This is a genomic window from Clostridioides sp. ES-W-0018-02 (assembly GCF_020658175.1).
In the GTDB taxonomy this organism is placed as follows: domain Bacteria; phylum Bacillota; class Clostridia; order Peptostreptococcales; family Peptostreptococcaceae; genus Clostridioides.
In genome coordinates this window covers 57,672-115,342 of record NZ_JACVVY010000002.1, presented here as the reverse complement: position 1 = coordinate 115,342, position 57,671 = coordinate 57,672, and the positions used below count along the sequence as shown (strand labels likewise).

51 protein-coding genes and 1 other annotated feature (2 of these 52 cut by a window edge) are annotated in these 57,671 nt (G+C 28.4%); of the genes, 18 read left to right on the top strand and 33 right to left on the bottom strand.

The genetic code is table 11. The features are described 5' to 3' along the window. The 3 genes from IC219_RS06930 to IC219_RS06920 form a co-directional block, all read left to right on the top strand. Positions 1 to 591, top strand: partial view of an FtsX-like permease family protein gene (locus tag IC219_RS06930; protein ID WP_227831351.1) — the end only. The gene continues 1,530 nt to the left of window position 1, outside the view; only the last 591 of its 2,121 coding nucleotides appear in the window; its start codon lies beyond the left edge, outside the window; the stop codon is at positions 589 to 591. 195 nt (positions 592 to 786) lie between these two features. After that, positions 787 to 1,497 (top strand): LytR/AlgR family response regulator transcription factor, encoded by a 711-nt coding sequence (locus tag IC219_RS06925; protein ID WP_227831352.1) that lies wholly within the window; start codon positions 787 to 789, stop codon positions 1,495 to 1,497. A 19-nt stretch (positions 1,498 to 1,516) separates the two neighbouring features. Further along, complete coding sequence (locus IC219_RS06920; RefSeq protein WP_227433567.1) at positions 1,517 to 2,854, top strand: sensor histidine kinase; 1,338 nt, start codon at positions 1,517 to 1,519, stop codon at positions 2,852 to 2,854. Between the two features lie 214 nt (positions 2,855 to 3,068). On the opposite strand, the gene IC219_RS06915 is transcribed toward IC219_RS06920, so the two are convergent. From IC219_RS06915 to IC219_RS06870, 10 genes are all read right to left on the bottom strand, one after another. Continuing rightward, positions 3,069 to 3,638 (bottom strand): GrpB family protein, encoded by a 570-nt coding sequence (locus IC219_RS06915; protein ID WP_227831353.1) that lies wholly within the window; start codon positions 3,636 to 3,638, stop codon positions 3,069 to 3,071. Between the two features lie 110 nt (positions 3,639 to 3,748). Then, positions 3,749 to 4,477: a HEAT repeat domain-containing protein gene (locus IC219_RS06910; protein ID WP_227831354.1), complete on the bottom strand. Its 729-nt coding sequence runs from the start codon at positions 4,475 to 4,477 to the stop codon at positions 3,749 to 3,751. Between the two features lie 42 nt (positions 4,478 to 4,519). Next, complete coding sequence (locus tag IC219_RS06905; protein ID WP_227831355.1) at positions 4,520 to 4,669, bottom strand: aminoglycoside 6-adenylyltransferase; 150 nt, start codon at positions 4,667 to 4,669, stop codon at positions 4,520 to 4,522. A 303-nt stretch (positions 4,670 to 4,972) separates the two neighbouring features. Continuing rightward, the gene (locus IC219_RS06900) at positions 4,973 to 6,424 is read right to left on the bottom strand and encodes a sensor histidine kinase (protein WP_255612941.1); all 1,452 of its coding nucleotides are present in this window, start codon (positions 6,422 to 6,424) and stop codon (positions 4,973 to 4,975) included. Between the two features lie 19 nt (positions 6,425 to 6,443). Continuing rightward, positions 6,444 to 7,136: a response regulator transcription factor gene (locus IC219_RS06895; protein WP_227831356.1), complete on the bottom strand. Its 693-nt coding sequence runs from the start codon at positions 7,134 to 7,136 to the stop codon at positions 6,444 to 6,446. 113 nt (positions 7,137 to 7,249) lie between these two features. Continuing rightward, positions 7,250 to 8,017 carry a lantibiotic immunity ABC transporter MutG family permease subunit gene (locus IC219_RS06890; protein WP_227483069.1) on the bottom strand — a complete coding sequence of 256 codons (768 nt, stop codon included), beginning with the start codon at positions 8,015 to 8,017 and terminating at the stop codon, positions 7,250 to 7,252. Further along, positions 8,014 to 8,784: a lantibiotic immunity ABC transporter MutE/EpiE family permease subunit gene (locus IC219_RS06885; RefSeq protein WP_227831357.1), complete on the bottom strand. Its 771-nt coding sequence runs from the start codon at positions 8,782 to 8,784 to the stop codon at positions 8,014 to 8,016. The genes IC219_RS06890 and IC219_RS06885 overlap by 4 nt, the downstream gene beginning before the upstream one ends. A 1-nt stretch (position 8,785) precedes the next feature. Then, positions 8,786 to 9,484, bottom strand: coding sequence for a lantibiotic protection ABC transporter ATP-binding protein (locus IC219_RS06880; protein WP_227433574.1), 699 nt, complete (start codon positions 9,482 to 9,484; stop codon positions 8,786 to 8,788). A gap of 403 nt (positions 9,485 to 9,887) precedes the next feature. Beyond that, positions 9,888 to 10,424 carry an IbrB-like domain-containing protein gene (locus IC219_RS06875; RefSeq protein WP_227433575.1) on the bottom strand — a complete coding sequence of 179 codons (537 nt, stop codon included), beginning with the start codon at positions 10,422 to 10,424 and terminating at the stop codon, positions 9,888 to 9,890. Then, on the bottom strand, positions 10,421 to 11,755 hold the full coding sequence (locus IC219_RS06870; RefSeq protein ID WP_227433576.1) for a phosphoadenosine phosphosulfate reductase: 1,335 nt from the start codon (positions 11,753 to 11,755) through the stop codon (positions 10,421 to 10,423). Before IC219_RS06870 ends, IC219_RS06875 begins: the two co-directional genes overlap by 4 nt. A gap of 961 nt (positions 11,756 to 12,716) precedes the next feature. Here IC219_RS06870 and IC219_RS06865 point away from each other — a divergent pair. The 3 genes from IC219_RS06865 to IC219_RS21980 all read left to right on the top strand — a co-directional run bounded on the left by IC219_RS06865 (position 12,717) and on the right by IC219_RS21980 (position 13,518). Beyond that, positions 12,717 to 13,052: a hypothetical protein gene (locus IC219_RS06865; RefSeq protein ID WP_227831358.1), complete on the top strand. Its 336-nt coding sequence runs from the start codon at positions 12,717 to 12,719 to the stop codon at positions 13,050 to 13,052. Positions 13,053 to 13,204: 152 nt separating this feature from the next. Next, positions 13,205 to 13,438: a hypothetical protein gene (locus IC219_RS06860; protein WP_413926928.1), complete on the top strand. Its 234-nt coding sequence runs from the start codon at positions 13,205 to 13,207 to the stop codon at positions 13,436 to 13,438. After that, on the top strand, positions 13,408 to 13,518 hold the full coding sequence (locus IC219_RS21980) for an FMN-binding protein (RefSeq protein ID WP_227835506.1): 111 nt from the start codon (positions 13,408 to 13,410) through the stop codon (positions 13,516 to 13,518). Before IC219_RS06860 ends, IC219_RS21980 begins: the two co-directional genes overlap by 31 nt. A 129-nt stretch (positions 13,519 to 13,647) precedes the next feature. Here IC219_RS21980 and IC219_RS06855 read toward each other — a convergent pair whose 3' ends face one another. Further along, positions 13,648 to 13,809, bottom strand: a complete 162-nt coding sequence (locus IC219_RS06855) for a type I toxin-antitoxin system toxin (RefSeq protein ID WP_227433577.1) — start codon at positions 13,807 to 13,809, stop codon at positions 13,648 to 13,650. A 745-nt stretch (positions 13,810 to 14,554) separates the two neighbouring features. Between IC219_RS06855 and IC219_RS06850 the strand changes: the two genes are divergently transcribed. Beyond that, on the top strand, positions 14,555 to 14,953 hold the full coding sequence (locus IC219_RS06850; RefSeq protein ID WP_227433578.1) for a DUF6110 family protein: 399 nt from the start codon (positions 14,555 to 14,557) through the stop codon (positions 14,951 to 14,953). 64 nt (positions 14,954 to 15,017) lie between these two features. Further along, positions 15,018 to 17,117: a heavy metal translocating P-type ATPase gene (locus IC219_RS06845; protein ID WP_227433579.1), complete on the top strand. Its 2,100-nt coding sequence runs from the start codon at positions 15,018 to 15,020 to the stop codon at positions 17,115 to 17,117. A 167-nt stretch (positions 17,118 to 17,284) separates the two neighbouring features. Here the strand turns inward: IC219_RS06845 and IC219_RS06840 are convergent, their stop codons facing one another. From IC219_RS06840 to IC219_RS06825, 4 genes are all read right to left on the bottom strand, one after another. Beyond that, positions 17,285 to 22,489 (bottom strand): GTPase, encoded by a 5,205-nt coding sequence (locus tag IC219_RS06840; protein WP_227831359.1) that lies wholly within the window; start codon positions 22,487 to 22,489, stop codon positions 17,285 to 17,287. Positions 22,490 to 22,503: 14 nt separating this feature from the next. Further along, a complete protein-coding gene (locus tag IC219_RS06835; protein WP_227483076.1) occupies positions 22,504 to 25,005 on the bottom strand; it encodes an ATP-binding protein in 2,502 nt (833 codons plus the stop codon). 630 nt (positions 25,006 to 25,635) lie between these two features. Further along, the gene (locus tag IC219_RS06830) at positions 25,636 to 26,871 is read right to left on the bottom strand and encodes an MFS transporter (protein ID WP_227831360.1); all 1,236 of its coding nucleotides are present in this window, start codon (positions 26,869 to 26,871) and stop codon (positions 25,636 to 25,638) included. Between the two features lie 302 nt (positions 26,872 to 27,173). Beyond that, positions 27,174 to 27,641 (bottom strand): MarR family transcriptional regulator, encoded by a 468-nt coding sequence (locus IC219_RS06825; protein WP_227433583.1) that lies wholly within the window; start codon positions 27,639 to 27,641, stop codon positions 27,174 to 27,176. Between the two features lie 608 nt (positions 27,642 to 28,249). Here IC219_RS06825 and IC219_RS21645 point away from each other — a divergent pair. Then, entirely contained in the window at positions 28,250 to 28,375 is a 126-nt protein-coding gene (locus IC219_RS21645; protein WP_255606096.1) for a hypothetical protein, read from the top strand. A 489-nt stretch (positions 28,376 to 28,864) separates the two neighbouring features. Here the strand turns inward: IC219_RS21645 and IC219_RS06820 are convergent, their stop codons facing one another. Next, complete coding sequence (locus tag IC219_RS06820) at positions 28,865 to 30,325, bottom strand: NADP-dependent glyceraldehyde-3-phosphate dehydrogenase (protein ID WP_227433587.1); 1,461 nt, start codon at positions 30,323 to 30,325, stop codon at positions 28,865 to 28,867. A gap of 475 nt (positions 30,326 to 30,800) precedes the next feature. On the opposite strand from IC219_RS06820, the gene IC219_RS21975 reads away from it, so the two are divergent. The 5 genes from IC219_RS21975 to IC219_RS06795 all read left to right on the top strand — a co-directional run bounded on the left by IC219_RS21975 (position 30,801) and on the right by IC219_RS06795 (position 34,291). After that, positions 30,801 to 30,956: a 4Fe-4S binding protein gene (locus IC219_RS21975; RefSeq protein ID WP_227433666.1), complete on the top strand. Its 156-nt coding sequence runs from the start codon at positions 30,801 to 30,803 to the stop codon at positions 30,954 to 30,956. Between the two features lie 196 nt (positions 30,957 to 31,152). Beyond that, the gene (locus IC219_RS06810; protein ID WP_227831361.1) at positions 31,153 to 31,731 is read left to right on the top strand and encodes a TetR/AcrR family transcriptional regulator; all 579 of its coding nucleotides are present in this window, start codon (positions 31,153 to 31,155) and stop codon (positions 31,729 to 31,731) included. Between the two features lie 186 nt (positions 31,732 to 31,917). Continuing rightward, positions 31,918 to 32,151, top strand: coding sequence for a hypothetical protein (locus IC219_RS06805; protein WP_227433589.1), 234 nt, complete (start codon positions 31,918 to 31,920; stop codon positions 32,149 to 32,151). An 8-nt stretch (positions 32,152 to 32,159) separates the two neighbouring features. Further along, positions 32,160 to 33,422 (top strand): MFS transporter, encoded by a 1,263-nt coding sequence (locus IC219_RS06800; RefSeq protein ID WP_227831362.1) that lies wholly within the window; start codon positions 32,160 to 32,162, stop codon positions 33,420 to 33,422. Between the two features lie 299 nt (positions 33,423 to 33,721). Beyond that, on the top strand, positions 33,722 to 34,291 hold the full coding sequence (locus tag IC219_RS06795; protein ID WP_227433591.1) for a hydrolase: 570 nt from the start codon (positions 33,722 to 33,724) through the stop codon (positions 34,289 to 34,291). Positions 34,292 to 34,770: 479 nt separating this feature from the next. Here IC219_RS06795 and IC219_RS06790 read toward each other — a convergent pair whose 3' ends face one another. Further along, positions 34,771 to 36,108, bottom strand: a complete 1,338-nt coding sequence (locus tag IC219_RS06790; RefSeq protein ID WP_227433592.1) for an ATP-binding protein — start codon at positions 36,106 to 36,108, stop codon at positions 34,771 to 34,773. Positions 36,109 to 36,478: 370 nt separating this feature from the next. On the opposite strand from IC219_RS06790, the gene IC219_RS06785 reads away from it, so the two are divergent. From IC219_RS06785 to IC219_RS06775, 3 genes are read left to right on the top strand one after another with little or no spacing between them, the layout of a single operon-like run. Continuing rightward, positions 36,479 to 36,799 carry a PadR family transcriptional regulator gene (locus tag IC219_RS06785; RefSeq protein WP_227433593.1) on the top strand — a complete coding sequence of 107 codons (321 nt, stop codon included), beginning with the start codon at positions 36,479 to 36,481 and terminating at the stop codon, positions 36,797 to 36,799. An 11-nt stretch (positions 36,800 to 36,810) separates the two neighbouring features. Next, positions 36,811 to 37,488 carry a TMEM198/TM7SF3 family protein gene (locus IC219_RS06780; RefSeq protein WP_227483083.1) on the top strand — a complete coding sequence of 226 codons (678 nt, stop codon included), beginning with the start codon at positions 36,811 to 36,813 and terminating at the stop codon, positions 37,486 to 37,488. Next, positions 37,481 to 38,542: a DUF4097 family beta strand repeat-containing protein gene (locus tag IC219_RS06775; protein WP_227831363.1), complete on the top strand. Its 1,062-nt coding sequence runs from the start codon at positions 37,481 to 37,483 to the stop codon at positions 38,540 to 38,542. Before IC219_RS06780 ends, IC219_RS06775 begins: the two co-directional genes overlap by 8 nt. A gap of 248 nt (positions 38,543 to 38,790) precedes the next feature. On the opposite strand, the gene thrS is transcribed toward IC219_RS06775, so the two are convergent. From thrS to queG, 12 genes are all read right to left on the bottom strand, one after another. Then, positions 38,791 to 40,710: a threonine--tRNA ligase gene (thrS, locus tag IC219_RS06770; protein WP_227433596.1), complete on the bottom strand. Its 1,920-nt coding sequence runs from the start codon at positions 40,708 to 40,710 to the stop codon at positions 38,791 to 38,793. A gap of 63 nt (positions 40,711 to 40,773) precedes the next feature. Then, positions 40,774 to 41,011, bottom strand: a binding site (T-box leader). 207 nt (positions 41,012 to 41,218) lie between these two features. Beyond that, positions 41,219 to 41,821 (bottom strand): DUF445 domain-containing protein, encoded by a 603-nt coding sequence (locus tag IC219_RS06765; RefSeq protein WP_227433597.1) that lies wholly within the window; start codon positions 41,819 to 41,821, stop codon positions 41,219 to 41,221. Positions 41,822 to 42,069: 248 nt separating this feature from the next. Beyond that, entirely contained in the window at positions 42,070 to 42,888 is an 819-nt protein-coding gene (locus tag IC219_RS06760; protein WP_227433598.1) for a putative sporulation protein YtxC, read from the bottom strand. Positions 42,889 to 42,890: 2 nt separating this feature from the next. Then, positions 42,891 to 43,652 carry a DUF6873 family GME fold protein gene (locus IC219_RS06755; RefSeq protein ID WP_227433599.1) on the bottom strand — a complete coding sequence of 254 codons (762 nt, stop codon included), beginning with the start codon at positions 43,650 to 43,652 and terminating at the stop codon, positions 42,891 to 42,893. A gap of 161 nt (positions 43,653 to 43,813) precedes the next feature. Continuing rightward, positions 43,814 to 44,317: a hypothetical protein gene (locus tag IC219_RS06750; RefSeq protein ID WP_227831364.1), complete on the bottom strand. Its 504-nt coding sequence runs from the start codon at positions 44,315 to 44,317 to the stop codon at positions 43,814 to 43,816. Between the two features lie 67 nt (positions 44,318 to 44,384). After that, positions 44,385 to 45,494, bottom strand: a complete 1,110-nt coding sequence (locus tag IC219_RS06745) for a BMP family ABC transporter substrate-binding protein (RefSeq protein WP_227831365.1) — start codon at positions 45,492 to 45,494, stop codon at positions 44,385 to 44,387. 40 nt (positions 45,495 to 45,534) lie between these two features. Then, complete coding sequence (locus IC219_RS06740) at positions 45,535 to 46,539, bottom strand: BMP family ABC transporter substrate-binding protein (protein ID WP_227433602.1); 1,005 nt, start codon at positions 46,537 to 46,539, stop codon at positions 45,535 to 45,537. Between the two features lie 271 nt (positions 46,540 to 46,810). After that, on the bottom strand, positions 46,811 to 47,659 hold the full coding sequence (locus tag IC219_RS06735) for a DegV family protein (protein WP_227433603.1): 849 nt from the start codon (positions 47,657 to 47,659) through the stop codon (positions 46,811 to 46,813). A gap of 35 nt (positions 47,660 to 47,694) precedes the next feature. Continuing rightward, positions 47,695 to 48,165 (bottom strand): tRNA (uridine(34)/cytosine(34)/5-carboxymethylaminomethyluridine(34)-2'-O)-methyltransferase TrmL, encoded by a 471-nt coding sequence (gene trmL / locus IC219_RS06730; RefSeq protein ID WP_227433604.1) that lies wholly within the window; start codon positions 48,163 to 48,165, stop codon positions 47,695 to 47,697. A 193-nt stretch (positions 48,166 to 48,358) separates the two neighbouring features. After that, a complete protein-coding gene (nth, locus tag IC219_RS06725) occupies positions 48,359 to 49,279 on the bottom strand; it encodes an endonuclease III (protein WP_255612943.1) in 921 nt (306 codons plus the stop codon). 188 nt (positions 49,280 to 49,467) lie between these two features. After that, positions 49,468 to 51,705 carry a Lon protease family protein gene (locus IC219_RS06720; RefSeq protein WP_227824631.1) on the bottom strand — a complete coding sequence of 746 codons (2,238 nt, stop codon included), beginning with the start codon at positions 51,703 to 51,705 and terminating at the stop codon, positions 49,468 to 49,470. Between the two features lie 105 nt (positions 51,706 to 51,810). Further along, positions 51,811 to 52,725, bottom strand: a complete 915-nt coding sequence (gene queG / locus IC219_RS06715) for a tRNA epoxyqueuosine(34) reductase QueG (protein WP_227831366.1) — start codon at positions 52,723 to 52,725, stop codon at positions 51,811 to 51,813. 595 nt (positions 52,726 to 53,320) lie between these two features. On the opposite strand from queG, the gene IC219_RS06710 reads away from it, so the two are divergent. Continuing rightward, complete coding sequence (locus tag IC219_RS06710; RefSeq protein ID WP_227433607.1) at positions 53,321 to 53,725, top strand: RusA family crossover junction endodeoxyribonuclease; 405 nt, start codon at positions 53,321 to 53,323, stop codon at positions 53,723 to 53,725. 202 nt (positions 53,726 to 53,927) lie between these two features. Here the strand turns inward: IC219_RS06710 and IC219_RS06705 are convergent, their stop codons facing one another. From IC219_RS06705 to glsA, 4 genes are all read right to left on the bottom strand, one after another. Next, on the bottom strand, positions 53,928 to 54,923 hold the full coding sequence (locus IC219_RS06705) for an aldo/keto reductase (RefSeq protein ID WP_227433608.1): 996 nt from the start codon (positions 54,921 to 54,923) through the stop codon (positions 53,928 to 53,930). A gap of 300 nt (positions 54,924 to 55,223) precedes the next feature. Next, entirely contained in the window at positions 55,224 to 56,060 is an 837-nt protein-coding gene (locus IC219_RS06700; protein ID WP_227433609.1) for a deoxyribonuclease IV, read from the bottom strand. A gap of 297 nt (positions 56,061 to 56,357) precedes the next feature. Beyond that, positions 56,358 to 56,921 carry an ArsR/SmtB family transcription factor gene (locus IC219_RS06695; RefSeq protein WP_227433610.1) on the bottom strand — a complete coding sequence of 188 codons (564 nt, stop codon included), beginning with the start codon at positions 56,919 to 56,921 and terminating at the stop codon, positions 56,358 to 56,360. A 97-nt stretch (positions 56,922 to 57,018) separates the two neighbouring features. Further along, positions 57,019 to 57,671: the 3' portion of a glutaminase A gene (glsA, locus tag IC219_RS06690; protein WP_227483645.1), read on the bottom strand. It continues 277 nt past the right edge of the window; the window shows 653 of its 930 coding nt (coding positions 278–930); its start codon lies off the right edge, out of view; it ends in the stop codon at positions 57,019 to 57,021.

Here is a 57,671-nt window from a genome sequence, read left to right as displayed (position 1 = left end):
GAAATGGGAACATACACTATGTATGATGAATATGTGAAAAAACGCAATGAATCAACTGGTCAAAAGTATTTTTTGGATGAAGAATATCCAAGTGGAGAAGGTTCTTTAAAATTAACTCCAGATAATAATCAATTATATCTCCAATGGAAGTACTATCCTAATTTTAAAACTTTGCAGAGTCAAGATATGATAAAAAATACAGCAGTATTCTTGATGTTATTTATCTATGTAGGTATAATCTGCTTTACGGCTGTGGGAATCATTGCATATACAAGAGGTGTTACAATAGCAGTAAATCACAAACAGATTTTTATAGATTTGAGTCGATTAGGTGCTAACAACGACTATATAAAATTCTGTATTCGCAACCAATTAAAGAAAATCTTTTCATACCCTCTTATTACTGGAAGTTTTGTAATATATCTTTTTAACTTTATGATTATGGTAAACAATGATGGTAGAATTGTTCATAGTGAAGTCAATGCTCTTTTGATAAATCTAGGTTTACTAGTGGTTTGTGGGGTTTATATGTATCTTATATATCTGTTGACTTACAAAAAATTTAAAGAAATTGTTGGAATTTCAAAATAAGTTTGCTTGAATTATTTTAGATAAAACTTCTCTGAGTAAGTCTATATAATTCTTATCTGTACGATTTTAGTCAAAACTTATTTAAGTAAGACTCTACTTTGCTACCTAGACATATTTTCTCTTTTATGTATCTAGGTAGCTCAATTTATTATATACTTAATTATATAAATATAAAACTTGAAAGGAGAATAATCATTGATTTCAATTTGTATTTGTGATGACGAAAAACAACAAAGAAGTATGCTAAATAAAATCATCACAAGAGAAATGGATTTATGGGGCTATCCCTGCCAGATAAAAGAATACTCAAATGGAGAAAGTCTAATATATAATCTAGAACATGAAAATTATTATATGGACATCATTTTTTTAGATATTGAACTTGGAGAAATTAATGGAGTTGATATAGCAAAAGTCATTCGAAAATACTCAAAAGATACTATAATTATCTTTGTCACAGGTTTTTCTGACTATGTATTTCATGGATATGATGTAGGAGCTTTAAACTATATCTTAAAACCTTATAAAAGTGAAAAAATATGTGAAGTCTTAAAAGAAGCACTAAAAAAATTAGAACAATGGAAAGAACACTTTATTACGATTCAGATTGGAACTAACCTTTGTAAAATCAATACAAAAGACATTCTCTACTTTAAAAGTGAATTAAGAAAGCTGACTGTAGTAACCTCTGACAAATCTTTAGAGTATTATGGAAAACTAAATGATATGGAAGATATTCTTCCATCTAATTTTATACGTACACATCAAAGATATATTGTCAATCTAAACTATGTAAACAGTATAAATCAGACATATGCTAAAGTACAAAATAAAAAAATTCCTATAAGTCGTCAAAAATATCAAGAAGTTGTAGGAAAATTTACAAGACATATGCTAGAATCTTAATTTTTAGAAAGGTTTTCAAATGGATACTTATTCAATAATATCAAAAGCTACAATTTATATTACAGTTTTACTTAGCATTTTTATGGCCTTTTTTCTTTATAAGCTAACATCTTATTTTATAGATTTTAGGAAACATTGGATTTTTAAAATAATATTGATTTTGGGTTATTCTATTATTGGTCAAATGATAATATGGCTTTCTGACCCTGTAAATATACTTTTTACACTACTTGGATATTTTATACTCCTTATAGTCTGTAGTAAAAGTAGGTTGATTCCTATAATATCAGTTATAATGATACTCTATCCTATTATAGTTGGTGTTAATTTTCTTTTTATAAACAATCCTCTATATAGAGAACTTGTAAGCTCAAGTGAGTATACTGTAGTACTTTCAATCTTTAAGATAGTTTCTGCCATAATTAAAGTATTTTTATGGTTTTTGATACATTTTTTCTTAAAAAATAGATTAGTTAATATAAAACAGTACCTTACAAATCGCATATGGATTTTTATTGATATAGTATGTATATCCTCATTTTTATCAATATTAATTGCCATTATTTTGCCACCCACTAATTTAATTCCTATGGGTAGCGATTATAATATTATTTTAGGTAACTTACCTTATGGTACTTATCTAATCATTTTATCTGCAATCATAGCTAATATTGGTGTGATACTTCTTTTAAATCCATTAATTGAAAATGTAAAGATGAAGTTAGAAAATCAATCGAATCATATAAAAGAAGAATATTACGACTTACTAGAGAATCAACAGGTTCAGATACGCAAAATACGACATGATATAAATAACCACTTCCAAATGATTGAGTCTTATTTAGAAGTTGAAGATATTGATGGAGCTAAAGATTATTTTACACAATTAAAACTTAGTTTTGGGACTTTAAGTGGTAAGCAATTTTGTAAAAACCCTGCCCTTAATTCAATTTTAAATCTTCGTCATACAGAATTGGAAGAAAATAGTGTTGATGTTCATTTTAATATAGATATAGACAATCACTTTGGTATAGAGCCAATGGATTTATGTACTATTTTTTCAAACTCTTTGGATAATGCTATAGAAGCATCCTTAAAGATTTCCGACTTATCAAATAGAAAAGTGGTGCTAAAAGCACGTTGTGAAAATGAGTATTTTAGCTATTTATTAACAAATAACAAGGTAAATCCTATCATTAAAAAACATGGTTTATTTATTTCAGATAAAGATAATAGTAAATCTCATGGATATGGTGTTGAAAATATCAAGGAAATTGTTGATAAGTATAGTGGAGAGTTGAATATTTCTTATACTGATACAGATTTTTCTTTATTTCTTTATATTAGGTTGTGTTAGTATTAAGCTGAGAATCTTAATATATTTAAAAAACTCCAAAAAGGAAAGCCAGAAATGACTTTCCTTAATTTATATTTTAATAATAATATAAACACATATAAATTGTGAGCTTTTTCAACTGTCTCAAAGTGATTTTAATATTTCATTTTTAGTAAGCATTGATATATTAAACTTAAATTTAAATATATTAAACTTAAATATAGTAAATAACATCCTAACTGTATCTATTAGAATACAATTTCCTAGATTTTTCAGTTACCTTTTTAATAAAATCTGATTTATTATCTGTATAAGCATCACGATTATGCTCATATTCCTTCCATAATTTCAACTTAAGATTCTCATATTCCTTCTCAACGCTTGGATTATCAATCAAATAATCTCTAAAAAATAATTCATCATTGTCTCCTGCATATCTTATATGTAAATGAAAAACTCGTTCTGCAAACCCATCTACTGTATATCCTTTATTAAATGAAATCCTATCACCACTTTCAGACATGCAAATATAGTCATCTGACTCAATTATCTCTTTAATCTCTTGTATGTTACACTCAGGCTTTATCTCCATCAGTATATCAACAATCGGTTTTGCATAAATTGTATTCACAGCAGTACTTCCAATATGATTTATTCTCACAATTTTTTGCATAGGAAGTAGTTCAGTTAGTCTAGATTCTTCTTCTTTAAACCAATCTTTCCAACATTCCCTATGATTAGTTAAAAATATAGGAAATAGCTTCCATAACTCTTCTAATGTCATATCTGACAGCTGTTTTCTCATAAACCAGTTTCCCCCTTTTAGATTAGCAAATTTGATTGTTCTTTATACAATTTTATTGCTTTTGATTTTATTTCCTTCTACAACTTTATTAATTTTGATTTTATTTCTTTCTAGAACTTTATCTCTTTTTTAATCTTACTTAGAGAACACTCAGCTTCATTTTTTATTAAATCATTTTTATCACTATATAAAACTTGCTCAAGAATATCTATACTTTCTTGAGTCTTAAAAGAAGAAAGGCACATTACGCATTTCCAAATAATTAAATCATCTTCCGAATACTTTTCCATTACACTTACAATCTTTTTAAAGTAATATTCACTAGCTACCCCTTGATTATAAAATATCATAAATCCTATAGCATCAATTACCTCAGAAATCTTAATCCTATCATCACTCTCTAAAACGTCAAACAATACAGGTAAAATCTCTACATTCATCCTTGCTAAACTTCTTGCAATTATATCCCTTGCTAATGGATAACTCTTCTTTTTAGAAACCCTGTCTGGCAAATATTTATGTTGATTATTTCCTATTGTTCCAAGATATTTAATCATCTGTTTTGCAGTATAAGTATTCCCATTTTCAAGGGCATTACAAATCTCAATCTTCGTATATAGAGATTTTTCAACGCAAAGCTTTCCTAACAAAAACTCTACAAATTCTTTATTTTCGACTCCATATCTTTTTGACATCAAATTTATATAAACTGACCTTTCAACTGCTTTTGATGAACTTGCTAGTTCCAATAACTCTTCATCTGAATAAGATTGAAATTTATTGATATATTCTTCTGTAATAAAACCTCGCTTTATCAACTCTTCATTAGTACTTTTCATAAATTAACCTCATACTATTATTTTTTATCAGACATAAAATAGTTAAACAAGACTAGTGATATAATAATTTATCATATCCATAGCATAAGAAACTTCTTCTCTCCAAATCCCTTTTGCCACATTATTAAGACAGCATAAAAAATTATTACAATCGCATATAAACTCATTTACAATGTGATTTCTACTGGACAAACAGGTAAATATTTTTTCATATTATTCTCCTTAACTAACTTAAAGTTATATATTTACTTTTAATTGGTACAGTTATATAATACTATATTTATTACGTCAAGGTAACAGATTTTATTTGTAGAAAGTTTCTTTATTTATTGTAGAAACTTTCTATATTCATTTAAAAACTTATAAGATATTTTTTCAATACTCAAATACAATAAGAGGTATCAACATATTGCTGATACCTCTTTTATATACTTAACATAATCACTTATTAATATATTTACAATATCTACACAATAAAAAATTAAATATGAATGATTAGAGATTAAATATTTTATGCTGAAATATAACACATGCACCACCACATTTCACATTTTCTATTCTGATTGAACCACCAAGCATCTCAACTAATTGCTTGACAATGTACAACCCCAAACCAGAATGCCCATCCTTAGTCTGTCTAGCCTCATCACCTCTATAAAATTTTTCAAAAACTTTATGCATATCTTTAGCACTAAATCCAGTACCAGAATCACAAATCTCATATGAGATATATTCTTTTTCTGCCTTTGCTGATATTTTGATTTTTCCACCTTCTGGAGTATATTGAAGACTATTGGATACAATATTATCAAAGATTCTTTCCAATTTCTCTATATCAATCAAAATAGATTCTTCTATATCACTTTGAATGTTTAAAGTGATAGATATTTCTTTTTTCCTAGCCTCTAATTCATAGTAGTATACTTTTTGCTCCAAAAACTCAGTCAGATTTATAGGAACTAACTGTAACTGAATACAAGATTTTTCAAGTTCAGAAGTATATTGCATTTGCTGAACCAATGAGACACTTTTATCTACATTTGCTTCTATAACTGCAAGATATTGACGTTGTTCTTCACTAATCTCAGTATCATCAATCAGAGCTTCTGAATATACCTTTACAATAGATAATGGTGATTTCAGGTCATGTGCCAATGCCTCTACCATTTCTACTCGTTCCTGTTCTATTTTCCACTGTGCAGATAAGGATTTTTTTAATTCTTCTTTCATTTCTGAAAAAGCACTACATAGATTTCCTAGTTCATTATCCGCGTAATAATCTATTTCAAAATCAAGGTTCTTTTCTTTAATCTTCTGTGAACTATCCATCAAGAGTTTTAGTGGTCGATTGATATTTTTAGCAAGAATTCGAGAAAATAGTATTGTAAATCCTATAATATATATAAAAGGAGATAACAAAACAAGAATAATAACCCTATCGTCTCTCCACAGCTCATTTTCATTTCCATTTGCATAAGTAAGTTTCAACTGATAAGCAAGAAGTACAGCCCCTTTGATTTTTCCACTATCATCAATAACAGGAACAATCTTGACAAAATTTCCCGAATCTATAATTTTAGTATTTAGTTTATTAAATAATTGTTCCTTTGTTTCAAAAATTTGTTTCTTATATGTACCATATAAAAAGTTACTGTCATTATCTACAACCTGATAGAGTAATCCGTCACCATGAATCATATTGTTCAAATCTTCTGCATTTGAAGGAGATAGAATAGTTGTATTTTTTTTATGAATGTATTTTTCTATTTCTGGTATCTGCTGTTCATAATAATTTTCGCCATATATGTCATTATTATTTAAAGCTCGAATAAACAACATAATTACTCCAGCATAAGTAATCAGTGACGCCAATATGCTGGTGATTATAATTAAAAAAAGTGTTCTGCGAAACTGTGCTGAAAGTGACCGATTCTTTATGCTTTTCATTATATGAAAATCTCCTTCTCTAAAATTTGTTCCATTTATACCCAATCCCCCAAACAGTAGAAATATATTCAATTTTAGGTGTTACCACAGAAAATTTAGCACGAATCTTCTTAACACGCTCAACAACTGTTGAATCTTCACCTTCTGAATCATATCCCCAGACTTTTTCATAGATTTGTTCTCTAGAAAAAACCTGTCCTGCATGCAATGCAAGTAATTCTACAATATCATATTCTCTCTTTGTCAAGTGAACATCCTTGCCATCAATTTTGACTGCACGCTCTTGTATATCTAAACATAGTTTTCCAAAATACATTTTTGGACGTTTATTTTCCATATTGATATATTGTGACCTCTTTTCACGGCGTAGATTAGCTTCAATACGTGCCATCAATTCTCGTAACCCAAAAGGTTTCACTATATAGTCATCTCCACCAAGAGTTAATCCCTTTATTTTATCTGTTTCTGATTGCTTTGCACTTAGAAAAATGATAGGGCACACTACATCATCTCGTATGGTACTACAAACTTCAAAGCCATCAGCCCCAGGCATCATAATATCAAGTATAATAAGGTCTGGCTGTTTCTTTGCTAATTCAATTCCATCATTTCCATTATATGCGATAAGTACTTCATGCCCTTTTGACTTCAGTTTTTTTTCTAATAAGGTCACCAATTCTCTTTCATCATCAACAATCAATATTTTGCTCAATTTTAATTATCCTCCAATACTTATGCATTATTAACAAGCCTGTATTGTGACCTGCTCATATATTATCTGATAATTTTTCTCATTGGTCAAGTTTATAAAAATGTCCATAGTCATTACTCATTGCATGCTCTACCTTCCCATCTGTTAAACCATATAATTCCACCAACTAGAAAAATGATAAGTCCAATTCCTGTTAAATTAAGTGCATTTATTAGCTGTGACTCTGCTCCTGAAGAAATTGCAGTTGATAAGGTAGTCTGAAAATAAATAGATGGAAACATTGACATCTTTACTGGCCAAGCCCAAGGAACAAACACCCAGATTTTACCCCCAAGACTTGTTCCTCCAATCAAAGCAGCCATTAAAATACCACCCATGCTTATTCCTATGGATGCTCCCATCCCCCATAAAAAACTGACCCACAAGTGAATAGATAGAATTGGAAGTGTCCCTATTACTGCAAGTAAGGATGCCATCATAAATAGAGAAATGCTACCTCCATCAGGTATTATAATATTCATTCCGACACATATTATAAGTGATGAAATAAAAGTGCTGACTGCCATACAAAAAATCAATATAAAAAATTTTCCTAAGTATAACTTAATTCGGGAGACTCCTGTATTTAAAAAACCATTGAACTCTCCAGCAAGTTCCTCCTCATGTATAATAAAGCTTGATAGAAGACTTATTCCTACTGGAATGATAATTGCTGTCCATACTATAAAATAACCTTCAAAAACAAATTTATATGTAACTTCAGACCTAATTGCCAGATAAGCAACAACACAAAGTGCAATGACTACAGGCATAAAGAATGTAAGCCAACGAATTGCTGTACGTTTTGTTTTTAGCCACTCTGATGATAATACTCCTATCATTTTATTTCCCTCCTATTAAACCAAATACCTGTAATTACTGTAATTCCAACAAATATAACCACGGATACGATAATCCCAACAGGAATCACAGATGAATCTAAAAGTGGATTTCCAGTCTCCAAAATAGCTCCATTTGGATGCACACCAGCAATAGGACACATCAGCCTCATAGCCCAACTCCACGGTACTGCAAACCATAAAGATTTTATTGCTGTAAGAACACCTATCATCATACCTACAAGTGCAATTCCCATACTTAAAAATGTTCCTTTCCATGTAGCTGCCCACAGCTGAATAGGGATAAGTGAAAGAGAAACAAGCCAACAAACAAAACCTCCAGCAATAATCTTACCAAATGGGATTGCTCCTTCTGATAAAAACAAACCAGTCATAATTGTTGAAACTATCAAAACTAGTGTTGAAAGCAGAGTGTAAACTGCCATAGCCATAACCTTATCAGTCCAAAGAATCATAGGTGAAACATTATATGCACGCAAAGTGCGATAATTCCCAGCTTTTCTTTCCTGACTAGCTACCAAAGTAGCAAACAATCCCATACCAAGAGGTAAAAATACAAATGGCCACGAATTAAAAACCAAGGCTAGAAGGCTGTCCCATGACCAAGAGCTACTTTGAGATAATGGGTTTTTCATGATTGTTGATTGTGTTATCCCTGCATATAATGCAAAGAATATTGGAATAAAAACAATCAATTTCCCCATAAATGTTCTTTTGTATTTTAAAAGTTCAGATTTAAGTCCATTCATTTTACTTTCCTCCTTTTAAGATTACATCAGAGAAGAATTCCTCTAGATTTTCATTTGGGTCTGGTATACCTTGAAATAATAGCCTTCCTCCACTAATAATTCCTATTTTATCAACTACCTGAGCAACCTCTGATAATATATGACTTGAGAGAATTACTGTAATTCCCTTTTCAGGAAAAGATGCAATCAACTCACGTAGTTCTTGAATTCCAAATGGGTCAAGCCCGTTGGTTGGTTCATCTAAAATCAATAGTTCTGGATTATTCAAAAGTGCAATAGCGATTCCAAGTCGTTGTTTCATTCCCATAGAAAATTGTGAGGCTTTCTTTTTTCCAGTATTTTTTAAATCAACTGTGTCTAATACTTCATGAATTTTTTCATGTGGAATGCCTAGAAGTCTTGTGTGAACTAGTAGATTTTCCTCTGCTGTAAGGTTTCCATATAAAGCAGGTGATTCGATTAAAGAACCGATTTTTGTAAGAGATTCTCGTTGCCAAGGCTTTCCATTAAAAAAAATATGTCCTCCTGTTGGATGAAGAAGTCCAACAATCATTTTAAGTGTTGTTGACTTACCTGCACCATTTGGTCCAAGAAGTCCATATATACTATTACGTTCAATTTGAAGTGAAATATGGTTGGCTGCCATCTGCTCTCCATATCTTTTTGATAAATTTTTTGTTTCAAGAATTAAGTCTTTCATGTCTATTCATCCTTTCTTGTAATAATCTAAATTCATTTTCTATAAGAAGATTAACATGAAAAAATAACAATTTTATAACACTTATAATTTTTTTATTAAAATATACTATTTATTCATAAATGAAAAAAGTTAATCAGTACTAACAAAGAAAAAGAGCAGGATATCCTCCTACTCTTTTTTCTTTGTTAATATTATGTAATTTATATCTTACACTACTCTATTCTCAATACTTGTATTTATTCAAAAGCTTTAAACTCAAGTATATTTTCTTTAATATACTGCTTCATATTTCTTTAATATACTGCCTCATATTTCTTTAAAACACTTCTTCATAGTTCTTTAAAACACTGCTCCAAAAAGGTTAATAGTATTTCTATAGTGTTTATACTAAAAACATATCTTTTTAATTATCTTGTTTAGTATCAGAATCAAAAGGAATCCATGCACGTCCAAACTCTTTATCTTTAAATAAATAGGATAATCCAGTTATTTGCTTTAATCTAAGAATCTCCTCAATATCCATCCCTAAGTGCTTTGATATCCATTTATCAGATTTTCCAATATCACAAAGTTCCTTTATAATATTGCTCATTAAATCCACATTATGTGAACCTCTTGCACGATTGTGACGAATAGTACTTGCCATTCTCTCATCAAGTGATTTATCAATTACTGAAACAGGAAGTACTCCACCTTCTCTATCATATATATCCTTATTTTCAAGCATTATTCGATATCTATGAAAACCATCTACAATAACATATTTGTCATTTTCTGGATTATAATAACAGACAATCGGCATTGTATATCCATCTTCTTTTATACTTTTATACAGCAACTGCATTTCTGGTGGAGCTACTGCATTTGGATTATAGTCGTTAGATTCTATCTTTTCAATTGGGACAGCGATGATTTCATATACAGGACTTTTATACTTCATAGCATCTTAACTCCTATCTTAGAAAATTTTTCATACTTTTTCTTAATGTATTCTGTTTTCATTCTTTGCTCTTTTGTAGGACCAAATCCCATAAACTTACACATATGGTCATTTTTTAAAATACAATAACACATTCTTTTCCAACTTGGTATATCTTTAGTAAATTTAATATCATCTGTGTCATCAGGTATATCTCCTAAGAATACGACTCTACTTTTTTTATCTTTTGTATGATTAGAAATTCCATTTATTTCTATATTATACCCTTTTCTTATCAACTCACATATAGCGATTTCTGGCAAACCACCACCCTTTTTATGCCAAAAGTCGATAGATGTTGAAAATTTTTTAATATAATTATTTCTTATATCTTCAGGTAGTGTATCAAGCAGAAAATAAGTGAAACTTTTCCATGTATGTCCTTCTGGCAACTTTACACTACGATACCCCATAGCTTTTGTTTTTCCATAAATAGAAGTAAAATTAGCCCCTTGTACTCTAGCAACCAATTTCACCCATACTTCTGGGTCCAATATCTTATATAAGTTTAAACTCTCTTTTGCTGAATCATTGAAAGGAGATGCTACTCTCATTTTTCTTGGAGGCAATCCAGCTTTATAGAACAAATCATAGATTTTATTGTACTCATAGTCGAATTTATAATTGGCTACCCAAACATCTTCTAGTCCCCAGTCATATAAAGGAGATGCTGTCCATACATTTTTAAACTCCTTTGTTATCCAACACTTTCCTTTATATCCATGCTGTTTATTCACAATAGCACAATAACGTTGTAAGGATTCTGAAGCTCTTGTTCCAAGTAAACAAGCAACTTTTGCACCCTTATGCTTGTTTCTCATCCACCTACCAAATTGCTTTGCCAAACTTTCCTGCTTCATCTTATACTTATAGTAGGTAAAAAGATTATTTTCTTGATTTATTACGTATTCTTTGTCTGGCATTTTTCTTACCCATAATTCTTCTTTCTCATCATCCCATGGATACCAAAACATTTCATGATTACCTACAGCTGTTCTCGTAGCCATTGGCAGACATACCCAATATGGTTCAATATCTTCAAGATTGTCTTCAAACATTTTTTCAACATATTCTGTTGTCATACTATATTGAGCCTCAAAATCTTGATGAAATACTCCTATTTTGGATTTTATATTATATTTTCTTTTATAATCCAAAACTAAATTCAATAATAGACCACTATCTTTTCCTCCACTGAAAGATACATAGATATAATCAAATTCACTGAAAACATAAGAAAGTCTGTCTTGAAAAGCTTCAAATACACTGGATTCCAAATATCTTTTATCCATTTGTAATCTCCCCTTTCAAATAGAAGTTCATGAAAGCTTATAACATAATATTATATATGCACTTTTAGTAGTAATCAGCATAAATTATGAATCCTCTAAGTGCATAAATCCAAAAAAATAAATATAATTATAATATAAATCAATTTTTCTATTATAAACTATATTTTACCATTATTTTACATAATTTTCCAACAGCATAATTATCATTATTTCTTCAGTATTTAGCTCAATATTTTGTATTTTACATATGTTTTAAAATCAAACTCTTATTTTTCAAGTTCATGACTTTTTAAGTTATAAATTTCTTTTATATATTTCTTAGGTAAATTTTAAAAATGTCTTTTCTTTTTTTATTGTTTTATAAGAAAAATAATATAAACATATATAATATTTAAAATAATATAGACATGTATAATGTTTAAATATACTATTAACTTATAAGATAGTAATTTTATACATCAATAATTTTTATAAAAATCAACTATTTTTAGTTAAATTGGGTAATAAAAAATAAAAGGATGGTGATTTGATTGAAACTTAATAAAGGTGTCAAATTTACAATAGGATTGCTTATTGATATAGGAATCAGCTTAGTTTTAGGTCTTAACCCCCTATTAACAACTTTATTTGCTCTACTATATATAACACTTTATATTCCAGATATTTGTAATATCATAAAAAAATAAATATTCATCTGAAATAGACTATATAGAAAAAGCGCCCTACTTAAAAGACTATTCTAGCTTAAATTCAATTGATTTTTATGTAGTACCACATTTCCAAAATTGAGAATTTGGAAAAGCTGTAGAAAAAATAGTAAATGCGTATTCTAAAACTTTAGAATTAAAAGCTATTAATGATAATCAAGCAATATTAATTGAAAACGACAGTGTTAGAATTTTAAAATAATTTAATATAAATAGCACCAGAAAATGATAAACACTACATTGTCATATCTCTGGTGTTTTTCTATGCAATAAGTTTTAAAATAGCCCTCGATGAAATCAACATTGACTTTGAAAATACAGACTACCCACCTGGGGAAAAAGAAACCTTCCGTGTTGGTGAAGAAATCAATGAGAAAATAAAACAGTTACTAAAGGCTGGTATCTTATCAGGTGAGCTTAGAGAAGATATTGAAATTATGCCTACTATATTTTCACTGTTGGGAATGTTATCTGGCATTATACAGACAGCACCAAATAAAGAAGCTTATATCAAACAAGAAGTAAAACTTTCTAAACAGGAATTTCTTAAACACGGATTTGATATGCTTTATCGCTCTATTCCCAAATAGATAAGATAAATCTACAAATATACAACTATACAATTTCTTATAATAGACATTATTACTTTATATATTTGAATATATCTGAAATTAAATTAAAACAAAAGATATTCAAAACAATTACCAAATACTCTAACTAAAAGAATTGAGAGATATTAGAAATGAAAGTAAGCAAGAAAAAAATCATTTATTGTATTATCGTTATAGTTTTGCTGATAGGACTTGCATACCTTGGAACCTATGTTGGAGAATGTAATATAAATATCATATCTGCTAAAGTAGAAGTCACTGTAAAGAGTGGTAAAATTTCAAACATTAATCTTTTGGAACATAAAAATGAACGAGGAAAAAAACAGAAAAAGTTATTGATAAAGTACTTAACAAGCAAAAAGTAGATGTAGATGCTGTATCAGGTGCAACAAATTCAAGTAAAGTTATAAAAAAAGCAATCGAAAATGCACTCATAAAAGGATAACTATACTTAACAAATTTCTATAAGAGTAAAAATATTGTTTTTGAATATCTGTACCAATTTGTGGTATAATAAAAGCAAGAAGAACTACAATCTATTTCGTCGTAGAGTGAAGTTCATAATTAAATGAAGCTATTTGAACTTATGGAACTTGATTTTAAAATCAAATTCCCAGCCACTTTTACTCTTGCCACGAGTTGAGTGGCTTTTTACTTTCGTAAATACTTTACAAATTAAGTAAAATATTAAACTAGCAACAACGCCAGCTATTACATTAAGTAAAAAGTTATTCATACTTCCCACCTCCTTTCATTAGGAAGTAGGTTTTATCCTAGTATGAACTCCACTCTTAAATTATAGGTTACATCTTCTTGCTATAAATATTATAACATATACTTTCCCATATTTTACCTGTGTTTTTATTCTAATAACTCCATTTTCTTTTCAGCATCATATCTACCTACTATCATCAAATATTGTTTAAAAATTAGATTTAATATAATAAAATCAACTATAAACAAGAATAAGTTTGTTTCTCTAAGCAATGTAATGCTTATAGGAATGTGTTACAAATAAAACTCTCAATAATTGAGCCTTGAGTAGTGATAAAATAATATTTTTCATAAAATAAGCCGATTAATTGATATAAATTATCATTTTCTGTTGAAAGTTACATTCATGCGTGCTATACTTAATTGCATAAATGGTAATAAATGTCATATGATTTTACAATTCTATTAATAACAATTATTATTAACTTTTTAATTTTCGAAATAAATATCAAGAATTTTCTAAAATACATGATAATTCTTTAAAATATAAGAGAATTATTAAAATGTAAAAGAATTATATAGACTATATAAAAAACACATAAAACTATACAAAAATATATAGGATTATACAAAAGCGTATAGGACTCTCGAAACATAATAGAACTATATAATACTACTTTTGTAAAATCGCGCTCTATTTTTAACATTTATTACTTTATACATAAGATATATAAATAAAATTTAACTTAATGAAAGGATATGATAAAATGAATATTTTAAAAATGAAAAAAACAGGGATATTTTTAGGAGGAGTACTTTTAGGTACTGTAGGTGTCAAAATACTTTCAAGTGATTGTGTAAAAAAGTCTTGTACTAAAGCAACTGCTGGAGCGTTGAAAGTTAAGGATTCTGTTCTTGAAACAACTACTAAAATCCAAGAAAATATGGAAGATATTTTAGCTGAGGCAAAAGAAATCAATGAACTAGAAGAATTATCTTCATCTAAAACAAAAAATGTACAGGAAGATACTAAAGTTGTACAAGAAACTATTAAAGATGAAAATGTACAAACTGTAGAAAAAAATACTGATTCTGATAGCATTAAATGTGAAGACATCAAGGAAAATACTACTGTAGAAAAAAATAGTACTTGCACAGCAGAATAAATTTAACGATTATTATGGTTAATAATATCAGGTGTTATGATTAATAGTATCAGGAGGAAGTAAATTGAATCTTTATATAAAGCATGAAATCAGAGGTCGTATACGTTTTGATTTACAACTTGGTAAATTGAATAACAAACAGGCAGATACTCTACTATATTATTTGACTTCTATAAATGGTGTTACCAAAGCAAAGGTTTATGATAGAACTGGTGACGCTGTTATTTATTACACAGGTGAAAGAGACTATATAATAAAAGAAATCACTAAGTTCAGTTTCAACAATAGCGAAATAGAAAAACTAGTCCCTGAACACACTGGTAGAGAGTTAAATAATTACTACAGAGATAAATTAGTAAATAAGCTATTTATAAAGAGTGTATCTAAGATATTTTTCCCAAAATATTTAAGATTTTTTTTTATAGGACTTCACTCTATAAAATATTTCAAAAAAGGTATATCTTCTTTACTAAATAAAAAGATAGAAATTTCTGTTTTGGATGCAACTGCAATAGGTATCTCCATTTTTAGGAAAGACATAAATACAGCTGGGTCAGTGATGTTTCTTCTTGGTATAGGCGAATTACTAGAAGAATGGACTAGAAAAAAATCTATAGATGATTTAGCTCAAAGCATGTCATTAAATATTGAAAAAGTATGGTTAAAAAAGGATGATAATGAAATTTTAGTCCCAATTTCAGAAATAAAAGAAAACGATTTAGTTAGTGTAAATATGGGAAATATGATTCCATTAGATGGAATTATTGAATCTGGTGAAGCAATGATTAATCAGGCCTCTCTTACAGGTGAATCTCTTGCAGTTAATAAAAAAGAAGGCTCTTACATCTATGCTGGAACTGTAATAGAACAAGGTAATATTGTAATGTGTGTCAAAGAAAAAGCTGGTACTACAAGATTTCAAAAAATTGTAACTATGATTGAAGAATCTGAGAAACTTAAGTCTTCTGTAGAAGGAAAATTTGAACATCTAGCAGATACCTTGGTTCCATATAGTTTTTTAGGAACGCTATTTACTTATGCAGTTACTAGAAATCCTATAAAAGCACTTTCTATTTTGATGGTAGATTTTTCTTGTGCGTTAAAGCTATCTATTCCTATTTCTGTATTATCAGCTATGAGAGAATGTAACAATTATAATATTGCCGTAAAAGGTGGGAAATTCCTTGAAAATGTTGCCTATGCAGATACTATTGTATTTGATAAAACAGGCACATTGACAAAAGCTCAACCAACAGTTGCAGATATAATTACCTTCCAAGATTATAATAAAAAAGATATGTTAAGACTAGCTGCTTGTCTAGAGGAACATTTCCCACATTCTATAGCTAATGCAGTAGTTCATGAAGCTGAAAAACAAGGTCTCAGTCATAAGGAAATGCATACAGAAGTAGAATATATTATTGCACATGGTATTTCAACAAAAGTCGATAATAAAAAGGTTATAATAGGTAGTAAACACTTCGTATTTGAAGATGAAAAATGTATTATACCAGATGGCGAGGAGTATAAATATAATAATCTTTCAGACGAATATTCTCACCTATTTATGGCAATATCAGGAAAATTATCAGCTGTTATTTGTATTAATGACCCTTTACGAAAAGAAGCTAAAGATGTAATTTCAAACTTAAGAGAATATGGACTCAAAAAAATTGTAATGATGACTGGTGATAGTGAAAAAACAGCTAGGTCTATAGCTAGTAAAATTGGAGTGGATGAGTATTATTCAGAAGTTCTACCAGAAGACAAAGCCAATTTTATTAAAGATGAAAAACTAAAAGGTCGTAAAGTTATTATGATTGGAGATGGAATCAATGATTCCCCTGCTATATCTGAGTCAGATGTTGGAATTGCAATGAGTGAAGGTGCTGAAATAGCAAGAGAAATTTCAGATATTACTATATCAGCAGATAATTTGAATAATTTAATTACTTTAAAACAGATTAGCAATAAACTTATGAAAAGAATTGGTTTAAGTTCTAAGTTTATTATTGCTTTCAACTTAGGTTTGATTTTTCTTGGTGTAGGTGGATTTATTAGACCAAGTACATCCGCGTTTTTGCATAATGCTTCTACTGTTGGAATAAGTTTAAACAGTATGACAAATTTATTAGATAAACCTAATACTTATAACTACAATTAACCCTCCTTGTATAACACATTTATACATAAAAAATTTATAATTCATATTAAAAAAAGCACTTTTAAACAATTAAACAGTAATATTTAAAAGTGCTTTTTTGACTAAATTTCCATAATATTTCTACTTAACTACTAAAAACACCCTTCCTTAAACCTCACTTAAAACCGCTATATTTCAATTAATCTCTGTTCATAGCATTTTAGTTCATTTTGTTTTAGATAGTTAAATTCAGACTCTACATAGATACCACAACCAATAAACTCAACTGTCAGATTTGGTATATTCTCTTTCAGTATACTCATCTGCTCATATATAATTTTTTCCCACAAATCAGCCTGTAATATAGAGAAATACTTCATAATTTCTCCATTGTTATCCATATCCTTTTTAATTTCAGACCAGTTTTTTAACAAAACGCCTCTTTTATCAATGTATCCAAGTTTTTTAAAGCTCTCTATGCTCTGATTCCATGCATCTTTGCTACTCTTCTCAAAATATGACTCTAGCTTTTTATTCTGCTCACTTGTCAATAGGTCATAAGAAAGCTTCTTATTAAAATGTGCTTTCAAAGAAAGCTTAGCCATAGAATATGGGCTTCTACCAGAGTTTAATCCCGCATTTTTAAACTTTTCTATTCCTTTATCTTCTATTGAAGACCATATAGAGTTTACTGAATCTGAATCATCATCTTTTTTATATTTAACATCCAAGCCATGTGTAATATCGATATAATTTTGTGGAAATACATATTGATAGTGCATATCTTTGTTATCATCATATAGAGAAAAATATCCTTTATCATATAAATGCATATGTACATTTATTTTTAAACTATCATCTAAAATATTTCGTCTAAGATTAGGTATATTTGCATAAATAGTCACATATTTCATTGCATCATAGTTTTGATTTAGTGGAATTTCAAAGCTAATTTCTTCTCCTGTCAAAAGCTTTTTCACTTCTTCTTCATTACAATCATATAAAGAAAATGTATTTTCAAATCCCACACGTGATTTTCCTGCTAAACTTCCTGCTAATGGTATTTTCAAAATATGATTATCTGTCTTTTGCCATTGATAAGTATCTTGAACTAAAAACTCTTTAATTTGTCTATTTTGTTCCTTTGCCTGCTTTAACACCTCATCTTCATTTTCTGTTATCCCTACATGACATCTATTTAAGATATTTACTATATTGCTTCCAAATGGAAATGTCCATAATTGAAAAGCTGCTGCCTCCAATTGGCACAAATATCTAATCTGATTCAATTCAATTTGATGAATAAGCTTTTTCTGATACTCATTCATCTGGTTACCACTGTCTGACATTTGATAAATCAGTTCTCCCATTGCAAGATTATCTTTTTTCTTGTCAATCTTATCAGTAATAATAATCTGAGCATCCATCATATCCTGTACTTTTTTGAAAATCCCAGAAATATCCTCTGAATTTTCCATTTTCAAGATTTCAAACTTCTTAATTAGTTCAGTTAGGACATCTTTCATTTTTAGTCTGCTTATTTCATTTTCAAAAATATCCTGATTTTTAACTGTAGTATCAAATCCGTCTACAAATGGTATAATAGATTCTTTCAATGTTTTATTTTTGAACTCTTCCATCTGAATATTTAAATTATCTAGTTTTTTAATATTATCCTCTTTTGACTTAATCGCATCTTTAACTACTTTTATTTTATCTTCAAAGCTAGCTTTTACATTTAGACAATTATTAACACTACTAATTGCTGTATTAATAAAAGAACAACTTGCACTACCAATGCTTAATACATTTTTAATAGTTGCTGTTTTTTGCTGTCTTTCAATAGATGCTTTACACTTCTCTAGTGCAACCAATTTATCTTTTTGTTGTTTATTACTATAATTTGCTTCCAACATACCCATTTCTTTTTTCTGAATGCTTGTGTATATTTTTTCATATTCGCCTTCATCCAAGCCATTTTTTGCTACTGCAATGTCATTTTCTTTCCCTTGGTAGTCATTATTATCTAAGGACTTAGTCATAATCTCTTTAATTTTATTAAAATTTTCTCTCTTTCCATCATCAACACCGACTAGTTTATTTGTCATTGCTCCTAAAGCATTCTTTCTATCTTCATTTAACTGAGTTCCAAGGACAAAACTCATACCTTCAGAATCTATTTTGAAATCTGAAAAATTAACCATTCTGTTAGTCCATTGATACTCTTCTTCCTTAGCTGAAAGATTTTCTTTTAAAGATTTTGCACTATCAAAAGCTCCTAAGCACGCTTGACCAATACCACTTAATGATGATAGTAAACTCAATGCACTCTGTATTCCAGAAAGAATTAGTTGTATTTTCATCTGTTCTTGAAGTTTTTCCTTCTTTTCTTCTAGTTTCTTTATATCTTCTTTTTCATCTTCTTTTATCTTTAGAATTTCTTGAATCAAAAGATTCATTTTTGCTCCAACAGAAAGCATTTTATTTTCAAGTTCTTTTTTCAAAACTTCTATCTGTTGATTTCCTGAGTTAATTTGAGTTAGAACACTTTCCTTATAGGTATTGAAATATGATTCTTTTAATTCATCTTTCTTTCCTTGTTCCAATTCTTTTAAAGTCTTCTCTAGATAATCTGTCAGAGTTCGAATATCTGTAACACGATTTCCTCCAATTTCATCTTCCTCTATCATCTGCATGTAAAATGCTGCCTTCTGTTCTAATGCAAATAAAATCATACTCCATTCACTAAAACTCTGATTTTCTTTTACAAAAGCTTCTATTCTATTAGACTGCATCAATTTATTTATAAGGTAGTCATAAATCTCTTTTGCTTCTTGGTAAAACGCTTTCTTAATATGCATATCATCTAAAGAAATTACTTCTTTATTTTTCTTATCAAATTTATAATACTTCTGAAGAATTTCTCTATTTAACTGCATTTCCACTTTCTCAACTGCATTAAAAATCTCATAAATATGCGAAATTTCTAAAATATCAGCTTCTAAAATTCCTACTGCACATAAAAGTTTAAGATTTCTATATCCTTTACTTCCAGAAAAACCAAATCTTTCAAAGAATTGATAGAAAAATGTATCCATTGATAGAGAATACTCTTGCTTTAACAATTCGTTTTCTACTAATGACTTTCCAGGATTTCCTTCTTTTCCCTGTGCTCCATCTAGACCTGAGTCTGCAAGCTTTTTAATTGTCCAGTCCTTGTGTTTTGTATAAAGATCATCTAATGCCTTTCCATCATCTGCTGTTTCCTCACTATCTGAACCACGCCCTATCACATATCTATCAAAATAGTAATAGTTTCTGTCACTATCATCTATTGGAACAGAAATTCCTATATATCTTATTGTTTCTTCAAAAATTCCTCGGATTCCTCCAATACCTCCAGCTCCACCTTTTCCTCCAGAACCGCCTTTTCCCGCTAAGCCATGTCTTCCGTCTATTTGACTTATAAAACTTTTTAGTACTGTTGCTTGTCCAAGGAGATAAATCTGTCCAGCCTTACTTCCAAGACCAGCATTTCCACCATCTCCACCTATTCCTCCAGTATCTCCTTGTTTTCCTTTTTCTGCTTCTACTATATAGTATTTTGTACCTTTTTCCTTATTAAACTCTTTTTTCTCTGGCTTAGAACCTAGTTTTGCATTTGCTCCAGCTATTCCGGATGCTCCTGTTTCTCCTACTTTTCCACCTTGGCCGTTTCCACCTTGTCCACCATCAGCATAAAGCTTAAGTTCGCCTTCTTTTTGTATATGTTTAAAAGATATTAAAATATCGCCTGAAGTTCCTGCATTATTTCCAGCTCTTCCATTCATTCCGTTATAAATAGAACTTTCTCCATCTAATTTTTTTGCATCATTTCCAGAAACATTAATTGAATAAGAACCTTTTGGTATACATAATTTTTCAACTAATAGAACTATATTTTTACCTGAGAAAACATCCTTCTTCATATCACAATCTATTTTTAGCTCACACTCTCCATACATATATATAGATGATAATTCATTAAGTTTATAGCCAGATATTATTTTAGTTAAATCTGATAAATTCACTTTAGGTACAGGAATATATATAGAAAGCACTTTGTCTTTTTCATATGATTTTATATATGTACAATTTTGGATTTTTTCTCTTCTGTATTCTGCATCTAGAAGCTTCTCAGCTTCTTCTTCTTCCAATTCCTTCTCTGCTATCCAGTATTTAATACATTTTAATGTATCTTCTAGTGTTGTATTTAATAATGACTTTAATAATTCACTTAGACCAACAATATTAGTTTCTTTACAGTAACTATTTAGCTCTAAAACAAGGCGTATTTTTTCTAATATGTTTACTTTTTGCACTCCATCACCATAGAAAAGCCCTTGTACAAACTCCATAAGTTCTTCAATACTATTTGTTTTACATAAACTCTGATACATTTGTTCCAACTGAGATTTTTTTTCTTTTAGATTTTCTATAGAAGATAAAATGGAAATAGAATCTTCTAACGCCTTTTTTACACTTTCTATATAAGGAGCTAGAAGTTTTTCTAGTTCTTTATATGTTGTGTCAACAGCTTTTTGTATCTCTATTTTACAAGAAGCAGTAAGCATTAATCCCATATCAGTTTTCTTGAAAGTAGTTGGAAGTTTTTCTAATTCTCTCAATAGATTTTCTGGCTTTGTGTCTAGTGGATTACACAATTCTATAGAAACATTATCTGCTAGTACCACATTTAACAGATATACCAGTTCCTTATAACCTTCATAATATTTTTCTTGGCTATCTAGGTCTTCTTTTACTTTTTTCAGTATATTTCTAACTTTCTCTTTTGTCACGTTACCACTAAGTGGCTTAGGTATTTTATTGATAATAAAGAAAAAATTTTCCTTATACTGTGTATATTCATTAAACATATCTTTTAAGTTTTTAGCTGTATCAATTAACAGTGTATGTCTAGAGTCCAGTAAAGACTGGTAGTCTAAAATGACTACTATACCTTTTACTTTTAAAGATGCAGATATAGTTTCTCTTACAAGCATTGCTCCTGCAATCATATACTCTGCTCCACGATTATCAAAAAATCCAGGACAATCGCATAAAGAAAATGCTTTATTTTCAATATCTACAACTTCTGGGCATAAAGTCTTAGAATATACACCATTACCAATATCAACTGCTGAATCTTTAGCTGTGATGTACACTTGTCCAGTTTCCGCATCTGTTTTTTCTTCCATATCACAACCTTTTAAATAGTTGATACAAGTGCTTTTTCCAACCCCTGAAGCACCCAGGAATAACAAAATCGATTTTTCTTTTAAATTGTATCTTTTCAGTTCATTCCTTCCATTTTCCAAAAGATTTATGATTCCATTATACAATTCATTTGACATATATCCATCCCTTTCTATACTTCAGCACAATAGTTTTGATATTTTTCTTTAACAAAGCTTTCTTCAACTTTTAAAACTGCTGTTGATTTTTTATAATTTGGATTATTATATCCTCCAGATTCTCCTCTATCTCCATAATCAGCATACTCTCTTGATGGACCTTCTTTTCCTTTTTCCCAACTTCCACCTTCAAGAGTTATACGATAACTAGTAATACTAGTTAGTTTATAATCCCAACTTTTAAAATATCCTGTATAGTATACAGTAGAATCTATAGCACTTGGAGAGAATGAAAGTGTATTATAACCATGATGACCACCTTTTCCTCCACTTCCACCAAATCCTGGTCTTCCATCTGGACCTCTTTCTCCATCTCTTACTGTTATATCACAGCAACTGATTAACTTATCTCTCTTTTTATCTGAATCTGCCAAGAAGTAAATATTTCCTTTACTTCCTCCATTTCCACCTCTTCCAGCATTTCCTCCTTTCTCTCCTTTTCCTCCTTTTGCACCACTTGTTCCTTCTGCAAAATAACCTTTAAACATTTGTCCATAGAAATAACTTGTATATCCTGCATCACTTCCATTTCTACCTGTGCTTCCAGCCACACCATCTTTACCATCTGTTCCTCTTGAACCATTTCCTCCATTTGCTATTAGTGTAAGGCGATAGTTTCTAATTTCTTCTTTAATGTACAAATAAATATTTCCTGCATCTCTACCATCTTCACCATTGATTCCATATATAGAATTATCTATAAAATTTCCACTCTTTCCACTTACATTAATCTTAGAATTACTACTTACATCAAGATTCTCACAAGAAATAATGATATTTTTTTCTGATGCAAAATCCATTCCAAGATTAGTATCCATATAGATAGTGTCTTTAGCTGAAAACATAATTGTAGAGACATCATCTCCCACGTTTCTATTTCTAAAAGCTTCTAAAACACTGCTAATTACCAAGTTTTTAATTAATGCTTTAACTTCTATGACCGTCTTTTCTTTAAGTATAAATGATTTTATTATAAATGGATTTAAAATATATTTACTTACAAGATTTCTAATTATTTCATTTCCTTTTTCTCCATATGCATTTAATCTTGTTATATTTGCTTCTAATTCTTCACTATTTCTATCTATAAGATTCTTTAAAATAGGCTCAAAATCACGTTTACTATATATGTAGTCTGTTTTATTTGCAACTTCCATCAATTTATCTCTATTTGATAATGTCCATACCTGTTTTTGTACCTCATAAGAAACTAAAATCTCTTCTATTTTCTTTCTTATAATAATAAATTTTTGTTCCATTATACTTTTACTTGTTTTTTCTATAATAGATTCCATATATACAGAAGATAGTGAAATTTCAGCATTTCCATGGTCTGTATATTTATTTAAATCTTTAATTATATCTAAGTTTCTTCTTATCTCATTTTGTAATTTTATACATGTGTCTTCCAAGAATAATCCACTTTCTCCTGACAATAAATTGATAAATTTCTCTAAAGTAATACTTTCTGCATTAACTGAACTTTCTAACCAGTTTTTAAATATGTCTACTACTCTTTCATATTTTGACATTTCTTGAATCATTGTTACTCTTTCAACCTTCTTAATAAAGTCTTCTGTATATTCTTTGACATAAACTTCTAGTCTAGATACTATACTACTTTGAATATCTTTTATTAATGTATCTAAAACTAATCTTGCATCTGCACTGATTGGATATTGGAATGCTGATGTTTTATCTTTTACTTCTTCTAATTTTATTACTTCTTTTAATAATCCTTCTCTTTGCTCTGCTTCAAGTGGTTTACAAAGATGAATATTTTTTCCTTCTCCTTTTAGCAATTCTTCAAATAACCAAGCTTTATCTTTTATATTATTTTCTGGACTTTCACACAATTGTTCGTATTTTTTTCTAATCACATTATATATTTGTTTTTCTGTTCTTCCTAAAAAGCTTTTAGAAATAAAGAAAGTAATACTTCCTCTAAAATTCTCTTTATGAAGACACATATTTAATTGTTGAAATAAATCAAGTACTTTTGTAAGTCTAGCCTCTAATATATCTGCTTCTGGTATTAGTACAACTACTCCACATATAGATGCAGAATTTCTAAACACCTCTCCTAACGAAACTGCTGCACTAATGTCATGTGCTACTCCTCTGTTATCACTAAATCCTGCAGTATCACATAATTTTGCATCCATTCCTTCTACTTCTCTTCTCATATCTACAATATTTGGATACAAAGTTTGTGAAACAGCTCCTGAACCAATTTCTGCAACAGGGTCTACACATTCAATATAGGAGATACCAGTATCTTCATCTTCTACTTCCTTCATTTCACATCCTGCAAGATAATTAATTGCTGTACTTTTCCCACAACCTGTGCCTCCAAGAATCAAAATTAGATTCTTATTTATAGCTTTATCTATTGCTACTTTTCCTTCATCTAGTAGGATTTTGATTTCTTCTAAAAGCTTATTTTTTTCTCCCATGTATTTTCTCCCTTTTTTATAAAATTTTTTAATATTAAAATAACTGTGCTTGTAAAATAAAGCCTTTACTAACACAGTTATTTTATTTTATATATCTAATTATATTTTTTATTTTATATATCTAATTACATGTTCTACTTTTTTCTTCACAAAGAAGAGCTTTGAAAATCATAATTTCTGCTAAATAATCCTTAGGAGCCTTTGTAATTGCAGTAGCATTACAAATAAATTTTAAATTTGTACCTGCTACAACTTAAGTAGCAACGATAAGTGTTTCATAATCAACATCTTTTAACATTTCTACAGCTTAATTGAATATTTCTACTTCTTATTTTTCTACTTCTTATTTTTTTACTGGTCTAAATTTTGACCATCCTCCACAATAAATATTCATATAACAAACCTACTTATATGCTTAAATTTATTTATATAATAGTACGAATTTTCTAAATATTCAACACAAACTGTGTAACTAGTCGATAAAAGTGCATAACTGGACACATAGTCATCATAAAAAACTTTTAAAGTCAAATTTATCTAATTAAAAATAATATAATACAAAAAAACAGTCAATCTATTAAAATCAACTGCTCCATAAAGTGAATTTTTACTTATTATATTTTACAAAGTTTACACATTTACATGTGTCCCTTTATACAAAACTAATGTTGCCACTCCTATAAGTATCATGCCCATAAAAGCAGGTGTCGCATGACCAAGAAATACATAGATTTGACCTCCAATGATAGGTCCAATTATTCTTGCTAAAGATTGAATGGATTGACTACCACCTTGAATCCTCCCTTGCTCACTAGAATCGACAGACTTGGATAGCATCCCATTGAATGAAGGTCCAAAGATAGAATCGCCAAAACCAAATATAAACATTCCAACAATAAAAATAGGATAGAACGAAAACAAGGCTGATGCTGCAATAAAACTGTACCCTATAATCTCTGAAACCATTCCAAGAATTGCTATCTGTGCATCACTAAGTTTTCTCAAAAGCTTTGGCATTATAAAACCTTGTGAAATGATGTCTTGTATACCCATAATTGAAAATACAAGTCCAATTAGTGCGGGTTTCCAATTGAAAGTGTCTATTGTAAATTGTGAAAAAACTGACTGTAAAGACCCATTTGGTATCCAAAGTAAGAATGCTGATAAAAGTAGCCTTTTTAAGTTTTTTACAGAAAGTACATTTGCAAGCTGTATAAATGGATTTAGCCTTGCAAGTGTAATCGACTTTAATCTATTCTTCTTATCAAGGCTCTCAGGCATATACAGGAATCCATAAATAACATTAAGTAAAGTTATTATTGCTCCAAAATACATGGGTACAGAATAACCAAACTTAGCAAGTAACCCACCTACAGTTGGACCAATAACACAGCCTACACCTGAAAATGCACTCACCCATCCAAAGTATTTGCTTCTATGTTCTCTAGGAGTAATATCTGCAAAATATGCGAAGATAGTGCTTATGCTCCCACCTGTTACACCTTCTATTATACGTCCAACAAATAATACCCATAGAGCTCCTCCTATTCCAAAAACTAAGTACCCTATTGCAGAACCCAAAAGGCATAATAAGAGTAATGGACGACGTCCATATCGGTCGCTCAAAGCTCCAAGCCCAGGAGCTACAAAAAACACACAGATTGCATAAACAGAAGTTAGCATTGTAACAACTATAGCTTGTTCTTCTGGACTATTTGTATAAGGTTGCACTAAGAATGGAACGACAGGTGCTATGATAGTGAATCCGATTCCGCAAAGAAACGCAGATATAAGACCAAATATCAAAGCCTTTTTATCTACAATTTGTTCTGTATTCTGTTCATTGTTTGATTTAAATATAAACACTTAAATCCTCCTCTCAAAAATTATAATTTTGTTTCCTTTAGAAACATATTTCGTTTTTACTTTTTTACATCTTTACCTCTTTACTTTTTTCATTATTTTATTTCCCTAGTAGCATGTTCATCTTTTATCATTTCGCCTCATTTGGAGGTATATTCCTATATTCGTTTTTTGATTCCTCGGAAACATATTTATAGTATCATTTTTTTGTTTCCTTGTCAACAAAATAGATAACAATAAAAATACAGCCTATTCTCAATAGAGTTAGGCTGTATATGATTTCATTTTCATTATTCTGATTTATTCTACTTTAATATTATCCCCTGTTTTTTTATTTCTTCATCCAAATGTCGGTTATAATTTTCGACAAAGCTAATCATACTGTCAAATTGTTCATCAGTTACCTGCTCAAATACAACTTTATCACGTTCTTGAAACTCTTTATGAAGTTCCTCATGGATATTATAAACTGTTTTACCTTGCTCAGTAAGTCTAAAATAGATTTCTTTTTTATTATCAGGCTTCTGGTAACTTTCAATAACACCTTTTTTTATTAGCTTTTTAGTTACTTTACTTATGGCACCTCTAGTCATATAAAAGTATTCGGCCAGTTTTGTCACATTGCAGTCTACATTTCTTCCAATGTATTCAATGCAATGTACTTCAGAAGACTTATAACCCTTAAGACTCTCTTCCATCTTAAATTTATTAAGCCAAACAGTCTTATTTAGCAAATCTCTAAAACCCATCATGACCTGTTCTTCTTTATTCATGGTATATATCCTCCCACCCGTTAGTGCATTAACAATATTATATTAAACTTTTGTTTCTATTTCAACAATGTTAAAATAATTCTTTTAGGAATCGAACTATATAAAATAAAGAGATAGAATCATCTAATTTAGACCTACATTTAATTTTATACTCTGCACCATACTTAGATATTAAATTTTTCTTAAATTCATAACTTTAAGTTACTTTATTGAATAATAAAACTTATATGAAATACTTGCTGTTACAAGGATGCAACTCAACATTGACAAAAAACATAGTGAGATTAATAGTATGTAACCTGTATATTTGTTAAAATTTTAGAATAAAGATTGAGGAGGAAAATAAAATGGATATATCTACAATAAGAAATCATTATATTAAATTATTTATATGTATTTTTTTATTTTTCAGTGATATAGTTTTATTTTTTCCGATATACTACTTATATAGAATAAAATTCATTAAATTACCACTCTTAAATTAATCATCTAATCTTTTTATATAACTCTTATTCGAATCATAATAGCACAGATAAAAGCATTGAATTCTAGTTAGAATTTCAAGAATTTTCTAACTTTAATTAAATATATTTTTAGGTGGAAAACAAATGAAAAAAACTAAATCAAAGGTATTAAGTTTAACACTAGCAACTACTTTTTTCGTAGCAACAACAGCAAATTCATATGATATGTGTGCAAAATCTTCAGATATGGACATGGGTAAGAAGTCATAGCTTATGTATTGCAAAAACTGTGATTTAGAGTTTGACGATACTACGACTATATGCCCCAAGTGTAACCACACTCTAACATCTCATAGACAAAATTTATCACAGATATCTATGAAAAATAAAGTTGATGAATTCAAGCTAAATAAAAAAGTTAGAAATGGAAATATACTAACAAATATAATTATTTTGACATTAATAATTCATATAATACTTATTCTTTTCATGCAAATCCATATTGAAGATTATTATGATATTTATATTAAATATTGCCCTACTGCAATATCTGGATTAGTTTTAGTTCTTTCTCTAAAAAGAGGAGAAAAAAGGTTCACCCTAATTAGAGTGAACCTTTTTTATATCTATATAATTTATACAAAATCTATATCCTGATTAAAACTTCATTATTTTCTAGAGCTATATAAAGCTTTAAAAATCAAAATATAAAGTGGAAAAAATTAATTTCTCCACTCTATCCAATATTACTAGTATAATCTACAGACCCTTAACATTTACTACTACTGCCTTAGGTCTAGTCATAGCCTCAATTGAATACTTAACGCCTTGAGTTCCCATTCCAGATGCCTTTACCCCTAAAAATGGGAAGTGGTCTGGTCCCCTCTCAGTCTTATTATTTATTTGAACAGTACCAACCTCAAGCTTATCAGCTATATAAAAAGCCTTATCAATATCACTTGTAAATACTGATGATTGAAGCCCATACTCTGATTGATTAGCAATTTCAATTGCTTCATTTATATCTTTAATTCTTATAATTGGAAGTACTGGTCCAAAAGGTTCCTCCCAAGCAATTTTCATATCAACACTTACATTATCCAATAATGTTGGATAAAATAAATTATTTTTTCTAACATTACCTGTTATTAATTTAGCCCCTTTATGCAATGCATCATCCACTAATCCTTGAACAAAATCAGTTGATTTGTTATCTATAAGAGGTGTAATAACTACTTCATCCATTGGATTCCCAACTGTTAACTTCTCTACTAACGGTTTTATTTTTTCAACTAGCTTATCAGCCACACTATCTTGAACCAAAATTCTCTTTACTGCCGTACATCTTTGACCTGAATATGAGTAAGCTCCAGCTACTATGTTTTTAGCTGCAAAATCCAAGTCGGCATCTTCTAATACAATAGCAGCATCTTTTCCACCAAGTTCCAATAATAACGGAACCATTTTAGATATTTTAGATATATGTTGACCAACTTCAGTACTACCAGTGAAATTTATAAAGTTGATTCCCTTATGAGTTACAACATAATCTCCTATTTCACTACCTCTACCTGTAATTGTGTTGAGTACACCATCTGGTATACCAGCCTTTCTCATAATTTCTACTAAATGAAGTGCACTAATAGCTCCTTGTGTAGCAGGTTTTAGGACAACTGCATTTCCACCAATAAGTGCTGGTGCAATTTTTGACATTGATAAATTTACAGGATAATTAAATGGAGATATAGCTAAAACAGTACCCAACGGAACTCTTGAAACATAAGACATCTTATTACGTGTTCCACCAGGGAAATTGTCACCACTAATAGCCTCACCTTCCATATTCTTTCCTACATCTGCTGTGTATCTCAAAAAATCTGCTGTTCTTTCAACTTCTGCTCTTGCAGATTTTATATCTTTAGCTATTTCAAGTACCAATATATTAGCTATTTCATCCATATTTTCTAGCAATAAGTCAGCTGCTTTATGAAATATATTAGCCCTCTTGTATACAGGCATATCAGCCCATACCTTTATACTTTCTTTTGTATTTTTAATAGCTTCATCTACTTCATGCTTTGTCATAGATTGTACTTTTCCAACAAGTGAGTTATCTATTGGTGAGTAAATTTCTATTGGTTTTTTTGAATTGGATTCTACCCATTTCCCATTTATTAAATTTTTATATACATTTTCTTCGGTTTTAAGTTCATTAAACATATTTTTATTCCTCTCTCTGATATAACATTATGTATTTAAATTATAGCCATTTATTTGTTATGTAAACATTTCTTTTTCTCATAAACGTTTACCTTTAAAAAAAATTTTGTAATCCTTATTTTTTGTATTTTAAATACTGTTTTAATTAGAAGTAGCTTTGTAATTTAAATACCTATTTTTTAATATGTCTCTGTAGTTTAAGTACTTATTTTAATGTATTTTTATTTTAAATAATTCCTCATCATTTCATACTTAAGTTTCTTGCAAGATATAATTACACATATCATAATGTCAGCAATAATAGAACATATTATACAATTAAAAGAACATTATTTTGTTAATTATTGACCCTAATCTACCTATGTGATATAATTTAAACAGAACACTATTCTGTTTTAAAAAAGAAACATCACGAAAAGAAATAAAAAGCTATCCAAAATCCAATTTTTTAGTAAACACACTTTTTCATAAAATAATGGACCGTTATATAAAGAATTGTCCAGGCAATGATAAATATTTTACAGTTTGGGATGATTGTATTTCTTGCGGATTATGTGCTAAAGTATGTCCCTGTAAAACAATTAAATATGCCAGTTATCAAATGCACATACATAGAACCAATAACCTATAAGGGCATTCCTTATGGCTATTGGCTCTTTTCATATAACTGCCTCTACTATAATACTACTTGCAGATTGTAGCAAAAAACCGTTGTTTGTTAACAAAATCATACTTGACAAATTCATAAATGGACAATACTATATATGTATGACTAAAAAAATATTTTAAGTCATACATATACATGCTTATGGAAAGGATTGATAAATATGGCTAAAAGCTTTACAGAAGTTGAAAAAAACAATATAAGAGAAAGATTAATTTTAGAATGTGAAAACCACTGGTCTAAATATGGATATAAAAAAACTAATATTGATGAGCTTTGTTCAAAGGCAGGAATTGCAAAAGGCTCTTTCTACACATTTTTTGATTCAAAAGAAAAGTTATTTTTTGAAGTATTAAATGGAATTCAAAACAGACTTATATCATCACTATACGAAATCTTGAATAGTATGCCTACAAAAGAAGGATTTGTAGCATCTTTAAAGATGTTATATCGCTTATATGATAAAAATCCATTTTTATATGCTCCCAGAGATCATGATTTTATTGCTTTTTTAAACAAATTACCTAAAGACATGGTTTCAAAGCTTGAACATAACAATATACAAAGCTTCTATGATTTAATTGAAAAGTATGATTTTAAACTAAAAATAGATAAAGAAAAAGCCTTTGGTGTTTGTAATGCTCTATTATCAAGTCTACTGTTAAAAGAAGATATTGGATATAACTATTTTGAAGTATTCGATTTCATGATAGAGAATCTTGTAGATGACATATTTGAATAATATGATGTGCTAATTTTACTAGATTATATAAGTAAAATAAATGATTATGTAGAATAGGTAACTAGTAGAATAGGTAACTATAAAATAAATTAAATTAAATAAACAAATTAAGTGAATTACACAGCAAAAATAATAAATTTTGTTTTTCTGCTAAAATTCCTTTAAAATTCTTTTGGGAGAGTCCATATGATTGAACTAATACAAAAACTAAACGATATTATATATAAAATAAATGAAAAATTAAACATACACACAAAACTTGTAGACCCTAGTAGTGAACTTATGCCTTTCTACTCTACTCTATCTATAATGTTTGCTATATTTTTAATAGTGTTAGGAATTAAAATAAAAAGAAAACTTCTAATAGTAATTGCTGTTATAACAATTATTATAAATGTTTTAATAATCTTAGATAGGTAGGTGTATATATGACAAAATCACTAAATACTTTCAACAAAAACTTCAACTTAATGGTATTAGGTCAAATAATTTCGCTGTTTGGTGCATCAATACTTAAATTCGCTTTATCCTTGTACATACTTGATATGACAGGAAAAGCAGGAATATTTGCTACAATACTTGCAGTATCTTCAATTCCAATTATAATATGTTCCCCTATTGGTGGAGCTATTGCAGATAAATTTAATAAAAGAAATTTAATGGTTATTTTTGATTTTTCAAGTAGTTTAACTGTTCTAGTCTTAGCATTATTTTTATTTAACAATAAAGGTTCAATACTGATTGTAGGAATTATCATGACTATACTTTCAATAATAAGTACGATGTATCAACCCACTGTTCAGTCGAGTACACCTATCCTAGTTGATAGTAAAAATTTAATGAATGCAAATGGTGTCGTAGCTGGAGTTGCATCTCTTACAAATATCGCTGGACCTGTACTAGGTGGTGTTTTATATGGAATTCTTGGAGTTAATGCTATTGTAATTATCAGTTGTATAAGCTTCTTTTTATCAGCTATTATGGAAATGTTTATTCATATGCCTTTTGTTAAACAAGAACAGTCTGATAATATCATAAAGTCTATCTTTAATGATATAAAAGATGGTGTTGTCCATATATGTAAAGAAAATCCTACTCTATTAAAAATATTGTTTATAGCAATGGCATTAAACCTCTTTTTAACTTCAATGATAATTGTAGGTATACCATATATAATAAAAATAACAATGGGTGCTAATGATACCTTATATGGTACTGCACAGGGAGCAATATCATTTAGTTCACTAGTAGCTGCTATAAGTATTGGCATGTTCTCTAAACATATAAAAATTAGTAATTTATATATATACCTTTGTGTATGTGCACTAATGTTTATTCCAATGGCATTTTCGGTATATCCATCTATACTACAAACAGGGTTGGTAGCACCATTTTTAATTCTTGTAATATCCTCTATGTTAATATTTTTCATGACAACAATTATTTCAATATTTGCCATAACAATAACTCAATTAGAAACTCCAAATGAACTGTTAGGAAAAGTAATGGCGATACTTTTTGCAGGAACAGCTGCTGCAATGCCTCTTGGTCAAGTCATATATGGTAAACTTTTTGATTTATTATCAGATAGAGTTTACATTATTATTATAGGAGTTGGTATAGTTACATTCTTTATAGCAATTATTTCAAAAGTAATATTAAAAGACAAAAGTGCTAAGTACAACAAATAGAGATTTTATTATATTCTAATTGTATTTTTTACAAATAATATCAGCAGAATATTTATATTCATAGATACATTATGATGTTTGATTTTAGTCTTAATTTTACAAAATATACAAAACTATACGACTGTAGCATAATATATGAATGTGTCATATATACTGATAAAATTTTAATTTTCACTAATTTCTGAATTTAAATGCAAAATTATGCATTAGTGTGTTGACGTATTGGAAATTGATTGATATAATCAATGAAAAATAAGCTTTATAAAAATTCAAAATATTCAGCTAGAGGAGTGATAGTAATGAGTTACATGCCAAATTTAGAGCAAGCATGGGAAATCTTAAAAAAATACAATAAGGAAGAATTTCATATAAGACACGCTCAAATTGTATCTGGTGTTATGAGATATTATGCAAAAGAATACGACCCTGAAAGAGTAGAATTTTGGGAAATCGTTGGACTTTTACATGACTTAGACTTTGAGATGTATCCTGAAGAACATTGTGTTAAGCAAAGAGAATTAATGACTGAACTTGATTTAGATAAATCAATAATTGATTCTACTGTAAGTCATGGATATGGATTGACTGGCTCAGACGTTAAACCAGAGCAATTTATGGAAAAAGTTTTATTTGCTGTAGATGAACTTACTGGATTAATTGGTGCTGCTGCAATAATGCGTCCTTCAAAAAGTGTATCTGATTTAGAATTAAAGTCTGTTAAAAAGAAATTTAAAGATAAATCTTTTGCTGCTGGCTGTTCTAGAGATGTTATAAGAAGTGGTGCAGAAATGCTTGATTGGGAACTTGACAAACTTATACAAACAACTATAGAGGCTATGAGAAGCCTAATTCCAGAAATGGAAATATAGGCTATCATACATATAAAGTAAGTATAATAAAACCAAATTAAATAATAGAACAACTATATATATAGTATCTGATTATGTATTTATCAATTTAATAGTTTCACTAATAAGCAGTTACGTTGATACAAATGTTTTGTTGATTTTATCAATATAACATAACTTTAGTTGCAATAGAAGTTACATCTCTAAAGAGTTTTTCTCCTTTCGATGCAACTTCTTTTTTATGTTATTTTGTCTACTGATTCCACCCATGTTATCTACTTCCAGCCACATTATCTATAAATCTCAGACTTTATATTTTAAAACTCATTCTATGCACGAATCACTATATGTACAACACACTATTTGTACAACACACTATATGCATAGCTCACTATATGTATGATTTACTATATAACACACTAATTTAAATAGATTCTTATAGGTAATAATTAAGTCTATTATCTTTATAAAATTATATTATTTACTCATGACACATCAAATTATATATTAATTGCTTTTTTCACATTCCTAAGTGGTATAGCAATCTTCACTACAAATTTTTTATCATCATATTCAATTACAACATTACCTCCATATTTATTTACAGAGTTTTTTATACTTTTTATTCCTAGACCATGAAGTGCATCTTTTTTATCTGTTACAATTTGTCCGTTCTTTGTGATAATTTCATTTACTTTAGTGTTTTCCACTCTTATAAGATAAAAATTTTGTAAAACATCACCTTTAACACAAATTACTTTACTCCCCTCCTCAATTTTTTTACATGCTTCAATTGCATTATCTAAGATATTTGAAAATATATGACATACATCTATTAATTCAATAGCTTCACAGTGACCAAAATTTATTCCTATTTTAAGTTCTATATTATTTTTATCACAAACTTCTTTCTTCTCACTCAATATAGCATCTAAGATAAAATTACCAGTATTAAATAAAATATCATTACTTTGAATCTCCATCTGTAAGTCATCTAAATATGAAGTAACATCAATACCTTTTTTAACCATAGTTTTTATACATAAGATATGATTTTTCATATCATGACTTAATAATCTAGTTTTTAAATGTTTCTTTTCTATATCCTCATAATATTCATTTTTATTGTGTAAAACGTTTTTAATCATATTATTTTCTGCTATTAATGCATTATACTCTTGTAATTTTTTAGCAACTAAAATCAAGATAATACTTGATAGAAGTAACATGATAGAGATTATAAGTAATTGATAATTATGTATTAAACTACCACTAGTTTTAGGATTAAATATGTATTCAAAAATAGCAAAGAAAGACGCTATATTGGCAATTATAGGTATAATTACATATGTTAATGTCTTTTTATTTATTTCTATATTCAATTTTATTTTTAATGTCTTATATAAAAATAAAATTAAAAGCAAAATTGTCTTTCCAGATACAATTGACTCAATTCTATATATATTTTCTGTTAACATTTGGCTCATATCATCTATTGAATTAATCCAAATTGTTAAAGACATGCTCAAAGCATCTATACCCATTAACAACATCCAATACATTAAAGATATTAGTATGGCTTTTGTAAGCCTTACTCTATATGAAATTTTGTAAAATGCAATCATAATCATCACAGATATAATTACTCTTATATTTGGAATTACGTCAAAGAAATAAAATATATTAGCAAAAATAATAATACCTATCATGTAAAGATTTATTCTTTTATTGGAAATTTTTTGTATACTTGTGTAATCTAGTATTTTTTTACAAACAAACCATTCTATGATAAAAGACATAGCAATGAAAATATTCCAAAACAAATTTGACTTTATCATAATATTTTCTCCTAGTGTATTAATAATTTAATTTTTAAAATTTTCCATATAACTTAATTATATACGACTCTACACCTGTAGTAAATACCTTGATAGAATTATCCTAAATAAATTGAATTTTATTTTATTTTTTAATAATATCATTACATATGCTAATATATTTAAGCATTCTTCCTTCTTCCAATTTAATAACAACATCATTTCTCTATAAATAACTATAAAAGTACGTTTTTCATATGATTTAGTATGTAATTCTCTCCTAAAACGATATAAAACTGTAAGAATTATAATAAAATAAATTTTATCACACGAAATACATTGACAGGCGAGGTATATAAAAGTATTATATACTTAAACGGAGGTGATGTTTATGAAAATCGCATCTGATATGATAAGAGGTCATACAGAAACAATTATCTTAAAGCATTTACTTGAAAAAGATAGCTATGGTTATGAGATTAATAAATCTATATTAGAAAAAACACAAGGCTTGTATGAGTTAAAAGAAGCAACTTTATACACAGCCTTTCGTAGACTTGAACAATCTGGTGCAATAACATCTTATTGGGGTGATGAGGCTACTGGTGCTAGAAGAAAATATTATTCTATAACAAGCGAAGGTAGAGAAAAATATAAAAAAAGCCGTGAAGAATGGGATAATACAAAATTGTTAATAGACACATTAATTTAGGAGGTGAAAATATGTTAGATAAAATACATGATTATATTGAACAAAGCTTTACAGAAGTTAAAGAAACAAGAAAGGTCAAAGAACTTAAAGATGAACTATTCGAAAATCTAAAAGAAAAATACAGCGACCAAATACAAAATGGTAAGTCAAAGCAAGAAGCATATAATTCAGTAATATCTGGGATTGGAGATTTATCTGAATTAATTGAAAGTGTTAAAGAACCATATTTTATGTCTTCTGAATTAATTGAAGAAAGAAAAAAAAGAGCTTTGAGAGTATCAATAGCAATTGCTCTTTTTATAATAAGTCCATTTTTAACTGCTGTTTTAATTGTAAACTTGGGTATCCAACCAACTCTGGCTAGTCTTCCAATGTTTATATTAATAGCAGTTGGAACAGGTCTATTAGTATACAATGGAATGACAAAGCAAAACTATAGTCCATCTGATGATACTATTGTAGAAGAATTCAAAGAATGGAGAGTAAAAACTAAAAGTACAAATCTTGCTTATAAATCATTTATGAGTGCATATTGGATGATAATAGTTGGCATTTTTTTAATTGTTAATATATGTTTTGATGCTTGGAGCTTTTCATGGATAATATTCATAATAGGTGCTGCGGGAATTCATATAGTCGAAGGTGTACTACAATTAAAAGACGCGGAGGATGATGATAAATATGAATAAAAAATTTTTAAAAATAAAAATTATTGTTTGGAGTATTGTGGCTATAGTATTTTCTATAATATTTATTATTTTCCTTACAAATACTATTACTTCATCTAAATATGATGTCAAAGATTTGATTAAAGGTTCAGTTAAAAATGAAAGTTTTTTATCCTCTAATAAAAATTATGATAAGTATATAACTGTTAAAAGTGAGAGTTTTTCAAATAAAATAAATAATATTGATGTTGACTGGATTTCAGGTGAAGTTAGAGTTTTAAAGAGTGATTCTAATAAAATCAAATTAATTCAAAAAGCTCCTTCTAATTTTTCAAGGAAAAAGATTGCAAAAATAAAGGTTGATGGTAATACCCTTTCTATCATTGATAATTCTGCAAAAAAATTCTTCATTGGAATTGGACTTCCAAAATCAACAGTACTTGAACTATATTTACCTGAAAAATTATATAACAATATAAATGTATCTACTACTTCAGCAGATATATATAGTACTTATCTTAAAAGTAACATGGCGTATATTGAATCAGTTTCAGGTAATATAGAAATGTATGGTAAGATTGACAAAATGACTTTAGAGACAACTAGTAGCAATATCAACATAAAAAAACTTGATAGTAAAAGTGTTACCTGTAATTCAGTCTCTGGTAAAATTCAACTTTCTGGTAAAACTGACGATTTGAAGATAAATACAACAAGTGGAGATATAGATTTAGAAAATATGGACAATAAGAATCTTATATGCGAATCAACTTCTGGTAAAGTTAATATAGAGGGTAAATTTTCCAATATCAAATCTGAGACAACTAGTGGAGATATAAAAATTAATTCAAGTGCAATGTTGTCTTCTTTCAAATGTGATACGACTTCTGGTGATATTGATTTGTATATTCCTGAGAATTCAGGATTTACCTTAGATTTTAGTAAGGTCTCTGGTAATTTAAATAGTAGTTTTAAATTACTTCAGGATGGCGATTCATATGTTTATAAAAATGGGACTGCAAAGATGTATGTGGATACTACAAGTGCCGATTTAAATATTATAAAAAATAACTAACAAAAAATAGCGATATTAAAGCTTTGTATAAACTACATAAAGATAATATACATTAAAAAGTTATATAAATTACACGAAGATAAATCTTTATATCTTATAAGCAAAAATTAGAGGCACATTATCATAAAAAATATGACTAAATGTGCCTCTAATTATAATTATTTATTCACAAGATACTTATCTATACAGAAAATATCTATCTATACACAAGTTAACATTTTATATATCAATTAACTTTATTTTATATATTAGTTTTGAATAACACTTTCTCTTGACTCAATTTCTTTTGAAATACTAGCTATAAACTCATCTAATTTAATACTGCCTATTTCACCTTTATCTCTTGATCTTACAGAAACATTATTTTCAGCTACTTCTTTTTCACCTACTACTAACATATAAGGAACTTTTTCAAGTTGAGCTTCTCTTATTTTAAATCCAATTTTTTCAGCTCTATCATCTAATTCAACTCTTATACCTTTATCAAATAATACTTTTTTAACTTCATTAGCATAATCCATAAACTTATCAGATATAGGAAGTATCTTAACTTGAGTTGGAGATAACCAAACTGGGAATTTGCCAGCATAATGTTCAATTAATATACCTATAAATCTCTCTATACTACCAAAAGCAACTCTATGAATCATAACTGGTCTATGTTTCTCACCATCTTGTCCAATATAAGTATTATCAAATTGTCTTGGAAGTTGCATATCTAATTGGATAGTACCACATTGCCAAGTTCTTCCTAAACAGTCTCTTAAATGGAAGTCTATCTTAGGACCATAGAATGCCCCATCACCTTCATTTATAGTATATGGTAGACCTAACTCTTCTAAAGCTTCTCTTAATCCATTTTCAGCTGCTTCCCACTCTTCTTCGCTTCCCATAGAATTTTCTGGTCTTGTAGATAATTCTAGATTGTATTCAAATCCAAAAGTCTTGTAAATACCATCTATTAGATTAGCTACACCTTTTATTTCATCTTTGATTTGTTCTGGTAACATGAATATATGTGAATCATCTTGAGTAAATGCTCTAACTCTCATTAATCCTTGTAATGCTCCAGATAACTCATGTCTATGAACTCTTCCAAGCTCTGCAACTCTCATTGGGAAATCTCTATATGAGTGTAATTGAGAATTGTAGTAAATTAATCCACCAGGACAGTTCATAGGTTTTATAGCATAATCCTCGTCATCTATTTTAACTGTATACATATTCTCTTTGTAATGATACCAGTGACCTGAAGTCTCCCATAATTTTCTGTTTAATATAATTGGAGATTCTATTTCAATATATCCAGCTTTTCTGTGTATTTCTCTCCAGAATTTTAATAATTCATTTTTAAGTTCCATTCCTTTTGGTAAGAACATAGGGAATCCAGGACCTTCATCAGGTATCATAAATAAACCTAATTCTTTACCTAATTTTCTATGGTCTCTTTTTTTAGCTTCTTCTAATAAGTGTAGGTACTCTTCTAAATCTTTATTTTTTTCAAAAGAAGTTCCATAGATTCTTTGAAGCATTTTATTTTTTTCGTCACCACGCCAGTATGCACCTGCTACACTTTGTAATTTAACAGCTTTAACCTTTTTAGTAGATGGTAAATGTGGTCCTCTACATAAATCAGTAAAATCACCTTGTTTATAGAAAGATATTATTTCACTTTCAGGTAAATCAGATATAAGCTCTACCTTATAATCTTCTCCTTGTTCTTTCATAAGTTCTAAAGCTTCATTTCTAGGAAGTTCAAATCTTTCTATTTTTAAATCTTCTTTAGCTATTTTTTTCATTTCAGCTTCTATTTTTTCCAAGTCTTCTGGAACTAATCTATGTTCTAAATCTATATCATAATAGAATCCATTCTCTATACTTGGCCCTATAGCAAGTTTTGCTTCTGGGTAAAGTCTCTTTATAGCTTGAGCTAACATATGTGCTGATGTATGTCTAAAAACGTCTTTTCCTTCTTTATCTTCAAATTTAAATAAGTTTAAATCACAATCACTATCTATCATGTGGTCCAGACCTACAACCTCTCCGTTCACAGATGCTGCTACCACATTTCTAGCTAATCCTTCACTAATGGATTTAGCCACATCCATAACAGAAAGAGCATTTTCAAATTCTTTTATTGAACCATCTTTTAAAGCAACTTTAATCATTGTTTTTTCCTCCTTATTGAGATAATTTTTAATTTTTTTGTAATAAAAAATCGCCCCAAATATATTTGGGACGATATTAATTCGCGGTTCCACCCAAGTTGGTGTATACAAATATATACAACCCTCTTGATGACTATAAGGTAGTCACCCGAGCACTTTCACAAATCGTGTAAAACAAATATTGCTAATAAGCTCAGCTCCAAGGTAGTTTTCAAATAGACCTATTACATGGGTTTTCAGCCATAGACCCAGATTCTCTGTGAATGGTTTCCACTCTACTCTTCCTCTTCAACACTATAATTTTTGATATATTTTCATTATAACAGATAGTCATACATCAATCAACATTAATGTAATATATTAATTACCCATTATTTTTCATCTCAATCAATTTTAAACTAATATTCTTATATTTTATATTAATTTAATCTTTTGATTTATAGTAATATTATAATATTTTCACTAATTTTAAATTTTTAAATCATATCTACATGCATGATAGATATAACTAGATAAATATAGTCACCAATCCTTGAACTATACCTATTAAGAAACCTAATACAAGACCTAAGATTTCTATATGTTTTAATTCATTTTTAGCTATTCTTATGATTATTTCTTCTAGTTCATATAAATCTAGTTCATTAATCTTATCTTCGACCATTTTTTGTATATCTATACGCTCATTTGCTTTATTTATTATATTTTTGCTCAATTCATCTATGCTCTGTTTCACTTCAGATTCAATTATATCTCCTAAATAGTCCTGAATCATGTTCTTTATACTGCTTGGTATAAATGAAACTTTCTCATGTATGATAATTTTCACCCTTGCTTTTATGTATCTTACAACTTCTTCCTTATCTTCGTCAGTAATGATATTTGCAAGTATTTCGTCCATTGAAAGAAATTCGTTTTGAATTATTTCACCTACATTTGCTGCTATTTCTGCTCTTCTCTTTGGTATAAGACCTACTATCTCTATATTTAAAATAGGTATCTTAATAGGTACTATTGGTCTAAATATCAGTCTTATAGCAACTACATTTGTGACATAACCTATAAATCCACCAATAACAGCTAATATTAGTATCCTAATTAAATTATCCATTATAAAACTTCTCCTTATCAATTGTATATTTGTTAGCTATATTTTATCTTTAATAACTCTAGTTATATTATAGCTTTATATACAATTATAAGTCTTTCGTGTCGATTTCAAAAGAATTTTTTGATTTCTAATTTTTATTTTTATTATTTTAGTTGTATTTTACTATCTTTTAACTCTGATTCATCTGTAATTTGAGTATATTTTTATTTTTAACTATCTTTTCAAATCTTAAATTATATCTTTCAATTCTAATTTTCCATAATTATACTAACTTTATTTTCAAAAATTGCTTCTACTGTATCTATGATTTCCTTTGAGCAATTGTTATTTAATAAATCTAATATTTCTATCTTCTTAGGGCATAAAGTTAATAAGGTACTTATTAAAAAGTCCTCATAATTTAAATTTTCTCTTATGACCATATTTATAATTTCTTCATCATCTATACTGTCTATTTTATTTCCATTTTTATCGTATAAAATAAATGTATTATCTTCCATTATATGAACTTTAAGTAAATCTATCTTTTCTTCTTGAGTATCTATAAAATATTTTAAAACTCTTATAAACTCATCTTGGTCTCTTTTTATTAAATACTCTTCAACTGCAATATCACCTATAGCAGAAATATATTTCATAAATTCTCTCATTCTAAATCTAATAAAACCTTCGACATTTATAAAATCATTTTCCTCTATATAGTTCCTAACCCTTGTAAATACTGTTTCTCTCATAAAAATCTCTTTTTTAGCAAATATGTTTAGTGAATATATGTATATATTATTTTTATCTTCAGGATATGTACGCCCATAGCATTTTAGAATGTATTCTTTTAAAAGTTTCTCTTTCATTATACTTATTATCATACTAGTTATTTCTGTAGATATTTCATCAATATTTAGAGCTCTTTGTTCAGTTTTAGTACCATTAAGTATCTTCTTATTTAATACTTCTTGCTTTGCAGAATCAATTACGACTTCTACAATGTCATTTGTATATATTAATCTATCGTTTACATTATTATTCCTCAAAAATTTCATAGAAGAAATATTATCCTTCTCAACCAAAGTTATCGCTCCTTTCTCGTCATGAGAGGAACTATAGAACCTATATCGAGTAAATTTTCACTACTAAGTGTAACTATCTCCTTGTTTTTACTTTCTATAAAACTTTTTATACGTTCATAGTCAGGATGTTTTTTAACATCTCCACAAAAAGCTAGTTTATCCTTAGAAATTAACCCTGTACATCCACCTATAAATCCATAATTCATCTCAAATAAATTTATATGACCTTTTTCTATTAATAAACACTCTATTTCTGTATTCTTCATGCTTTTCCAAATACCTTTATCTGATGTTATTATAGATGTTCTATCTACTATACAGATTGAGCATTTAGAATAGCCCTGCTCTATATTTATCTTTTTAAGTTTATTATTTTCAATATAATCTAGTATCGCTCTGTCAGTGTACTTAAAATTGTGTATGGCATAATCACCAACTATAGCAATATTGTAAGGTATATCATAAGGATATTTATTTGATAAATTAGCTTCTCCCTTAATTATATTAAATTTATGTTTACTTAATAACTCTTTGTATTGATTATATACATTCGGCGCAACAATTATATCTCCTTTTCCTAAATTACAAATACATATATCTGGGTGATATTTTATACTTTCATATAATTCTTTACATTCTATTGTTTTTATTATTTCTATATTTCTTAATTTTAATTCATTTTCCATTAGATAACTAATTCTTTTGTCCACCAAAGCTAGACACAAATCGTCATCTAGTATAAATGGCTCTCTTGTAAATTCCATTTTTTACTCCTTTTTATTTTTTTTGATAAATTTTTTATTTGAATATAAATAAAGTGTGCAGTAGATTTTTTCTACTTACACACTTATTATTGGACTTTTATGTAATTAATCTAAATTAATTAATGTATTTTTTGATAAATTTTTATAAAAACTCTACTCTATCATCTAATTGATTTTAATTTAGCTATATCGTTCCAATTGCTTGCTGTTACTATTTCAATTTTATTTAAGTCTCTTTTTATCTCTTGTGTGTCTCCTTTAACAGCTACAACATGTTTTTCTGTATATTCTAATTCTACCTTTGTGTCTTTTAAATCTTTTTTAATTTCTACTAGATTATTTTCTATCTTATCTAATCTAGAGTCTATTCCATTAAATCTAACATCTACTTTATCTAGTCTTATGTCTACTTCATCAAATCTAGTACCCATCTTCTCTAGTCTTATGTCTACCTCATCAAATCTAGCATCCATTTTATCTAGTCTTATGTCTACTTCATCAAATGTAGCACCCATCTTCTCTAGTCTTATGTCTACCTCATCAAATCTAGCATCCATTTTATCTAGTCTTGTATCCATCTTATCTAATCTGTTTTCTAATTTATTAAATCTGTCGTTAATACTGTTTTGCATTTTGTCTAGAAATTGCAAAATTTTGTCTTCCATATGTATCAACTCCTCTATAGATAATTATAACATTCCACACAAATACTATACATATCTTCAGCAATAATTAGTATGTACTTTTCACCTTATTGTACTCTTTTTTTACATATTCCAAAACATCTGGTGGTATGTTTCTATTGCTATTTGGAGTAAGTCCAATTTCTCCATCTTTTATCTTAAACTCCATGACTTTACTTCCCTTAAAACCATCCTTTACAACATTCTGTATCAATTCATAAACAGGCTGTTCTACATCCTTTACAATCGAACTTATTACATTATCTGGAGCCATATCATATTGGTCTTTATTAATAGCTATAACTTTACCACCATTTTCTCTAGCTACCTGAATAGCTCTTTTTCCATCATCCTCTGTGGCTGAAAATACAACATCTCTATCAGAATCTCTCATTTCTTTTGCAATAGTTCTAGCTGACTCAGGATTTTCAAATACATTTGCATACTTTACCAATAAATCAGCATTTTTATTTGAAGTTTTAAGACCTTTTCTAAATCCAGATTCATATTTGTCTCTACTAGAGCCTTCAACCCCTCCTATAAATCCTACTTTACCAGTGTCAGTCATTTTTCCTGCAATAAGACCTGCCAAATATCCAGTGGAATTATCTTGAAATGATACAGAAATTACATTAGCTGGTTGAACCTTATAATTATAATCAACTATTGCAAATTGCTGTTTTGGATATTTTGTAGCAGCTTGTTTAATCGGTTCTGCAAATCTAGCTCCAACTGCTATTATCAAGTCTGGTTCATATTTATATAATTTTTCTATGCTATTTGCAAAGTCATTAAAAGTCTTTGGTCTTTCAATCTTCTCTCTAATATCAAAATCCTCATCAGCTCTTTTTAAAGCTGACAGTACATTATTATTATACGATTCATTACCTAAATTTTCAGTATCTAACAATACTCCAACAGTTTTTCTTACATAAGAATCATCTTCCAATTCATCCTCATCATTGCTACTTTCACTATTTGACTTATCTTTATCAGACAAAGTTGACACATTCTTAGATTCACTTTGTTTAGACTTATTATTATTTATATTAGAATTATTATTTACTCTATTAAATCCAAAATCAAAATTACAGATAAATAGTATAAAAACTGTAAAGAGCATGACAAAACAAAACATCAATATCCTTTTTATTTTCACAAAACTCACTCCCTGACATAGAACATGAAGTCTCTATAAATTATTTATTGTTCTTATTTACATATTCTAACACATCAGGAGGAATATTTTGAGAACTATTTTGAGCAAGTCCAGTACTTCCAGACTTCATTGTATTTTCTATAACTTTACCACCCTTATAATCTCCTTTTACAAAGCTTTGTATTAAGTCATAAGTAGGCTTTTCAAAGTCCTTTACAATAGAACTTATAACATTTTCTGGAGCCAACTCATGCTGATCTTTATTAATTGCTATCACTTTTTTATTCTTTGCTCTAACCATATTTATTACACTCTTTGAATCATCTTCAGTATTAGAAAAAATAATATCTACTCCACTATCCATCATTTTTTTAGCAACAGATTCAGCAGATTTACTATCTTTAAAAATATCTACATACTCAACTGAAATATCTTTTATATTGCTATTAGAAAATTTAACACCTTCTTTAAAGCCAGATTCAAATTTATTTCTACTAGAACCCTCTACTCCACCTATAAAACCAACCTTATCTGTTTCTGTCATCTTTCCAGCAACTAATCCAGCCAAATATCCAGTCTTATTATCCTCAAAAGAAATTGAAGTTATATTAGATGGTTGTTTGTCATACTCATAATCTACAATGGCAAACTGTTGCTTTGGGTATTTCTTGGCTATCTTTTCTAGAGGCTTTGCAAATCTAGAACCAACAGCTATAATCAAGTCAGTATTATCATTACATAAAATATCTATGCTATTAGAAAAAGTTGATGAATCCTCTGATTCCACTTTATTTGTATCTATGTTAAGATTTTTTTGTGCAGTATCTAACGCTAACAAAGCTGAATTATTCATGACTCCATTATTTGACCCTTCAATATCTAATATCATAGATACAGATTTTTTTGAATTTTCTTTGTTACTTAGCTTATTTTTATTATCTTGATTAGAACTAGAATTATTACTTGAATTACTGCTACATCCAACTAACATTCCAGCAGTCATTGCTACAGTTAACATTAATACCAACAATTTTTTTAAACGCATCAAAATCCACTCCTTATATTTTTGTGACATTTTTACATACTATTTACTGATTTGTTATACCTCATTTGCAAGTATTTATTTAATTTTTTCAATAAACTTACCATAAAAAAGTGTGTAATAGATTTCTATCTATTTACACACTTCCCTAAAAACTCAACTTAATATATCAACACTTAATTCTATCTAAAACAAATCATATCTAGTGTATCAATGTTTAACATATCTTATCATAAATTAATAAAAAAATAAATAATCCCAATATAAAAAATTGTTATTTATTTTTTAGACATATAATTCCAGTTACACCAGGACCAGCATGTGCACCTATACACACACCAATTTGGAAAAATTTAATTTCCTTAGGTCTCAATTCATCCTCTATAACTTTAGACAATTGTTCTTTTTCCTTAATGTCATCACTATATCCTATATATATAACTTGGTCTGATAAATCATCCCCACAATTCGATTTTATCAAGTCCATCATCTTAGAAATTACATTCTTCTTACCTCTTACTTGAGATAATTGTGAGACTAACCCTCCTTTTATTTCAAGAATAGGTTTTATATTTAATATACTTCCTATTGCCGCCTTAGTAGATGATATTCTTCCTCCCTTTTGTAAGTACTCCAATGTATCCACTGAAAATATAACAAAAGCTTTTTCTTTTAATTCATCTAAAACAGGTAATATTTCATTAATAGATTTTCCTTCACTTGCAAGCTCTCCTGCTTTTATTACAAGCAGACCAGTTCCCATACAAAGTAAGTTAGAATCATATGTATATATTTCACCTTCTACATCATTCTTCGCCATTACAGCACTTTGATATGTTCCTGTAGCTGTAGCCGAACCAGCTATATAAAGTATTGCTCTACCTTCACTCGTGTATTTTTCAAAAACTTCCTTAAATTGGGCATAAGTAGCTTGAGAAGTTTTTGGATATGCATTTTCTTCTCTAAGTTTTTTATAAAATTCATCTCCAGATATATCAATCCTATCCTTGTATTCTTTTTCTTCTAATATAACTGTTAATGAAACAATATCTATATCATATTTATCTAACAAATCTTTTGGCACGTCCGATAAACTGTCACAGATTATCTTTAGATTTTTCATTAAGTATGCTCCTTTCTAATTTAGGATTATTTAAACTACCTCATATTAGGGTATCCTATTTGTCTTAAAGCCTCATATACTACTATAGCTACTGAATTTGATAAATTTAATGACCTAGCTTTTTCAACATCTAACATAGGTACTCTAATACAAGTATCCATATTTGCTTTCAACAAAGACTCTGGTAATCCCTTTGTTTCTTTCCCAAATACTATAAAACAATTTTCTTCATATTTTACATCTGAATGCGATTGTTTAGCCTTTGTTGTAGAAAAAAAGTATCTACTGTTTGGATATTTTTCTTGTAATTCTTCAAAGCTATCGTAATATTGTATATCAGCTATATCCCAATAGTCAAGACCACATCTTTTTAAGTGCTTATCATCCAATGAAAAACCTAATGGTTTTACTAAATGCAAAGTTGAACCTGTTGCTGCACAAGTTCTTATTATATTTCCTGTATTTTGAGGTATTTCTGGTTCTACTAATACTATATTTAATGACATTTTTATCCTCCTAAATATCGTTCTTGTTTACTAAACTTTATTTTATAAACAGAATAACAATAATATTATACTATCATATATAATAATGTTAATAATAATTTTTATATTATTATATATAATAGTTTTCTATCTAACATTTTCATAAGTATTATTATATCAGAAAATCACTCTTGTACAACTTACTTTAGAAAAGTTATTTCATTTCTTTAAGTTCTTGATAATAATTACAATCATCTTTTATTGGACAGTTTTCACACTCTGGATTTCTAGCTTTACACATTCTTCTTCCATGAAAAATTAATACATGATGTGAGTGTGACCATCTTTCTTTTGGTATGGCTTCCATAAGTGCAAATTCTGTTTTTTGAGGGTTTGGCTCATCTACTATTCCAATTCTATTACTGACTCTAAATACATGTGTATCTACTGCTATTGCTGGATGATTAAAGGCATTACTAAGAACAACGCCTGCTGTCTTTCTCCCAACACCAGGAAGTTTTACAAGCTTTTCTAAAGTATCTGGTACCTCACCATTATATAATTCACACAACTGTTCAGATGTAGCTTTTATTTTTTGAGCCTTACTTTTATAAAGACCACAACTTTTTATCTCTTTACTAATTTCTTCAATACTTAAATCTGCAAAATCTCTTGCTGTATTGTACTTCTTAAACAATTCTGCTGTAACTTTATTTACTCTTACGTCAGTACATTGAGCGGATAATATAGTTGCTATTAAAAGTTCAAAGGCTGTCCCATAATTTAGTTCACATGTAGCATCTGGATATAATTTTTCTAATTCATCTAAAATTTTATTTACATCTTTTTCGTTTTTAGATTCTTTCTTATCCACAGATTTACTTTTAGCTTTCTTATTACTCACTTTTTGTATATTTTTACTAGATTTATTATCTTTTAATTTACTATCTTTTTCACTTTTTTGAGCATCTTTTTTGCTAACTTTGACACTTTTTTTATTATCCTTAATATCTACAAAATTTTCTATATCTTTTTCACCAATTATTTCATCTACTTCTTTTTGAGTTTCAATTTTATTTACATCATTCTTAGTTGCATCATTCTTACTTATATCTTTCTTATTTACACTTTTCATAATTATCCCCCTTAAAATACCAATTTATAAAACATTATTTATATATAGTTTAATCATATCAACAAAAAATAAACATCAACATACAAAACAAAACTTACTCTACAGATATTTCACAAAAAAAGCAAAAACTTATTAAAGTTCCTGCTTTTTATTATACATATAAATACCCATTAAATTCTATTATAAACTTATTCTTTTGCCTCAATTTGTATCTTACTAAAAGATAGTAGTTTTTCTTTGACCAATTTTTTTATTTCTTCAAATTTGACATCTGTCAATATCTCTATAGCTTCTTCTACTCTTTCAACTGTATATATTTTAAATTTTCCATCTTTTATAGCATCATTAACTTCATCTGATAAAACAAGATTTCTCTGATTTTTTTTAGGAATTATTACACCCTGTTCATTGTTTAAGCCTTTAGTTTTACATATAGAATAAAATCCTTCTACTTTTTCACTTATTCCACCAACTACTTGTATATCTCCCTTTTGATTTATAGAGCCTGTAACTGCAATATTTTGCTTAATTGCTACACCACTAAGAGATGATAACAATACATATAACTCCGCAGAAGATGCACTATCCCCATCTATACCTCCATAATTTTGCTCAAAACAAATATATGCATTTAATGACATCAATAAATCCTGTGCAAAGTTTTCAGAAAGATATCCCCCTAATATAAGCACTCCTTTATTATGTATTGAGCCACTCATATTTACTTCTCTTTCTATATTTACTATACCATTGCTTCCTGGACTAGTAGTTGCTGTAATCCTTGAAGCCCTACCAAAAGAATATTCTCCTGTACTTAAAACTGATAGCCCATTTATTACTCCAACTTTTTTTCCTTCTGTTTCTATTAGAGTAAAACCATTTTCAATTGATTCATCCATATGTGTCTCTACTCTATTAATACGCTTTTTCTTTTCACTTATTGCTTTTTTAATATCATCTCGCTCTGTATAATTGGAACTTCTAAATTCTGCATATGCACTTCCTTCTATTATAACTTCCATTATTTTATTAAACTTAGTTGAGAGCTTCTCTAAATCACCAGACAATTTAGTGCTAAACTTAACAACTTCGTCAACTGCATCTTTTGTAAAATGTTTTAAGCCATTTTTATTGCATTGATATGCTATAAATCTAGCTATTCCATCTTCATTATTTTTATTCTTATCCATTTCGCTATCAAAATCTACAAATATTTTAAAATATTTTCCAAAATCTTCTTCATATCTATATAAAATATCATATATATAATGACTTCCTATCAATATCACTTTGACATCTAATGGCATATTTTCTGGTTTAATTGCTGTCTGTGTTTCCAAAATTACTTTTTTTGTTTGCAATGTCTTTTTAAGAATTTCCCAAGACATAGTATACTTTAATAACTGGTCTGCATAAAGCACCAAATATCCGCCATTAGCTCTATGAAATGCTCCTGATAATAATTTTGTAAAATCAGTCTTTATATTTCCGTTTGCATAATCATATTCTGCCTTTCCAAATAGGTTTGATGGGCTTGGATTTATCTCTACTATGACAGGTGCTGATTCCTTCTTTTTCGAACCTCCATTATCTACAAATAAATTAATTTTATACTTTATAAAGTGTTCTTTATCATACTTATCTTTCAATTCTTCTTCATCTAAGTAAAATAAATACATGTATTCTATGATATCTTTTTTTATATTTTCTAAGTAAAGTTGAATTTTTTCATAACATTCATATTTTTCGCACAACGTTTTAATATGAGGTTCTACTACAAGCTTAGCTATCTCTTCTTCAAGCTCTAACACAGCCTTTTCAGCTTTTTCTTCCAAGTTTCTAATTTTATATACAACTTGTATTGCCATGTTTTCGAGTTCTCTTTTAGCCTTATAAAACTCTTCATCTGATATATCACTTTCTTCTTCATCTTCCTTCAAAGGTATGAAAACTATTCCCATTTTACTTTGTTTTAGTTTAAATCCTTTTTCTTCTCCATATTTTTTAATCTGCTTTAGTAACATATCTTTTTCTATTTCATATTCATCCAAAAGTTTATTTTTCTCTATTTCAAAATCTTCACTTTCAAATGCATTTTTAAAATCTTCTAAAAGACTTTCCACTAACTTTTCCATATCTTTCTTAAGTTCTCTTCCAAACCCTTTTTCTAATTCAACTATCATAGGTTCTCTAGGGTTTTCAAAATTATATATATAGCACCAATCTTTATGTGTACTTTTTTTAGATGCATATTCATTTAAAACCTTTAAGGCATAAGTACTTTTACCTGTTCCAGATTCCCCAGCTAGGTATATGTTGTAGGCTGGATTATTTATCTTTAAACCTAACTCCATAGCTTCTACTGCTCTTTCTTGACCCAATATACTATCTAGTGGACTTATTTCAGATGTATTATTATATTTCAATATTCCCCCACCTCCTCATATTTAACTTTAATGATATAATATGACTTTTACACCATAAGTGTTAAAGTAAATATACATTAAAGTATATGAAATAGACTCTTATTATTAGTCATCATACTTATCTAAAATTATTTCCATATTTCTCTTTATTATATTTTTACCCCTCCAGCTAAAAGCTCTATCTCCATATCTCCTCTTAAATTCTTTATTTGATATATTTTGTATCTCATCATAATCCAAATAGTCTATTATATCTTCCTTAAATTCCAAGATGTGAGTTGTTGGTATTTCAATATTATGAGGACATACTTCTTGACAAATATCGCACCCAAATATCTTTTTACTTTTCTTTAAAACATACTTTTCTTCCTCTGACAAATCTCCCTTTTTTTGAGTTATATATGATAAGCATTTTTTAGGATTCATATCATAATTTCCCAATATAGCATTTCCCGGACAATATTTTACACACTTTCCACATTTAAAACAGCTTTTTTCTAGTGGTTTATCTTCTTCAAACTTATAATTATTTACTATATATCCAATAAATATATAAGAACCATATTCATCAGTTATAATATTATTATTTATTCCAAAATATCCAATACCTGATAAATAAGCTAAATATCTGTCAACTAATGGTCCATTATCAGCAAATATCTTATATCTAAAACCTTCTACATTTTTGGAAATATAATTACAAATTTGTTGTAAAAAATCTTTTACTACAATATGATAGTCCTTTCCATGACAATATTTTGATAAATTTGAATTTTTATTCTTTTCTTGTCTATTTATATGGTATGGAAAAGCACACACTATTATAGAATTAGCATCTTCCATTATATTTCTAGGATTAATTCTATTTTCAATTATGGGTTCTTCCATACCTGTTAAATAGTCTTTTTTCTGTCTATTTTCAAGTATCTCTCTCAGATTTTCATACTTGTCTACTCCAGCTATTCCTACACACTTTAATCCTATGAGGTTACAAAATTCTTTTAATCTGTTATTATCCATAAAATTATTCCTTTTCAACTTAAATTCTAAAATCACAATTATGCTACATATGTTTCTTTGTTTAGACATAACAACATTTATACAGCCTAAATATATATAGTCTAAATAGTCTAATTTTTAAAATTTACATGTTTATATAATTTATTTACTATATAATTTGACTTTTATATGCTGTTATCTTAGTATAATTTAACATCTATCTATTTTTAATTTTTAACTATTTTACTCTTATAACACTTACTTATTCTTAACTATCTATATTTTGTTATTCTACAATATTTGTATAGCTTAGCTTTCATCCATATTATATCTTTAGCTATTTTACTCTTATAACACTACTTATTTTTCACTATCTATATTTTTGTTGTTCTACAACATTATTATAATTTAACTTTCATATCTCTTCCCTCTATTGCTACCTTGTATTTCTTCTATAATATATCTTTCATATCTACAACAATCTAATATATATTACACTATTAAAATCATATCTTATCCAATTAGACTTTGTTATTCAAAAAGGTACAACAAATAAGAATTTGCTTTTAAATCATCCACAGATTATAATAAATACTGTATAAGGATGGTGAATAAATTGATTAAAATAACAATACCAGGTAGACCCATTAGTAAATCTAATTTTAAACTTCATAATATAAATGGTCAAGCATGGATGCCTTCAAAGGGAAAATATTCTAAGTATTTAGCATATGAGAACATGATTGCAGGTTTTATAAATCAACAGTATCAAGGAGAAACTGTTGAAGAAAATTTAATAACAGTGTTAAAATTATTCTTCCCTAACAAGAGAATGGGAGATTTACATAACTATCCAAAGAGCATTTGTGATGGTATTGAAAAAAGTGGAATAATAAAAAATGATAAGCAGCTTAAGCCAGTACTTTTATTTGATTTTATAGATAAGGACAATCCTAGAGTTGAAATTGAACTTTATCCAATATCTAAATACGATATATCTTATAATATTTTTGAAAAATAAAAATCTGTATATGCTATATAAATCTATATTGATGCAAAAACAATATTTATATAATAATTAATACTTGCATAAACATAACACTTAATAATTGCACAGACATAACACTTAATACTTTCATAAACACAATCTTATCATAATAATTATACTTACATAAAAAAAGAAATCGGCGTAAATTTATTACACCGATTTCAATAAGTAAAATCTATCCTAGCTTTTCAACAACAGTCTTCAACATTTCTCTTATAGGAAGTTCATATGGACATCGACTTTCACAAAGACCACAGTCAATACACTCAGTAGGTTTAACATCCATAACCTCATATTTTTCCTTAGCCCACTCCTCTAATCCATATCTAGTGTAATATCCTTCGCATAAGAAGCTTAAAGGTATATTTATTCCAACAGCACAAGGCATACAATATTCACATCTTCTACAGAATTTTTTACCTAGAGAATTTCTTATTTCTTCAATTTTTTTCTCATCATCCTCATCTAATACAAGATTTTCAAGCACAGCGACATTTTGTCTAACTTGTTCAACACTATCCATTCCTGGTATAACCACATCTATATAATCCTTAGACAATATATACTTAATAGCCAATGTAGCATTATCTAAAGCTCCACCAGCTAAAGGTTTCATTACTATTATACCAATTCCTTTTTCATGAGCTTTTTTAAATACCTCATCTGCTTGTCCTTCAACTATATTGTAAGGAAATTGTATAGTATCAAATTTGCCACTTTCTAAAGCTCTTTCTATAGTGTTTAAGTTATGGCTAGTTATACCAATATGTTTTATCTTCCCTTGTTCTTTTGCTTCTAAAAGGGCACTATAAGCCATTTTATCTTTAAAAATATTGTCATACTCTTCTTCTTTAACATTGTGAAATTGATATAAATCTATAAAATCAGTTTTAAAGTTATTTAAACTTATTTCCACATCTTTCTTCATTGAATCATAATCCCTAGACATACTTTTAGTAGCTAGGAAAAATTTATCTCTTTTTCCTTCTATAGCAATTCCAATAGCTTCTTCACTTATTGTGTATCCCCTTGCGCTATCAATAAAGTTTATTCCTTGTTTTTCTAGCTCATTTATAACTAAATTAGTATCCTCTTGTGTAATTCTTTGTATTGGAATTCCCCCAAAACCGACTCTTTTTATCTTCATACTAGTCTTGCCTAAATTTCTCATAGCTTTCCCCACCTAACTTTTAATTAATTTTAAACATTATTAACATGTTACTTTTAATTATACAACAAATTATGAGAATTTTTGCAATCTATTTATATACTATTTAAAATATATACACATTTTATCAAGTTTATTTATATAGTTTATAATATGCTCTTTTATATTACATCAAAATTTTATTTAATATGCTTCATAATATACCAATCTATATTTCACTAGCATATAATCTAAATTTAATCCAAATATAATCAAAATGCTACTTAAATAGCATCAAAATATTATTTACATCATATCAAAATACTATTTACTAGATAAAATTTCTTTAATCATCTTAATCTCTCTCTTATGACCTTCTTCATCAAAAGGTGTTTCTAAGAAGAATGGCAAATCTTTAATGCTTGGATGTTCCATAAAATCAGTTAAAGCTTTTAGCCCTATCTTACCTTCACCTATAGGAGCATGTCTATCTTTTTTATCCCCAAATGGCATCATACTATCATTTAAATGTATAGTTTTTAATCTATCTATACCTATAATCTTGTCAAATTCCCCTAAAACTCCATCCAAGTCATTAACTATATCATAACCAGCTGAAAAAATATGACATGTATCAAGACACACACCTATTCTTTCTTTATGTTCGACATTGTCTATTATGCTCTTTAACTGCTCAAAACTAAATCCTATTTCAGTCCCTTTTCCTGACATTGTTTCAAGGAGTATAGTTATATTTTCATCTCCTTTAATAGCATTGTTTAGCCCTTTTACTATCCTATCTATACCAAAGTCTACTCCACCACCTACATGACTTCCAGGGTGAAAACACATGTATTCTATACCTAGTGAATCCATTCTTCTTATATCTTCATCTATTACTCTTGTTGCGAATTCATAAACATCATCCTTCACTCCACCTAGATTCATAGTATATGGAGCATGTGCAAGTAATGGTGCAAAATTGTTTGCTTTTCTAATTTCTTGAAATTTAGCTATATCTTTCTCATCAAATTCTTTAGCATTTCCTCCTCTTGGGTTTCTACTAAAAAATTGAAATGTATTTGCATCAATATATACAGCTGTTTCGGCTGCCTTTGCAAATCCTTTTGCTATTGAAATATGTGTTCCTAATTTAATCATATTAATCTCCTTTTGGTTGTACATAATTTTAATTTATAAATTTTTGATACTTAAGTCTTAATTTTAGTATAACTATAATTAATTTCGTATATATTAATTCTAAATTTTAATATTTATAGTTTAATTATACCCATTTTGATAAATTTCAAAGAGTATATTTAGTCATTCAAATAACAAAAAAATAGAGATTAAAAATCATTATTTTACTCATGCTCAAAAGTATTTTTTGATTATTAAGTAAATTCTGATGTTCAATCTCTAATCTTATGTTTTATAACTAATACATAATTAATGATTCTAATTAGGACATTCTTCTTCAACTGTAGGAACTACAACCATAGCTATATCATACTTAGAACCTTCAACGCTGTCTTGTCTTTTATTTAAAATTTCATCTATCTTTGATTTCATAGTATCATTAAGTTCAACTAATTCATCATGAGTAAGAGAAATATCATGATAATCAACTATATTTTCATTTTCTAAAACATCTTCCTCTGCTGCTTTATAAAAAACTTCACTCATATTTTCAAATCTTGATATGTACAATTCTTCTTTTTCTTCCCCATTGTCTAAAGAAAAATTAAGTATCCTATTCCCTATAACCACATTTTTTGCACTTGGATAATAATATTTTTCCACAATCCCCGACTTTATTTTTTCCTCAACTAATTCTAAAATACCAACTTTGTATAACATTTTTATGTGGTAGTTTATTTTTGCATGAGGTTCTTCCAATAATTGAGATAATTGTTTTGCTGACAATGGCGATTTGTCAAATGCTTTTAGAATATCTATTCTACGTGGATGTGCAATAGCCTTTATGCACTCCAAATCTCGTAATACCAATACCTCTTTCATTGACCCCTCCTAAAAAATTTATTTAATTCATATTTCTTTACAATTTAATTATATATTAAATTATATGTTGTTGTCAAAAAAATCCTTTCTTAAAATTTTAAAAAATATTTAATCTGAGTTTATTTGACAACTCCTCTAAAACTTTAACTCCTGCGACGCTGTTACCTTTTTTGTCAAGTGCAGGTCCATAAACACCAATACCCATACGTCCTGGCACAGAAGCCATTATACCACCCCCAACTCCAGATTTTGCAGGAATTCCAACTTTAATAGCAAATTCCCCAGAAGCATCATACATTCCACAAGTCATCATAAATGTCTTGACAATTCTAGATACCATTTCACTCATTAAATGCTCTCCATTTTCTATGTCTACTCCATAATTAGCAAGATTTATACCAATTCTCGCTAAATCTATAGAATCTACCTCAATTGAGCATTGTTTAAAATAAAGGTCTAAAACATCTTCTACATTACCTCTGATAAATCCATCACTTTTTAACAGATAAGCCATAGCTCTATTTCTATCTCCAGTCATTTTTTCAGACTTATAGACATCATAATTTATTCCTATGTTATCATTTCTTGCCAACTTTCTAAAAAAGCTAAGCATTCTTTCTTCTTTTTCTTCCAAACAGCTCCCATTTATAAGAGAAGTGGTAACTATTGCTCCTGCATTTATCATTGGATTACAAGGCTTTTTAGTATCATTAATCTCAAGTTTCATTATAGAATTAAATGGGTCTCCAC

Excerpts from the sequence above, each read along its gene's own strand:
- IC219_RS06920 (WP_227433567.1), top strand. The coding sequence starts at position 1,517 with ATGGATACTTATTCAATAATATCAAAAGCTACAATTTATATTACAGTT.
- IC219_RS06915 (WP_227831353.1), bottom strand. The coding sequence starts at position 3,638 with ATGAGAAAACAGCTGTCAGATATGACATTAGAAGAGTTATGGAAGCTA.
- IC219_RS06910 (WP_227831354.1), bottom strand. The coding sequence starts at position 4,477 with ATGAAAAGTACTAATGAAGAGTTGATAAAGCGAGGTTTTATTACAGAA.
- IC219_RS06900 (WP_255612941.1), bottom strand. The coding sequence starts at position 6,424 with ATGAAAAGCATAAAGAATCGGTCACTTTCAGCACAGTTTCGCAGAACA.
- IC219_RS06890 (WP_227483069.1), bottom strand. The coding sequence starts at position 8,017 with ATGATAGGAGTATTATCATCAGAGTGGCTAAAAACAAAACGTACAGCA.
- IC219_RS06885 (WP_227831357.1), bottom strand. The coding sequence starts at position 8,784 with ATGAATGGACTTAAATCTGAACTTTTAAAATACAAAAGAACATTTATG.
- IC219_RS06880 (WP_227433574.1), bottom strand. The coding sequence starts at position 9,484 with ATGAAAGACTTAATTCTTGAAACAAAAAATTTATCAAAAAGATATGGA.
- IC219_RS06875 (WP_227433575.1), bottom strand. The coding sequence starts at position 10,424 with ATGAAGTATAAAAGTCCTGTATATGAAATCATCGCTGTCCCAATTGAA.
- IC219_RS06870 (WP_227433576.1), bottom strand. The coding sequence starts at position 11,755 with ATGGATAAAAGATATTTGGAATCCAGTGTATTTGAAGCTTTTCAAGAC.
- IC219_RS06860 (WP_413926928.1), top strand. The coding sequence starts at position 13,205 with ATGAAAGTAAGCAAGAAAAAAATCATTTATTGTATTATCGTTATAGTT.
- IC219_RS06855 (WP_227433577.1), bottom strand. The coding sequence starts at position 13,809 with ATGAATAACTTTTTACTTAATGTAATAGCTGGCGTTGTTGCTAGTTTA.
- IC219_RS06850 (WP_227433578.1), top strand. The coding sequence starts at position 14,555 with ATGAATATTTTAAAAATGAAAAAAACAGGGATATTTTTAGGAGGAGTA.
- IC219_RS06840 (WP_227831359.1), bottom strand. The coding sequence starts at position 22,489 with ATGTCAAATGAATTGTATAATGGAATCATAAATCTTTTGGAAAATGGA.
- IC219_RS06835 (WP_227483076.1), bottom strand. The coding sequence starts at position 25,005 with ATGGGAGAAAAAAATAAGCTTTTAGAAGAAATCAAAATCCTACTAGAT.
- IC219_RS06825 (WP_227433583.1), bottom strand. The coding sequence starts at position 27,641 with ATGAATAAAGAAGAACAGGTCATGATGGGTTTTAGAGATTTGCTAAAT.
- IC219_RS21645 (WP_255606096.1), top strand. The coding sequence starts at position 28,250 with ATGAAAAAAACTAAATCAAAGGTATTAAGTTTAACACTAGCAACTACT.
- IC219_RS06820 (WP_227433587.1), bottom strand. The coding sequence starts at position 30,325 with ATGTTTAATGAACTTAAAACCGAAGAAAATGTATATAAAAATTTAATA.
- IC219_RS21975 (WP_227433666.1), top strand. The coding sequence starts at position 30,801 with ATGGACCGTTATATAAAGAATTGTCCAGGCAATGATAAATATTTTACA.
- IC219_RS06810 (WP_227831361.1), top strand. The coding sequence starts at position 31,153 with ATGGCTAAAAGCTTTACAGAAGTTGAAAAAAACAATATAAGAGAAAGA.
- IC219_RS06805 (WP_227433589.1), top strand. The coding sequence starts at position 31,918 with ATGATTGAACTAATACAAAAACTAAACGATATTATATATAAAATAAAT.
- IC219_RS06800 (WP_227831362.1), top strand. The coding sequence starts at position 32,160 with ATGACAAAATCACTAAATACTTTCAACAAAAACTTCAACTTAATGGTA.
- IC219_RS06795 (WP_227433591.1), top strand. The coding sequence starts at position 33,722 with ATGAGTTACATGCCAAATTTAGAGCAAGCATGGGAAATCTTAAAAAAA.
- IC219_RS06790 (WP_227433592.1), bottom strand. The coding sequence starts at position 36,108 with ATGATAAAGTCAAATTTGTTTTGGAATATTTTCATTGCTATGTCTTTT.
- IC219_RS06785 (WP_227433593.1), top strand. The coding sequence starts at position 36,479 with ATGAAAATCGCATCTGATATGATAAGAGGTCATACAGAAACAATTATC.
- IC219_RS06780 (WP_227483083.1), top strand. The coding sequence starts at position 36,811 with ATGTTAGATAAAATACATGATTATATTGAACAAAGCTTTACAGAAGTT.
- IC219_RS06775 (WP_227831363.1), top strand. The coding sequence starts at position 37,481 with ATGAATAAAAAATTTTTAAAAATAAAAATTATTGTTTGGAGTATTGTG.
- thrS (WP_227433596.1), bottom strand. The coding sequence starts at position 40,710 with ATGATTAAAGTTGCTTTAAAAGATGGTTCAATAAAAGAATTTGAAAAT.
- IC219_RS06765 (WP_227433597.1), bottom strand. The coding sequence starts at position 41,821 with ATGGATAATTTAATTAGGATACTAATATTAGCTGTTATTGGTGGATTT.
- IC219_RS06755 (WP_227433599.1), bottom strand. The coding sequence starts at position 43,652 with ATGGAATTTACAAGAGAGCCATTTATACTAGATGACGATTTGTGTCTA.
- IC219_RS06750 (WP_227831364.1), bottom strand. The coding sequence starts at position 44,317 with ATGGAAGACAAAATTTTGCAATTTCTAGACAAAATGCAAAACAGTATT.
- IC219_RS06740 (WP_227433602.1), bottom strand. The coding sequence starts at position 46,539 with ATGCGTTTAAAAAAATTGTTGGTATTAATGTTAACTGTAGCAATGACT.
- IC219_RS06735 (WP_227433603.1), bottom strand. The coding sequence starts at position 47,659 with ATGAAAAATCTAAAGATAATCTGTGACAGTTTATCGGACGTGCCAAAA.
- trmL (WP_227433604.1), bottom strand. The coding sequence starts at position 48,165 with ATGTCATTAAATATAGTATTAGTAGAACCAGAAATACCTCAAAATACA.
- nth (WP_255612943.1), bottom strand. The coding sequence starts at position 49,279 with ATGAAAAGTGTAAATAAGAAAGATATAAGTAAGAATGATGCAACTAAG.
- queG (WP_227831366.1), bottom strand. The coding sequence starts at position 52,725 with ATGGATAATAACAGATTAAAAGAATTTTGTAACCTCATAGGATTAAAG.
- IC219_RS06705 (WP_227433608.1), bottom strand. The coding sequence starts at position 54,923 with ATGAGAAATTTAGGCAAGACTAGTATGAAGATAAAAAGAGTCGGTTTT.
- IC219_RS06700 (WP_227433609.1), bottom strand. The coding sequence starts at position 56,060 with ATGATTAAATTAGGAACACATATTTCAATAGCAAAAGGATTTGCAAAG.
- IC219_RS06695 (WP_227433610.1), bottom strand. The coding sequence starts at position 56,921 with ATGAAAGAGGTATTGGTATTACGAGATTTGGAGTGCATAAAGGCTATT.